Source organism: Rosettibacter sp. KY25 (genome assembly GCF_057554405.1).
In genome coordinates this window covers 115,344-173,014 of sequence record NZ_BAAJAO010000002.1, presented here as the reverse complement: position 1 = coordinate 173,014, position 57,671 = coordinate 115,344, and the positions used below count along the sequence as shown (strand labels likewise).

Below are 57,671 nucleotides of genomic sequence, written 5' to 3'. Positions count from 1 at the left end.
CCTTATTTGAAAAATCCAGAACTGCGAAAAACATTATCTCTTAAAAAAATTGCAAGAGAAGCTCTTTTTGTTCCGGAAACAAAACATATAAATGATTTACTTCATGATTTTCAGGAAAAAAAGCTCCATTTGGGTATTGTGGTTGATGAATATGGCGGAACAGCTGGTTTAATTTCTCTTGAAGACATTCTTGAAGAAATTGTTGGCGATATTCGTGATGAATATGACAAAGAAGAATCACAAATTATTAAACTATCTGAAAATGAATACATAGTCAGTGGAAAATTATCTATTGATGAACTAAATGAATTACTAGGATTTGATTTCTCATCTGAAAATAAAGATTATGATACTGTTGGCGGATTTATTTTAAATCAGGCAGGCATTATACCATCTCAGGGTTTTCATTTTACTTTTAATAACTATAAATTTACCGTCAAAGAAATTTCAAATAAAAGAATAAGAAAAGTTCTTATTGAAAAACTTTCACAGCAAGACGATACTTAATGAAAAAAGGTTGCTTTTTAACAATAGTTATTTTACTAACAATATTAATCAGCAGCGGAATTTATCTTTATAAAAAATATGGTTACAAATTGGAAGACTATGGCAAAGAAAAAATTATGGATATTACATTAAATAAATTGAATGAGAAGCTTAATAAAATGGATAAGAGCATTTATAATGATTCCTTAAAATCATTTATTGAAGCAAAAACAGTAGACTTAAAAAAGCAAAACTTTGAAACTGCCATTAATAGATTTCAATCAATGATTGACTATGTAAAAATTATCATTGAAGATGGAAAAGTAGATTCAATTGAATTTAATAATTTGAAAAAACTCACTTTGGAAAATGAAAGATCAAAGAAAAACAGAAATTAAAGTCGGCATCACAGTATTTATCGGCATAATTGTTTTGCTCTGGATTTACGGCTGGGCAAAAAATATTACAATGAATTCAGACAGGGAAAAATTGACAGTCGAATTTAATTCTGTTGCAGGACTTGAAATTGGTGACCCTGTTACAGTAAATGGAGTAAGAAAAGGATATGTTGATGATATAAAAATATCCAGTTCAAAAGTTGAAGTGTTATTAAATCTTGATTCAGATATTGAGCTCAAAGAAGATGCAAAATTTTATGTGATGATGCTCGATTTAATGGGCGGTAAAAAAATTGAAATTAATCCCGGCTTTTCGAATAATTTACTTAATTATAATCTTCCTCATAAAGGTGAGTTTCTTGGTGATATTTCAACTGCAATGGCAGTATTAGGCACAGTTGAAAGCGACCTTGTTGATGTAGTAAGAGAAATTAAATTTTCTTTATCTCACATAAATAAGACTTTGGCGGATTCACAATTCAACAACGAACTAAAAAATTCTTTGTCGAATTTGAATAACTTGACTAACAATCTAAATACTTTGATATTGAACAATAAAGATAAAATTGCTGATTTATTGAATGAAGGCACAGAACTTACAAAGTCAGTAAATAATTTCATGACCACAAACAGAGATTCATTAAAAGTTACGATTAGTTTATTAAAACAAACACTCGAGAATTCAGAAAAATTAATTTCGAGCGTAAATGAATTTATTGATAAAACAAATAAATCTGAAAATAATTTAGGCAAAGCCCTTAACGATAAAGAAATGATAGAAGACCTGAAATTGTCTATCAAACAACTCAAAGATTTAACATTACTTTTATTGGAACAACTTAAATCAAGCGGAATAAAAGTCGATGCAAAAATTGATTTGTTTTAATTAAACACAATGTTATATGATATTAGGTCTTGGGATTGACATAATCGAAATCGAAAGAATAAAAAAAAGTGTTGACAATTATGGTGAAAAATTCTTGAACAGAATTTATACCAAAACCGAATTGGAATATTCATTAAATAAAAAAAATAAATATCAGCATCTGGCTGCACGCTTTGCTGCAAAGGAAGCAATCATAAAAGCTATTTCACCATTTAATAAAACATTCAGCTGGAAGGATATTGAAATTAATAATCAATTGAGTGGAATGCCCACTGTTAAATTTCATGGAAGGTTAAAAGATTTTCTGGGAGAAGATAAACTTTTGCATGTATCTATGAGCCATTCAGATAATTATGTAACCTGTGTGGCTGTATTATCTCAAAAATCTTTTTCTAAAGACAATTCTTGATTCCTCAAAAAATCTCTTACAGATTTTATTTCTAAACTTATTTTATATTTTTGTTGTTAAACAAAAAAAATTAGAAAGGATTTGTTGTGAACGAGAAAAGAGTAATAGTAGCTATGAGTGGTGGTGTAGATTCATCTGTTGCGGCTGCTCTGCTTAAAAAGCAGGGTTATGATGTAATTGGAATAACAATGAAAACATGGGGCTTTATGGAAGTTGGCGGTGCACCCAAATTTGAATCTGGCTGCTGCTCGCTTGATGCAATTTTTGATGCTAAAAATGTTGCAGATGTTCTTGGTATTCCTCATTACACTGTTGATTTTACAAAAGCATTCGAAAAAACTGTAATAGATAATTTTGTGGAAGAATATCTTTCTGGCAGAACTCCAAACCCATGCGTGGTATGCAATAGAAAAATTAAATGGGAAGAATTGCTCAAGAAAGCAGACTCACTTGATGCAAAATATGTTGCTACTGGTCATTATGCTATCATCGAATATAATGAAATTGAAAACAGATTTACATTAAAGCATTCTGAAGATAATCCTAAAGACCAAACCTATGCACTTTGGGGATTAACTCAAGAAAGTTTAAGCAGAACAATTTTTCCACTTGGAAATTTGAAAAAAACTGAAGTGAGAAAATTAGCAGAAGAATTTGGATTAAAAACAGCCGCAAAGCCGGATAGTCAAGAAATTTGTTTTGTTGCAGATAATAATTATGAAAGATTTTTAAGAGAAAGAATTCCTGATGTTATTAATAAAATTGAAGAAGGAGATATTATTTATCACGGAAAAGTTATTGGAAAACATAAAGGAATTCCATTTTATACCGTTGGTCAAAGAAGAGGATTAGGAATTTCTGTTGGAAAACCTGTTTATGTCAAAAAAGTTGACAGTAGTTTGAACATTATTGAAATTGGTGATAAAGAAGAATTGCTCGAAAAAGATGTTACAGCTATGGATGTTAATTATGTAAGCAGAGCAGAACTTAAAAAAGGAGAAATCGTTTTTGGTAAAATTCGATACTCTGATAAAGCAACCGCAGCCGAAGTAATTTATTCTGACCAGAATAAAATTCATGTTAGATTTATTGAACCAAAAAATGCAGTAACACCCGGCCAATCATTGGTTCTTTATGATGAAAAAGGTTATCTGCTTGCTGGCGGTATAATTTTTAGGAACTAAGTTTTGCTCTTTCATTATTTAATTGAGTTTACGATATTTGTAAAGTAAAGAGAAAGGAAATTTTATTAATCCATTAAAAAACATAAAATCGGAGGCAGGTCTTCGAACGGAAATTCAGCTCAAACGGTTCACTCAATGCAAGAGTTTTATTGCTCAACCAGAGTTACGAGCCTTTAACTATATGCAATGTTAAAAAGGCTATTGTATTAATTCTTTTAGGCAAAGCCGAATTAGTAGCAGATAACGAACGTAAAAAAATTCATACAGTTTCAAAAACATTTCCTTGGCCCAGTGTTATCAGATTAAATGACTTCGTAAAAGTTCCTTATAAAAAAATTATTCTAACTCGAAGAAATATTTTAAAAAGAGATGGGCACAAATGTGCTTATTGCGGCAGAGGAGATTTGCCACTAACAATTGACCATGTAATTCCAAAATCTAAAGGCGGTGATGACAGTTGGGAAAATCTTGTAGCTGCATGTCTTCCTTGCAATAATAAAAAAGGAGACAGAACCCCTGAAGAAGCAGGTATGAAACTTCGTATTAAACCTTATGCCCCTAATCATATTATGTTTATTAAATCTGCAGTCGGCAGAATGGAAGAATCCTGGAAACCTTACCTTTTTCAATAAGCATAAGTAACTTTTTTTTCATTATTTTTGTAACCACATTAATTAATTATTCCAATAATCTATGGCAAAAAAGAGAATTTTAAGCGGAATGAGACCTACAGGCAAACTTCATCTTGGACATTATGTAGGTGCTCTTGAAAATTGGGTCAAACTGCAGGATGAATATGACAGCTACCATTTAATTGCTGATTATCATGTTCTTACTACAGATTTATCAACTGATAATATTTATGAAAATACAATTCAAATGCTGATTGACTGGTTAGCATGCGGATTGGACCCAAATAAAAGTCCACTTTTCCGGCAATCTCAAATTAAAGAACATGCAGAATTGTTTCTTATCTTTTCAATGTTAATAACAAAAGCAAGACTTGAAAGAAATCCAACTCTAAAAGAGCAAGTTCGAGATTTGAATATTGAAAATGTAGTTTATGGTCATTTAGGTTATCCTGTTCTTCAAGCTGCTGATATTTTGTTGTATAAAGGCGAGGCTGTGCCAGTTGGTGAAGATCAGGTGCCTCATATAGAAATTACAAGAGAAATAGCTCGGCGTTTTAATAATCAATATGGAGAAGTTTTTCCTGAACCTGAAGCTTTGCTTACAAATTTTGCAAGACTTCCTGGGCTCGATGGAAATGCTAAAATGAGTAAGTCACTCGGAAATACAATTTTGCTTTCTGATGAACCTGAGATTGTTAATCAAAAATTAAGAAAGGCAGTTACCGACCCATTAAAAGTTAGAAAAAATGATCCGGGCAGACCAGAAATTTGTCTTGTATTTACTTATCATAAAAAATTTAATCCAGAAGAAACTGATGAAATAGAAAAAAATTGTCGCAGTGGTGTTCTTGGTTGCGTAGAATGTAAATCAAAATGTGCTGCAAAGATAAATTCATTTTTAGAACCTATAATTGAAAAAAGAAAATTTTATGAAAATAATATTGAACAGGTGAAAGAAATTTTAATTGAAGGAGAAAGAAAAGCTAAAGTGACTGCTTCAACTACAATGGAAGAAGTTCGTTCAAAAATGAAATTGGGTTAAAGTGTATAAAATCAAGCTTTCACATTTCGAAGGACCGCTTGACCTTCTCTTATTTTTTATTAAGAGAGACGAGCTGAACATTTACGATATTCCTATATCAAAAATCACAAAAGATTTTATGGATTATCTTAAAATGCTTGAACAGCTCGATCTTGAAATTGCTGGTGATTTTATTCTTATGGCTGCTACTTTAATGCAAATAAAAGTAAAAATGCTGCTGCCTAAGGAAATCGATGAAAAAGGAGAAGAAATTGATCCCCGCGCTGATTTGGTGAAAGCCTTACTTGAATATAAACGATATAAAGAAATGTCCGAAGAATTGAGCTTCATGGAATCTAACATGAGAAATTATAATTTCAGAGGAAATTTTGAATATGATAGCAAAGAAACTGTAACAAACTACGAAACATTGCTAAAGAATATTACAATCTATGACTTAATGAAAGCATTCAAAAAAGTTTTGCTCGATAAAGTTGAACAACCAGTTCATCAAATTCAAAAGTGGAATGTAACTATTGAAGAACAAATGGATTATATCTCTAAAAAGCTAAAAGAAAAATCACAAATTACTTTTCAAGAATTAATGAAAGAAATGAAAAATAAAATTAGAATTATTGTAACATTCATTGCTATGTTAGAGATGGTTAAATCAGGTCAAATCGGTTTGAAAGAATCTACAGGATTCAATGATTTCATAATTTATGGGTTAAATAATGGATAATGCATACATATCAGTAATTGAAGCCTTGATATTTGCAGCTGATGACCCAATTCCTGCTAAAGAAATTATTAATGCTATTAAAGAAATTGATGGTCCCGATGTTGAAATTACAGAAGAAGATGTAGAGAAAACTGTAGACCTGCTAAATGAAAAATATAATCAGAATGGGAATGCATTTGTAATCCTTAAAATAGCAAATGGATATGTTTATGCTACAAAACCAGACCATGCAAAATATGTAGGATATTTGTCAACAGAGAAAAGCAAAAGAAGATTAAGTCAAGCAGCATTAGAAACCCTTGCTATCATAGCTTATAAACAACCAATTACAAAACCAGAACTTGAATTAATCCGTGGAGTAAATTCAGATTATACATTAAATACATTACTTGAAAAAAATTTAATAACAATTCAAGGAAGAGCTGATACGGTTGGAAGACCTCTTCTTTATGTTACAACTGATGAGTTCTTGAAATATTTTGGATTGCGAAATATTTCAGACTTACCTAAACCACGAGAGATTGAAGAAATTATGAAAGATGAAGATTTTCAAGAACAAAAAAGAAGAATAATGATGAACGAAGTAGAAGAAAATTTAGAAGAAGATTCACAATCAGATTCTGAAGGCGAAGAAAATGAAAATGCGTTTGAATAAATTTATTGCTGAATGTGGAATTGCTTCGAGAAGAAAATCTGAAAGTTTTATTCTTGAAGGACGAGTTGCTGTTAATGGTAAAACTGTTACTGAACTTGCATTTGTTGTTGACCCCGAAAATGATATTGTTACTTTAGATGGTGAAAAATTAAAAATCGAAAAGAAGGTTTATTTCTTATTGAATAAACCAAAAGGTTATGTTACAACCACAAGCGATGAAAAGAAAAGAAAAAAAGTAACTGATTTAATTAATACCCAACATAAAATATTTCCTGTAGGACGACTTGATTATGATACAACCGGCGTTCTGATTTTAACAAATGATGGCGATTTTGCAAACTTCCTTATGCATCCATCTAATCAAATTCCAAGAGAATATAAAGTATTGTTGAATCGGGATTTAGAGGTTAAAGACAAAGAAAAATTATTAACAGGAATTTATCTTGACAAAAGGAAAAGTAAGTTTGAAGAAATCAACTTTGTTCGAAAAGGTGATTACAAAAGAATAAAAGTTATTACCGTCGAAGGAAGAAATCGTTTTGTTAAAAGAATGTTTGGTGCATTAGGTTATCATGTAGAAGAACTTGAAAGAATTCGATTTGGACCTTTTACAATTCAAAATCTTCCTAAAGGAAGTTATAGAAAATTAAGTTACACTGAAATCCAGAATGTATACAAAACTTATGGCAAATAAAGTATTATTAATTACATTTATTTTTACTGCCTTATCTTTTGCTCAAAGAGATACTTTAGAGAAAAAGACTGCTTCCAATTTTTATTCGTTAAACGAACTTCGTGAACAATTAGATGATTCTTTTAACGACCCAAGTTTTAATAATGCTTTTTGTGGTGCTTATATCCGTTCTTTGAAAACTGGAGATGTAATTTATAAAAGAAATGCAGATAAACTTTTTGTTCCTGCATCAAATATGAAATTATTTACTTCTGCTGCTGCATTAATTCTTCTTGGGCACAATTATGTTTATGAAACTAATTTGTATGCAAATGGGGTTATAAAAAATGGAGTGCTTCAAGGAGATTTGATAATTCAAGGAACCGGTGACCCAACAATTTCCAATCGTTTCTTCCCTGGAACAATTACAAATATTTTCGAGAAGTGGGCAGACAGCTTAATTGCAAAAGGTATTACTCAAATTGATGGGAACATATTTGGTGATGATTCTTATTTTGATAATGTTGGACTTGGGAAAGGATGGTTGTCGGACTATGAATCTTATTGGTTTTCTGCTCCTTCAGGTGCTCTCAGTTTTAATGATAATTCAATTGAAATTACAATTTCACCTGGAGAAATAAATTTTCCTGCCAGCATTAAAATTAATCCTGATACAAAATTTGTAACTGTTATAAGCAAAGTTTTGACAGTAAGTAATTCAGAAGAACAAATTATTAAAGTATCAAGATTAAGAGGAACAAACTTAATTAGCATTACTGGGAAAATCAGAAAAAATTCAAAACCAGTTATTGAAAATGTTTCAATATCAGATCCAACAATGTTTTTTCTGACAGTTTTGAAAGAAGTTTTTGAGAAAAAAGGAATAATTGTTAAAGGAAAAATTGGAAGTATTAGTACATCAGAGAAAATTATAATCTATCAAAATTTAATTCCATTGTTTACTCATCAATCAGTGCCTTTAAGAATGATTATCAAAGAATTAAATAAAAACAGTAATAATTTTTATGCAGAACAAATATTAAAAACCATAGGATTGGAAATTTATGGTTATGGAACAACCGAAAATGGAATCAAAGCCTGCAAAGATTTATTCAATCAAATTGGAATTAATACAGAAAACCTTGTTATGATAGACGGCTCGGGTTTATCTCTCTTAAATCTTGTTACACCGCGCCAAATTGTAAATCTATTAAGCTATTTATATAAATCAAATGTTTTCAATTACTTTTATGATTCACTCCCAATTGCAGGTGTAGATGGTACACTCTCTGATAGAATGATAAAAACAGCCGCACAAAATAATGTTCGTGCTAAAGCTGGATTTAATGCTTACAGTTCATCACTTTCTGGTTATGTTAAAACTGTTTCAGGAGAATATTTAGCATTTTCAATATTGATTAATAACTTTTTGTCGCCAGCTAGTCTGGCAAATTATATTCAAGATAATATCTGTAATAAATTGGCAAATTTTGTAAGAAATTAATGGAGGCTAATTTGGAAAACTTCAATTTTGAACAGGAATATAATTCACTAATTCAAAGAAGATATGAAGAACTAAACGAGCTTATCTCAAAAGGCATTCTTCCTTATGCTTATAGTTATGATGTGAACAATTATTCTATGAATATTAAAAACAATTACGAACAATATGAAGGAAAGGATGTAAAGATTGCCGGCAGAATAATGGCATTAAGAAGAATGGGAAAAGCTACATTTGCTCATATCCAAGATAATGAAGGAAGAATTCAAATCTACTTAAAGAAAGATGACCTTGGTGATATTTATGATATCTTTAAACTTCTTGATATTGGAGATATTATTGGAGTTGAAGGATATGTTTTCAAAACAAAAACAGGAGAAATTTCTGTTCACTGCAAATCATATCAATTACTTGCAAAATCATTAAGACCAATTCCAATTGCCAAAGAAGTAATTGATGAAAACGGTAATAAAATTATTTATGACCAGTTTGCAGATAAAGAACTTCGCTACAGGCAGCGTTATGTCGATTTAATTGTTAATCCTGATGTTAAAAAAGTTTTTGTAACAAGAGCAAAAATCATTACCGAATTAAGAAAATTTTTAGACAGCAATAATCTTCTTGAAGTAGAAACTCCTGTTCTTCAACCTTTGTATGGCGGAGCAACAGCAAGACCATTTATAACACATCACAATGCTCTTGATATTGACCTTTATTTAAGAATTGCAGATGAACTTTATCTTAAAAGATTAATTGTAGGTGGTTTTGATGGTGTCTATGAAATTTCTAAAGATTTTAGAAATGAAGGAATGGATAAAACTCACAATCCTGAATTTACTATGCTTGAATTATATGTTGCTTACAAAGATTATTTCTGGATGATGGATTTTGTCGAAAAAATGATTTCAACTGTTTGTATGAATGTTTTTGGAAAAACTGAATTTGAAATTGAAGGGAATAAAATCAATTTTAATCCTCCTTGGAAAAGAATTTCAATGGTTGATGAATTAAAAAATTATACTGGTATCGATGTATTAACTGCATCTTACGAAGAATTAGCTAAAGCTGTGAAACAAAGAGGAATAGAAATCAAAGGAGGTGAAAGCAAAGGTAAATTAATTGATGAGTTGTTCGAAGTAACAATTCAACCCCAATTAATTCAGCCAACATTTGTTATGGATTATCCAATTGAACTTTCTCCACTTGCAAAAAAACATCGCAGCAAAGAAGGTCTTGTTGAAAGATTTGAAGGATTTGTGCTTGGCAGAGAAATTTGCAATGCATTCAGCGAATTAAATGACCCAATTGATCAAAGAAAAAGATTTGAAGAACAAGCTAAAATGAGAGAAGCCGGTGATGAAGAAGCTCATCAGATTGACGAAGATTTCATCAGAGCTCTTGAATATGGTATGCCGCCTACTGCCGGTTTGGGAATAGGAATTGACAGATTAGTAATGCTTCTTACGAATCAGCCGTCAATTCGTGATGTTATTTTATTTCCACAAATGAAACCTGAAAAATAAATTCAATGAAAAAGAATTTATTGAAATATTCGCCGGTTGTTATCATAACATTTCTTCTTGGAATTTATGCTGGTTTACAGCTTAATAGATATTTAACAACCAGACAAAATTTACAAATTAAAAAACTGGAAAATGTTTTAAGATATACTGAGAGCTTTTACATTGATACTCTCAAACGAGAAAAACTTGTTGAAGATGCTATTGAAGGAATGTTCAGTAATTTGGACCCGCATACAATTTATATTTCGCCGCAAGAGCAACAAGCATCTGAAGAAGAATTTCGCGGCAATTTTGAAGGTATTGGAATTGAATTTCAAATTATTAAAGATACTGTCGTTGTAGTTTCTCCCATTACTGGCGGACCAAGCGAATTAGTGGGAATTATTTCTGGCGACAGAATTATAAAAATTAATGGTAAAAGTTGTGTTGGTTTTACAAATGAACAAGTTATTAATTCACTTAGAGGTAAAAAAGGAACAAAGGTTGAAGTTACTGTGTATCGTCCATCAACTGGTAAGCAAATTAATTTTAATATCGTAAGAGATACAATCAATATTTACTCGGTAAATGCTTATTTAATTTACAACAATGATATCGGATACATAAGCTTAAACAGATTTGCTGAAACTTCTACAAATGAGATGATAAATGCTTTGAAAAAATTATCATCATCCGGAATGAAAAAACTCGTTCTTGATTTAAGAAATAATCCCGGCGGATATCTTGAACAAGCAGTACAAATTGCTGACTTATTTATTGATGATAAAAAATTAATAGTTTACACTAAAGGCAGATTGGAAGAATTCAATGAAGAATATCGTGCACAGAAAGAATATCCCTATGAAAAAATTCCATTAATAATTCTTGTTAATCGTGGCTCTGCTTCTGCAAGCGAAATAGTTGCAGGAGCAATTCAGGATTGGGATAGAGGATTAATTATTGGAGAAACAACTTTTGGAAAAGGTCTTGTGCAGCGTCAAATAGTTCTGCCAGATAATTCTGCTGTAAGAATTACAATTGCAAAATATTATACTCCATCTGGAAGAGCCATTCAAAGAAATTATAAAGACAAAAAAAATTATTATGAAGAACTTTATAAAAGGGACGAATCAGACTCTAATAATGTGTATCATAATCTTGAAATGAAAAATTCCAATGAAATTTATAAAACTAAAAATGGACGAAAAGTTTTTGCAGGAAATGGTATCACTCCAGATTATATTGTAGAAAATTATAAAGATTCTGAATTCTCAATCGAACTAAGAAAGAATAATATTTATTATCTTTTTGTTAGAAAATTCATGGATAAAAACGGAGAGAGTTTAAGATTGAAATACAAAAATGATTTACAAAAGTTTATGTATGAATTTAATTTTACAGAAGATGATTTGAGAACATTTATAAATTTTATAAAAGACCAAAAAATAAAATTTAATTATGAAGATTATCTAAAAGATAAAGAAATCACAAAAACAAGATTAAAAGCTTTTGTAGCAAGGGACATATTCAAAGATGTAGGCTGGTATTCCGTAATGTTACAGAATGATAGACAATTTCAAAAAGCTATTCAACATTTTAATGAAGCAGAGAAGTTTGTAAAGTGAAAGGTGAATTTTGATTAAAAGTTTATATATAAATAACGAAAAAAATATTTTTATAAATAAAAGAGCTGTTCATAAATTAATTCATTTTATTAAAAATGAATTTAATCTTACTATCAATAATTTGGAGATAAATTTTGTAAAACCTGATACAATATTAGAAATTAATAAAAATTATTTGAACCATAATTATTTGACCGATGTTATTTCCTTTAATTATTCAAACGAAAATTATAATTTAGATGCAGAGATATTCATATGTTGTGAAGTAGCAAAAGAGAATGCTAAAATTTACAAGGTAAAATATGAAGACGAATTAAGAAGATTGATTATTCATGGAATATTGCATTTAATTGGTTATGACGACATTAAGCCATCACTCAGAAAAAAAATGAAACAGATAGAAGATTTACTTGTTAAAAGAACAAAAAAATTAGGAGAATTAACTAAATAATATGAATTCAAAAATTGTTGACATATTAACTAAAATTTTGGAAGGAATTGGCAAAGGTTATTCGATTGAGGAATTGAACCAAAATTTTATGAAGAAGAAAAAATATGATAAACAAACTTTGAGTATTGCATTCAGTTTACTTTTTGATAAAATTACATTTGAAAAAAGCAAATTGGAAAATGAATATAAAAATAAAAATGGAATCCGCTTTTTAACAGAAGAAGAAAAAGAAATTCTTGGTGCTGAAAATTATAACTATCTATTGCATCTTTATAATGTTGGTTTAATTAATTCTGAAACATTTGAAGAAATACTTGACCAGTTGTTTTTGTTTCCTGAAAATCGAATAACTAAAAATGATATAAATTGGTTAGTATTGCTTTCAATTATTGATAATCATAAAATAGTTCCACCTGGCAGCAGGGTTCTTTTATATACTTCCGATTCAGTCAATTAATGGTGAATATAATGGGCAAAGATTTAATTCTTGTGGAGTCTCCCTCCAAAGCAAAAACCATAAATAAATACGTTGGAAATAAGTACATTGTTGAAGCTACAGTTGGGCATATTAAAAATTTGCCTAAGACAAAATTAGGCATCGACATTGAAAATAATTTTCAACCAAATCTTGTTGTAATACGCGGCAAGAGTGATATAATTAAAAAAATTAAAAGTCTTGCCGATAAATCCAATAAAATCTTCATTGCAACAGACCCTGATAGAGAAGGAGAAGCAATTGCTCAGGATGTTGCAGATATTCTTGATGGAAAAAATAAAGAGAAAATTCATCGAGTTCTCTTTAACGAAATAACCAAAAAAGCTGTTAACGAAGCACTACAAAATCCACAAAAAATTGATACAAAACTTGTAAGTTCTCAACGCGCTCGAAGAGTAATGGACAGAATTATTGGTTATAAAGTAAGTCCATTTCTTTGGAAAGCTGTTATTGATTCATACGGAAGTTCATTATCTGCTGGCAGAGTTCAATCTGTAGCTCTTAGATTAATATGTGAAAGAGAAGAAGAAATTGAAAAATTTATTCCTACAGAATACTGGTCAATTACTGCAGTTTTTACTACAGATACAGGGGAAGAAATAAAAGCAAAATTGTTTGAAGTAGATGGGAAACAAATTAAAATTCCACCAAAACCCGAGATGACCGAAGATGAATTGAATGAATTTTTAAAAACTAATTTTGCAATAACAAAGAAAGAGCTTGCAGAAGAAATTGTTAATAAAATTAGGAATATAAATCATTACATTATTTCTGATATTAATAAAAAAGAATCTCGTAAAAATCCTTATCCGCCTTTTATAACAAGTACCTTACAGGTAGAAGCTTCAAGACAGTTGAGATTTCGTCCTCGTAGAACAATGATGATTGCACAACAGCTTTATGAAGGTGTTGAAATAGGAAGTGAAGGTTTAACAGGTTTAATTACTTATATGAGAACTGATTCTACTCGTTTGAGTGAAGAAATTTTGAACGAAGCAAGAATTTACATTAAAGAAAATTTTGGCGAAGAATATCTTCCAGAAAAATCCAGAATTTATGAATCAAAAAAGAAAAATGTTCAAGATGCACACGAAGCTATTCGTCCAACATCTCTAAAATATACTCCAGAATATGTAAAACCATATCTCGATGAATCTCAATTTAAATTGTATGAATTAATCTGGAAAAGATTCATTGCTTCTCAAATGGAATCTGCACGAATTGAAACTACAACTGTTAATATAAAAGCAAATGAATTCTTGTTTAGAGCATCTGGTTCAACAATTTTATTTGATGGATTTCTTAAACTTTATGATGAATCTAAAGAAGATTCATCAGATGAAAATGGAAATGGAATTAGAATCCCAGCTGGTTTGAAGATTAATCAGCCATTAAATTTAATTGAGATTACACCAAATCAACATTTCACAAAACCCCCTGCAAGATATACAGAAAGCTCGTTAATTAAAGAACTTGAAAGCAATGGAATTGGAAGACCAAGTACTTATGCACTTATCGTAAGCACTATTATTGACAGAAATTATGTTGAACAGGTGGATAGAAAACTAATTCCTACACCGCTTGGCAGAAAAGTTAATGAAATATTGATAAAAAATTTCCCGAATATCTTTGATGTAGGTTTTACAGCAAAAATGGAAGAAGAATTAGATTCTATTGCAGAAGGCGAAATTGATTACATCAAGGTTCTCAATGATTTTTATAAACCATTTTCAGAAACATTGAGCAGGGTAGAGGCTAATCTGGAAAAAATAAAATGCGAGAAATGTGGTGCTGATATGGAATTGAAAATTGGCAGATATGGAAAATTTTTAGCATGCACAAACTATCCTGAATGTAAAAACATTAAATCACTAAAAGAATTGAATAATGAAAATAATGAACCTAAATTTACAGGTGAAACCTGTCCAAAGTGTGGTTCAAGAACAGTATTCAGGGAAGGAAAATTTGGAAGATTTATTGGCTGCGAAAAATATCCTGAATGTGATTATACAAAAGTTATCACAACAGGCATTCAGTGTCCAAAATGTAAAGAAGGAGAATTAACTACACGCAAAACAAAAAAAGGAAGAATATTCTACAGCTGCAGTAGATATCCAGATTGCGATTATGCCACATGGAAACTTCCAAAATCTGAAGATGAAGTAATTTCAGAAGAGGAAGAATTTATTTAACTAAAAGTGGCTTAAATGACAAATAACATTTCAAAAATAATTGAAAATCTTTTAACTGAACTTTCCGGTGTTGCAAGAGTATCACAAAATACATTGTCTGCTTATAAACGAGATCTCAATGACTTCGTTCAATTTTGTGATGAACTTAAAATAAGTTCTATCGAAAAGATTAATACAAGACACATCAAATCTTATCTCATGATATTAAATGAAAAAAGATATTCAAAAAGTTCAGTTGCAAGAAAATTATCAGCACTTCGAAAGCTATTTGATTTTGCAGTTAAAAATGATATCATTAATAGTAATCCTGTAAAAAAAATTTCCAATCCCAAAGTTCAGAGAAAACTTCCTGAAACAATTAGCAGTAATTATTATGAAGAAATACTAAAAACAATTGAAAAGAAAATAGAAAATCCCGAGCAACAAAAAAGAGATAAAGCTATATTTGAATTGTTATATGGATGTGCGCTTCGTGTATCTGAATTATGCAATCTCAATCTTGAAGATATTGATGTTAAAAAAAGGAATATAAGAATTTTGGGAAAAGGTGCTAAAGTTAGAATTGTTCCTTTAGGAACTAAATCTGTTCCAATAATTCTGGATTATTTAAATTCCCGAAAGGATAATAATAATGCTTTATTTGTGGATGATGAAGGAAAAAGAATTAATCGATTTTTTGTTTATCGACTTGTAAAAAATTTTCTTAAAGAAACTGAAATGAAAAAGAAGAGCCCACATGTGCTTAGACATAGTGCTGCTACGCATATGCTTGATAGAGATGCAGATTTATTAGCAGTAAAAGAAATTCTTGGTCATGAAAATTTATCAACAACTCAAATATATACTCATGTTAGTATCGAAAGGCTTAAAAAAATATATAAACAAGCCCACCCAAAATCATAAAAGGAGTAGTTATGAACATTAAAATTACATCACGAAAATTCAGAGCAAAAGAATCATTAAAAAATTTTATCAAGGAAGAAATTAAATCCTTAGAAAAATTCAATGATCAAATTCTTGATGTTGATGTAATTCTAAGTTATACAAAGCCTGAAGATAGTATTAAAACAGCAGAAATAATTTTACAGATTCCACACAAAACAATCTCAGTAGTTCAATCAAGTGATGATTTTGAAAAATCTGTAAGCGGTGCAATTGATAAATTAGTTCGTCAGCTTGAAAAAGTAAAAACAAAAAGAATTGCTAGGAAAAGGTCATGAAACTTGATGATAGAAATATCACAAGAAAAGAAAGTATAACTGTAGATTTTTTCTTCAAGAACACGAAGGACAGATTCAAATTAAGACTTCTTAACGACGAAGTGGGTTTTGATAGATTAATTAGAGATCAGAACCTTCACAGACCTGGTTTGCCACTTGCTGGATTTTTGGATTTGTTTGCTTACAACAGAATTCAAATTTTCGGCAATACGGAGATGAGTTACCTTCATAATTTAAAGCCAGAAGAAAAAAGAAAATCACTTGAAAATATTTTTAAGTTTAATATCCCATGCGTAATTATCACAAACAGTAATCTACCACCACCAGAAATGTTAGAATTAGCAAATCAATATAAGATTCCAATTTTTGGTTCAGATTATTCAACTACAAAATTAATTTATTTGATTGGCGATTTTCTTGATGACCAATTTGCCCCAAGAATTACTATTCATGGGTCATTTGTTGATGTTTATGGTGTTGGAATTTTATTTACAGGAAAATCTGGAATAGGGAAGAGTGAGGTAGCTTTGGATTTAGTTGAAAGAGGGCATAGACTTGTAGCCGACGATGTAGTAATTCTTACCAAAAAGGGGGAAGGAATTTTAATTGGTTCAGGAACAGAATTGGTAAAACATTTTATGGAATTACGTGGAATTGGTATTGTTGATGTTAAAAGTATGTTTGGAGTTCGAGCAATAAGATTTCAAAAAAGATTAGAAGTTATAGTTGAACTTGAAATTTGGAACGAAAAAGAAGATTACACAAGAACAGGCTTAGATGATAATTACATGAAAATTCTTGATGTAGAAATTCCTTACATTAAACTACCTATAATTCCAGGGAAAAATATTACAGTTATTTCTGAAATTATAGCAATTAATTATCTCTTAAAACATTATGGTTATGATGCTGCAAAGGTCTTTAATGAAAGAGTCTTAACATATATTAAACAAAAAGGGGAAAATATTGATAGAACAGTTCAATATTTTGAGCATGATTTTGAATAAAATTTATTAAGTTATTTGTTGACACACAGATATTCATTTATTATTTTCGCACCACAAGTTAAGATATGAAAAAATTTTACTACTTTTCAAAATCAAAGCTCAAATTTGTTGAAATACAAAACTTTTATAAAAAGTTTGTATTTCTTGTTGTCTTTTTTTCTGTTCTGATTTCATTTTTTCTATTTGGAACTTACTTTGTATTTAATGAGTTTTTGAATCCAGATTCAGAAATCAGAGCATTAAAAAGGACAAACAAAGAGCTGAAAGAAAAGCTTTACCAGATGGTAGAGCGTTACAAAAGTTTAGATGAACGTATATCTAAACTTTCAGAAATGAGCCATGATTTAAGACTGGCAGCAAATCTTGAACCATTAACTTATGATAATGAAATTTATGGTACTGGAGGGTCTTCGTTTACACCTTTAACTTCTAATAGCCCGAGCGAAGTCGCAGATTTTCTTGATAAAATTGATTCTTATATTAATAAAGTATCCTTAAAAATTAAATTAGAAAAAGATAATTATGAGGAAATTTCTAATAAATTTAAAGAAAATGAAAAATTATTCGAATCGATACCAGCAATTAAACCATGTTCGGGAACAATTGCCGATGATTTTGGTATGAGGGTTCACCCAATTTTAAAAATTAGAAGAATGCATAATGGGATTGACATAATTACCGATGTTGGAACTAATGTTTATGCTCCTGGTGCAGGTGTTGTAGATTTTATTGGAAACAGAAGTGGATATGGATTGACTATGGAAATAGACCATGGCTTTGGTTATAGAACAATTTATGCTCATTTATCAAGCGTAAAAGTAAAACTTGGACAAAAAGTTAGTCGTGGTGATTTAATTGCTAAAACTGGTAATTCTGGATTTCTCACCACAGGACCACATTTGCATTATGAAGTTCGACACGATGGAATTGCTCTTAATCCACTAAATTTTATCTTAGAAGATGTTAAACTTTTTGAGATTGTAAAAAAATAAAGGAGGGATTAAAACTATGATTTGGACCGTCGAATTAGCTTCATATTTAGATGACGCTCCATGGCCTGCAACAAAAGAAGAATTAATAGATTATGCAGAACGAATCGGTGCTCCAATTGAAGTAATTGAAAACCTCCAAGAATTGGAGGATTCTGATGAACCTTACGAATCAATTGAAGATATCTGGCCTGACTATCCCAGCGACGAAGATTTCTTCTATACAGACGATGATGAATTTAAATCATAAATATGAATTACGACTGGGGTAAAGTAATAGAACAAAGTCAGGCAAAGGAAATATTAATTAATTTCTTTGAGTCAAGGCGTGTCCCACACGCCTTTATTTTTAATGGTTTGGAAGGAATTGGTAAATATTTTACTGCACTTCAATACGCTCAAATTTTATATTCACAATTTCCTGATTCTATAAAGATTAATGCATTAAAAAAAATTGGAAATTTGCAAGAACCATTTGTAAAATTAATTTTCCCTTTGCCTCGCGCAAAAGGAGAAACAGCTGAAGATTCTTCAATTGATAAACTTTCTAAAGAACAGATTGAATTGATTCAAGCAGAATTAAGTAAAAAAATTCTTAATCCTTATTATAAAATTTATTTAGAAGACGCTAATACAATTAAAATCAACAGTATTAGAGATATCAAAAAATTTATCGAATATGAATATGAAGATGCGCCTTTGAGGTTTATTTTTATTCTTGATGCAGATTTAATGAATGAACAAACTCAAAATGCATTACTGAAAAGCTTAGAAGAACCACCCGAAGGTATAATTTTTTTCATATTAACTTCAAACATCGATAAATTACTTCCGACAATTCAATCAAGATGCTGGATTATTAATTTTAATCCATTAAGTGAAAATGCTGTAGCAAAAATATTAAAAGAATATTTTGATATAGATAAAACTACTGCTGAAAAAGTTGCTCATTTTTCTGACGGTTCAGTTCAAAAAGCACTTTTATTAGTTGAAAAGGATTTTGATTTATTATTAGAAAAAGTAATTTCTATTCTTAGATACAGTATAGGTAAAAGATATTCAACTGCTTATCAGGAATTATTGGCATCGATGACTAATAACTCTCTTGATGACTTGAAAATTATTATTAGTCTTGTAAAAACATGGATTGATGATGCTGTTAAAGGAAGGTTTCACAATAATAATTATTATTTCAGAGATTATAGAGAAACAATTGATAAATTTAACATGAAATTTGGTAATGCAAACATAATGGAGTTGTATGATAAGTTAGAATTTTTGGAAGAAAGCTGCAGTAAAAATCTTAACTTGAATGTATTATCACTTAATCTTATATTTGAACTGGCTTCATTATCAATTGGGAATTAATAGTGTCGCATATAAATTTACCTAATCCTGATAAAGTATCTCTCGAGTCTATAAGAAATTTAAACGAGAGGTCAAATCATAACAATTACAATTCAATAATCATAAAGAAACTTTATGATTTCAATGCTAATGTAAGCAGTTGTTTTTATTGTAGTCATTCATTAGATGCAAAAGTACCTTTTGATAAAAGAAACATAATCGAAGTAAAATGTAATGGACTTTTGAGTTGTAATTTTTGTTTGATTCCACCAGAATTTTCAGAAGAATTACATGCTGAAGATTTTATAATAGTTAAGCAAGATGAGAGTTTGGAAATTGCCCAAGTTAAGTTATTAGGTGAAATTGTTCGATTTAAAAGAAGTTCATTAGGATTAATTGATGAACCTCTTCCTGAAGTTGTACGAAAATGTACTACTGAAGATTTAGAAAGAGTAAGAAAAAATTTAGCTGACGAAGAACGGGCAATTCCAATATTTCAAAAGTCAATTGAAAAACATAATCTTGAGATGAAATTAGTTAGTGTTCATTTTCAGTTTGATAGAAAAAAATTATTCTTCTTTTATACTGCTGATGGAAGAGTTGATTTTAGAGAATTAGCAAAAGATTTAGCAGCAGAATTCAAAACAAGAATTGAGTTAAGACAGATTGGTGTACGTGATGAAGCAAAAAGAGTTGGTGGCATAGGCACATGTGGACGTGAATTTTGTTGTTCTGCATTCCTAAATAGCTTTAAAAGAATAACTACACAATTAGCTACAGAACAGAATCTGCTTTCAAGTATGGGAAAATTAAGCGGCCCTTGTGGAAAACTTAAATGCTGTTTATCATTTGAAATAGATTCATAGATAAGCACATAATGTATATTATGTAAACTAAGATTTCTTAAAAAAAATTATAATTTACCGCTTAATTTTAAGTAGAAATAAATAACTATTAATAACAATACCAGCCAATAAATTGGACTTCTCCCTTTTCTCTTAAATCTTCTTTTTCTATTAAAACCTAATCTACGTCTTAATCGTTCTTCTGGATCTTTGTCGGGGTCATAAAATCTTGGAATAAATTCGAAATCTTTATGTTGGGGTCTTTTCATTAACATAGTTAATTTGAAATAATTTTTAGTTCATTTTTTAATATTGATATTTCGACTTTTTCTGCTCGTTCTGAAATAATCTCTCCATCTGTATGGACTAATGCAGGTTCATGTATTTTTATTTTTGCATTAATAAATTTCAGTAATGATGCTTCTTTTACTTCATCTAATTTATTAAATAATGCTTTTGGAAGAGAACTCAATATTTTTATTGTTGATACAGAATCAATTATGCAAATATCGAGCATATTATCATCTATTTTTGCTTGTGGTGTCAAATAAAAACCTCCGCCTGTAGTATAACCATTGCCAACTGCTATTAGTAATTTTTTGCCAAATAATTTTGTGGAGCTGTCTAATTCAATTTCAACATCTATATCTTTTCTTCTAATTAATGCTAAAATAACTGCGTAAAGATATGAAATTAAACCAGATAAGTGTTTAGACTTTTGATTAATCTTAGCTACTAATGCATCAAAACCAATTCCAAGACTATTAATAAATCTATGTGATTTTTTTATTGAATTTCCATTTTCATATATAATTGATTGACCAATATCAAACGAGTAATGTTTATTGCTGTTAAATATTAAATCTAAATTTTGGTTTATATCTTTGTTTAGCTTTAGATTTCTTGCGAAGTCATTGCCAGTACCAATTGGGAGCAAGCCAATGGTATTAATTGAAGTGTTATCAATTCCGTTTATTAATTCATTTAATGTTCCATCTCCTCCTACAGAAATTAGATGAGTAAAATGTTTTGAAAATTTCTTAACTAATTCACTAATGTGTCCTGGAGATTGTGAAATTTCTATATGATGATTAATTTTTTTTTGCGCCAAGTATTTTTTTATAATATCAATAACTTTTAATCCACGCCAGTTTCCAGCAGCAGGATTAATAAGAAATAAATAACTTTTATCTTCAACCTTATTCATTTTTAATCCAAAATTGCTTCTACAAAATCTTTTGGGGAAAATACCTGCAAATCATCAATTCCCTCTCCTACTCCAATGTATTTTATAGGAATATTTTTTTCTGAAGCAATTCGAAATACAATTCCACCTTTAGCAGTTCCATCTAATTTAGTTATAATCAAGCCTGTGATGTTTGTATATTTTTCAAATTCATTTACTTGATATAAAGCATTCTGTCCTGAAGTACCATCAATAACTAAATAAATTTCATTTGGAGCATATGGTAATAAATTATTAATGACTCTTTTAATTTTGCCAAGTTCTTCCATCAAATTTTTATGTGTATGTAATCTCCCAGCTGTATCAATAATGACAATATCAGAAGAATTTTTCTGTGCGGCTTTAATAGTATCAAATGCAACAGCTGAAGGATCTTTTGTATCAGAACTAATTATTTCTACATCTGCTCTTTTAGCCCAAATTTCTAATTGTTCGTTTGCAGCAGCTCTAAAAGTATCTGCTGAACCAATCGTAACTTTTAGTCCTGAGTTTCTAAAATTATAAGCTAACTTTCCAATTGTTGTAGTTTTTCCAGAACCATTAACTCCTACAATTAATATTACAAATGGTTTATACTTTTCTATCTCATAATTTTCATTATTGATATTAAGTAATGACAGTAATTCTGACTTAATAATTTCTTTTAGTTTATCTGAATCTCTTTCGGATTCTTTTAGAAGAAGAGTTCTCGCTTTATGGATTATTTTTTCTGTAGTTGAAATTCCAATATCACTTGTAATTAGAATCTCTTCAATTTCTTCAAGTGTTGATTCATCAATTACAGCTTTTCGTGTAATTGTTTCTGTAATTTTATTAAAAATGTTATTTCGTGTTTTAGTTAAACCTTCTTTAAGTTTTTTGAAATTAATATTTCCGAATAACTTCATACTTTTGCCTTCTTGATTGTTTCATAAGCTCTTAAAGCATAACCAATTACTGATAATATACTTAAGGCTATACTTAAATAAAAAAATACTCTATAAAGCCAGAATATTTTATTTACTCCAAGTATTGTAAGAAATAAAAAAATTCCTATCGATAAAACTGTAATTTTACCAAGCATGTTTGATGGTAAAACTTTTCCAATTTTTTTGCTTACATAAAATCCACCTAAGAAAATTATTAAATCTCTTAGAAAAATTATCCAGAAATAAATAGATACAATTTCATTTTGAAGATAAAGTTGAATAGCAATTATGATGATAAAAATTTTATCTGCTAATGGGTCAATAATTTTTCCAAATTCTGTAATACAATTTTTTTTACGTGCTATGTAGCCATCTAAAAAGTCACTTATGTATGCAATGAATATTGTTATTAACATTAATTTACGATTGAGTGGGTCTGAATTCATATTCTGCAAAAAATATAAAGCTGGGATTGATAATAGTAATCTGAAAAAGCTTAGAGCATTGGGAATGTTAATTATATTTTCAAAAAAGTATTTAGGAAATAGATTCATGTTCAAATATCATATTCTTCTTTTTTAATTCCTAATTCAACTGGGACAGGATAATTACCCGAAAAACAAGCTGTACAAAAATTTTCTTTTGGATGGTCAACCATAGCTTCAAGCATTTCATCAATTGTTAAATATTCAAGACTATCGACTTCAAGATATTTTCTAATTTCTTCTATGTCACCATTAAATTTGTTAGCAATCAATTCATTAGCAGATGGGAAATCCATACCATAGTAACATGGGCTAATAATAGGAGGCGAAGAAATTCTTAAATGAATTTCTTTAGGTTTAGCTTCTCTTAGTAATTTTACGAGTTGTTTTGAAGTTGTTCCTCTAACTATTGAGTCATCTACTATAACAATAGTTTTATTTTCAAGAACACCTTTAACAGTATTGAATTTTATTTTAACTCCAATTTCTCTGGCTTTTTGACCAGGTAATATAAAAGTTCTGCCAATGTAGTGACTTCTAATTAAGCCAATTTCAAGACGAGATGGAATTCCCTGTTTAGCTAATTGAGTTTGATAACCAATAGCAGCAGTATTTGAACTATCAGGAACACTTATTACGATTACTTTATCTCCATCTTTATCTATCACTGGGTGTTTCTCGGCAAGAACTTTTCCAAGTTTTCTTCTCATTTTGTCTACATTTGCCCCAAAGATTTTGCTGTCGGGTCTAGAAAAATAAATGTATTCAAAAATGCAGTGTTTATAATTATTATTTGTATTATGAATCTGGTACGATTTTATTGTGCCATTTCTTAATGTTTCATCATCAATAACTACGAGCTCATTTGGATTCACATCACGCACAAATTCAGCTGAAATAATATCGAGGGCACATGTTTCGGAAGCAATTATGTATGAACCATTTTGCTTTCCAATTGAAAGGGGTCGAAAACCATGAGGGTCACGTGCAGCAATTAATTTATCATCAGTTAGTAATACAAGGCTGTAGGCACCTTCGACTTGTTGCAATGCTTCTATGATTTGTTCAATTTGATTGTTTAATTTACTTCTTGCAATCAGATGCAAAATTACTTCAGTATCACTTGTAGTTTGAAAAATTGCTCCTTCTTCAACAAGTTTTTTTCTTAGTTTTTTTGCATTAGTTAGATTACCATTGTGAGCTATTGCAATATTTCCTGATTTGTAATTAACAACAAAAGGTTGAATATTTTTTTCTGAATCTGCTGCACCAGTAGTGGAATATCGATTATGACCAATTGCAGATGAGCCAATTAATAAGTTTTCAAAAATTTCTTGGTTATTATAGACTTCGGAAACAAGCCCAAAATTTTTATGAATGTTAAAAATTCTTTTCCCCTTTTCATTAACGGAAGCTGTAACAATACCTGTTGCTTCCTGTCCTCGATGTTGAAGAGCATGAAGTCCATAGTAAGTTTTTATAGCAGCATCGTTGCAGCCAAAAATTCCAAATACTCCGCAATTGCATTTAGGTTTATCGTTCATATAAATAAAAAATTTTGGGTAGAAATATAAAGTTTGTGTGTTATATAAAAAAGGATTCTAAAAATATATTTAAGTGAAGATTAAATAAAATGCAAAAAATTTGTCGGAACGGCGGGATTTGAACCCGCGACCCCTTGAACCCCATTCAAGTGCGCTACCGGGCTGCGCTACGTTCCGATTATAATGTGTTATAGATTTGAATTAGAACCTGCTTAATTTCTTCAAGGTCTTTTTTGAGTGATGGCTGCTCTTGATTTCTGGAAAGTGTCTCTTCAGTTTTATTCGATGTTTGTTCTGAACTAAAATTCATCCCAGCTAAAATTTTCTTTGCTCCTTCAATAGTGTATTTTTCATCACGAAGCAATTTCTTTATTTGTAAAATAAGTTTTATGTCTTTGTTAGTATAAATTCTGTTCCCTGCTCTGTTTTTACTTGGCTTTAATTGTTCGAATTCTGTTTCCCAATATCTTAGTATATATTGCTCAAGACCTGTTAATTTACTTACTTCACTTATTGAATAATATAACTTTTTAAGACCAAAGTCTTTCATGCAATTACCTTTTTACTTACTTGAAGTAAAATAAATTAATTATCATTAATTAGCAATATTATACTATTAAATGAAATTCTTTTTTATGAGAGCAATTAATGCATCAATTCCAAGAATGTAACTTAAAGATTTAAATCCGCTTATGTATCCATCGCAAACAGAAGCAGTTAGTGAAACTGTTCTAAATTTATCTCTGGCTTGGATATTGGACAAATGAACTTCAACTTTTGGTATTTTACAAATTTCAAGAGCATCTCTAATTGCAACACTTGTATGAGAAAATCCTCCAGGATTAATTAACAATCCATCATATTCATTTGAAGCTTCATTAATAATTTTTACTATATCACTCTCGTTTGCTGATTGGATAAAATTAAATTCAATATCAGGAAATTTATTTTTAAGATTTTCCTGAATTGAATCTAAATCTGTAACCCCATAATAATCGGGATTTCTTAGCTTAAGTAAATTTAAATTCGGTCCGTTAATTATAAGTAATTTCATGAGTTCTCACTTAATTCTTCAATAATTTCTCTCATTTTAGGTGTAAGATAAACATCATCAATTCCAAGTTCTTTTAGTGCTGATGACAGAATTAAAACTTTTTTTTGAAGTGGTGAAAGTTTATTGATAACGATAATTTTATTTTCTTTGATAATACAGTATCCACCTTTAAAGTCTCCCCTTTCAAAACGAACTTTTGCTCCCATCTGATTTGCAAGCTGCTTTAAATCCTGAAGAATATTTTCAAAATCTTTCTCTTTAATTTTCATTTTACTTTTCTTAATGGCTTAAAAATTACTAAAAATAAAACTCCACAATAAGAAAAGATTTCAATCAAAGAAAAACTGCTTAAAATTGTTATTCTATCTCGAATCATATTGATGATTGTCATAGAATCCTTGAGATTATAATAAATGCTTTTTGATATTTCATAATCCTTTACTAATAAAAATATTTCGAAAGGTGCAGTGATTATTATTATTAATGTTATAATTAAAAGCCATCCTTCTAATTTTAAATTTATTTTGGAAATGAATAAAAATATTATAAAGAAAATTAAAAAGAAGATATAAGTTAGAATATTAAATACAATCAACGGCAAGATTAAATATAAGTGACTTTGTAAAGAAAGATTGTTGAAAATAGTTCTAAGTTCAAGATTTTCTGGCTCAAAGAATTGATAAATTGCTAAATGTCTTGCAACATATCCACCTAACCATAGAACAAAAAATAATGATGTTAAGTAGAGAATAAGTTTAGAAGTTTTGGTTAGATTTTCCATAAGCATTATATTTTTAATCAAAAAATAAAAAAAAATTATGATTGTTGCTTCTATTGATATTGGTTCGAACACAGTTTTATTACTGATAGCAAAAATTTCATTTGATAATAACTTTCTCGAAACAATTAAAAATTATTATCGAGCTCCAAGAATTTCAAAAGGTTTAATTTCAGGAAGTAGAATAAGTGATAACAAAATTTCAGAATTGATGAATGTTCTAAGTGAGTATAAAACGATAATTGAAAATCATCAATGTGAAAAAGTTTTTCTTACAGCAACCTATGCATTGCGAATAGCTTCCAATTCAAAAGAAATTTCAGAAATCATTAAGACTAAATTTAATTGGGACTTGGAAATTATCGACGGAGATGAAGAAGCAAGACTTTCCTTTTTAGGGGCTACATATAATTATGATTATCACCAAAAAGTTGTAATTGATATTGGCGGTGGAAGCACTGAAATAATTTATGGAATTGAAGATAAAATTATTTATAAAAAAAGTTTTCCAGTAGGAGTTGTTTCTTTTACTGAAAAATATTTCAAAAATAATCTGCTGGATTCTTATGAAATTGATAATCTAAAAAAAGATTTAAAAGAAATTTTTAGTGAATTAACTCATTATATCCCTCCAAAAACTTTTACAATTGCTGTTGCTGGAACACCTACTACTCTTTCATGCATTAAACAAAATATTAAAGAATACAATGAAAAATTAGTTGACAACTCAGTGATTAGTTATGAAGATATTGAAAAAATTTCTTTACAGCTTTCTAATATGACACCTAAACAAATTAAAAATAACTTTGGACAAGTTGTGGAGGGACGTGAAGATGTTTTGTTTACAGGAACCTTGATTCTAAAAACATTTATGGAAATATTGGAACTCGATAAAATAACCGTTAGCAATAAAGGTTTAAGATACGGAGTTATTATTGATAAATTGATTAAACAAAATAATAAAGAAAAATAACTGGGCTAAGAAGAATTATTATAAAAAACAGCATTCCAATTGAAACTGAATAAATTATATTTTTTGATTGCACATAAGTAGAAAGAATAAATAAAATCAAGTTCCACAATAGAAAAATCACTTCAAAAATCATTAGTGTGTAAGCTTCTAATTTTTTTATGATAAATGGTGATGGATTAAAAGTGAACCAGTAATGTCCAAACAATGCATATTCAACAGGTGATAAAATTATTAATGCAAATATGACAGGAATAAATGAATATGTATAAATTGAAAAGTTATCTTTAATCCTGTTCTTAATATGAAATACGTAGTTAATTAAAGTGATTAAAAGTATAATTACAATAAAAATACTGATAACATAAATACCATTAAATAAAATTGCATTGAATATATTTTCATTATTAATACTTTTTATTTTTAGAGCATTATTGAGAATTAGAGCATTAATGCCAATCTTAATAGCTGCAAGAATTAAAAGTAACAACGTGAAATTTTTATGTTCTGCATAAATTATGTTTTTAATAGCATCAAGCGGTGATTCAATTATTTTTCCAATAGTTAGCCACAAATCGATATTTGGAATTCTTGTTCTAAGATAAGCCTTGCAGTTCGAACAAATTAATGCATAGAATGGGTTTTCACTTCCACAATTTTTACATAAAGAAATATTTTTCAAAATTTTATCCTCATAGAAATATTAATTTCATTTTTCAATGTAGATGGAGTTACATCAAAATCAAATAGATGAGCATCAACATAAGCATCAATTAAATTTAGTAAATATGTAAGTCCAATAAATACCGCGGTTAAATCACGCTGGTCTCTATAAAATTCGCGTAAGCTTCTAAATCTTAAATTACCTTCTGGGTTGGTTGAAGAAATACTTTGAGAGTATAAATCACGGTAGTTCTTATATTCTTTATTTTGATTTATCCAATTATAGCTTAAATATCCTAAAGCTCCCCATATGATTGGAATTTTCCAGTATGATTCATTATAAAATTGTCCTAATCCTGGAAGCAATGCACTTCTAATTACTGCACCAGTTGGAGATTTTTTCATTATAAATTTATTTGTGTCCTGTTGAGCAGTTATGTTTCTTGTTGTATCTGTTTGAGCAAAATTAAGAGAAACAAAAATTATCAGAAGTATGAAAATATTAATGAGTATTCGCATTGATAATTTCAAAGAGTTCAAATAATCTTTCAAGTTCGTCTTGAGAATAAAATTCAATAACAATTTGTCCCGCCCCAGAATTATTAATTTTACAATGTACCTTCGTTCCAAGAATACTTTGCAATTTTTCTTCAAGATTTCTTTGAGATGCATTTGCTAAATCAACATGCAAATTCAAAGACTTCTTTTTATTCTGCCCATTTCTTGATTCTAAATATTTTCTTACTAATTCTTCTACTTTTCTAACAGAAAGGTTTTTCTTAATAATTTTTTCATGTATATCCAGTTGAATTGCTTCACTTGGCAAATTAATCAATGCTCTTGCATGTCCTGTTGTAATTTTATTTTCAATCAAACTTTTTTGAATTATTTCAGGAAGTTTTAATAATCGAATAAAGTTAGTAATTGTTGTTCTATCTTTTCCTACTCGTTTTGCAATTTCTTCTTGGGATAAATTACATTCTTCCATTAATCTTTTATATGCATTTGCAACTTCTATCGGATTAAGTTTTTCTCTTTGAATATTTTCTATCAAAGATAAAGCAAGCATTGCTTCTTTGGTTTCTACTCTGATAATATAAGCGGGAATTTCTTTAATCCCGATTTCTTTGCATGCTCGAAGTCTTCTTTCACCTGAAATCAACTCATATTTTTCTTTATCAACTCTTCTTACAGTTATTGGTTGAATTAATCCATTTTCAAGAATAGATTTTTTTAATTCTTCAAGAGCTTCAGGTTCGAATAATGTTCGTGGTTGGTAAGGATTTGGGCTAATCTGGTCAACTGGAATTTTTGTGAGTATATCGTAAGATTTTCCGTCATCTTTTGGCAGTTCTTTACTTGAAACAGCAACAGGAGCATCAATTTTTTCTTTTAATTGTGGATTAATCAATGCATCCAATCCTCTTCCCAAAGCTGATTTCATATTTCTCCTTCCCTCTCTTTTCGAATTTGTAAATTATTTCTTTCTAAAATTTCAGAAGCAAGCGAAATGTAATTTTGTGCACCAACAGAACTTGCATCATATAAAATAACTGGTTTTGCATAACTTGGTGATTCCGATAAACGAACATTACGATGAATTATTGTATTATAAACTTTTGCACCAAAATATTTTTTTACTTCCTCAACAACTTGAAGTGAAAGGCGCAATCTTTTATCAAACATTGTAAGCAGTACACCTTCAATAGTTAGATTCTCATTAAAATTTTTTCTTACAAGATTGATTGTGTTTAGAAGTTGTCCTAATCCTTCAAGAGCAAAATATTCACATTGAACAGGAATTAATACTGAATCAGCACAAACAAGAGCATTCAATGTAAGTAATCCAAGCGAAGGCGGACAATCTATAAATATAAAATCGTATTTATCATCAATTGATGCAACAGCATTTTTGAGCAAAAATTCTCTTCCTTCTACTGATACTAATTCTACTTCTGCGCCTACTAAATTTATTGTTGATGGAAGAATATCCAGAAAAGGCATATAAGTATTTAATATACTTTCTTCAATTTTGTTAATTCCTACAAGAACTTCATAAATAGTTTTTTCAGGTTTATCAGTTCCAATTCCTGAAGTTGAATTTGCTTGAGGGTCAATGTCAATTAAAAGAGTTTTAAATTCTGCTGCTGCTATGGATGCAGAAAGATTTATTGCAGTGGTCGTTTTTCCAACACCACCTTTTTGATTTGCTATAACAATTTTTTTAGCCATATTTATTGAAGTTCTATTTCTTGACCATATTCAAGTACAATGCATTTCTTCCCCATTTGTTCAACTTTATTTTTGAATTCATAAGGGTCTGCTTGAATTACAGGGAAAGTATTATAATGCATTGGTATAGCTACTTTTGGATTAGCAAGTTCAACAGCTTTAACAGCATCAGTAATACCCATTGTATAATTATCTCCAATTGGAAGCAACATATAATCTAACGGTGTCATTTCTCCTATTAATTTCATATCATAAAATAAGCCTGTATCACCAGTGTGATAAACATTTATTCCATCAATTGATAAAATTACGCCAGAAGGTTCACCAGCATAATAATTATCAGGTGTCATAGAGCCATGATGAGCAATTGTAAATTTTACTTTCCCAAATTCAAAATTATATGAACCGCCGATATGCATGTTATGAGCATTAAAACCTTTACTTATGCAGTAATTTGCCAATTCATTAACACAAATAAAAGTTGAATTACATCTCTTTGCGATTTTGAAAGCATCACCAAGATGGTCTCCATGTCCGTGAGTAAGAATGATGTAATCTGCTGATACTTCATCAGATTTAACTGGTGAAGTTGGATTACCATCGAAGAATGGGTCAACTAAAATTTTCTTTCCGTTGTTCGAAGTAAATTGAAAAGCAGAGTGTGAAAAATATTTTAATTTCATCTCACTCTCCTCCTTTTTATTAAAATCATTTATCAAAATATAAATTAATTGTTCGAAATTTTTTCAGACCTTCTAATTTTTCGTGAACTTAGATTCTTTAATAAATAATTTTTTAATGCTTCTTTCGAAAGACCTCTGATTAATTTTCCATTCTCTGCAACTGAAATACTTGCAGTTTCTTCTGAAACAATCACACAGATAACATCAGCTTGTTCGGAAATGCCAAGACCAGCTCTGTGTCTCATTCCCAATGGAATTCCATCAATTTGAGTTATGCTTGATAATGGTAATGTACACCTTGCTGCTTCTATTATTCCATTGTTAATTATAACAGCACCGTCATGTAGTGGCGAACGCGGATAAAATATAGAACGGAGCAGATTTTTAGATACGCGTGAATTAATTATTTCTCCTGTTTCTACAATACCTCTAATTCCTACTGATTTTACAATAACAATTAATGCTCCATGCTGATGTTGTGCTAATTCAAATGCGGTATCGGCTATAATTTCTGCTATATTATGCTGGTCTGTTTTAATAAAAAATCTTAGTAAAGGACTTCTTCCAACAAGAACTAATAATCTTCTGATTTCAGGTTGAAACAAAATTATAAATGCAATTACCCAGATATCAGAAATTAATTTCAATAACCAGCCAGTAGCTTTGAAATTTGCAACTTGAGCAATAAACGACAGGAATAAAACTATAAGCAAACCATAAAATATTTGAGCAGCAATAGTTCCTTTTATAGTGCTGTATAATTTATAAAAAATAAAAGATACCAATACGATATCAAGGATATCAGTAAAATTAATTGTAATAAAACCAATTTTGATTATTTCAAACATTTTGCAGCAGTTCAGGCTTTTCAGTAAATAAGTTTATTAGTGATGCATACTTTGCTTTTTTAACATTATGAGTTCTAATAAATCTTGCGCCATTTTTAATTGCTAATGTCTCAGCAGCAAGTGTGGGGTCATCTCTTTCATCAATTGATAAGTTTAATGCTTTCCCTAAAAAAGATTTTCTTGAAACACCTATATAAATTGGAGTTCCCAAACCTTTGAATTCATTTAATCTTTTTATTAATTCATAATTATCAATTACTCTTTTGCCGAAACCTATCCCCGGGTCAATTATAATATTTTTCAGATTAAATTTTTGTACTTCTAAAATTTTTTCTATAAAGAAATCATACAACTCTGAAATAACATCTTCGTAATAAGGATTGTTTTGCATTGTTTCTGGGGTTCCTTTCATGTGCATGAGAACATATGCAGCATTATATTTCTTAACAACTTCAAGAATTTTATAATCAAAACTGAATGAACTTATATCGTTTACTATTTTAACACCTAAAGATAATGCGGCTTCAGCTACTCTGGATTTTGTTGTATCTATTGATAAAATAGCATCGGGTTTCGATTTTAATATTTCTTCAATTACCGGAATTACTCTTCTCATCTCTTCTTCTTCATCAACAGATTTAGCTCCGGGTCGACTTGATTCACCGCCGATGTCAATTATTTCTGCACCTTCTTCAAGAAGTTGTAATGCATGTTCTACTGCTGCATTCTTTTCAAAAAATTTTCCACCATCAGAAAATGAATCTGGAGTTACATTCAATATTCCTACAATGTGTGCTTTATCCATGTCAAAAATTTTATTACCTATTTGCATCGACTTATTATCATAATCAATAATATTCTGAATAACTTTATTTATCTTAAAACCAATATCTTCATTTCCAATAGCAATTATTTCTTTAGCTAATTCTTTAAAAATTGAGATTGTGCCTAATGCTAATAAATCAGTAGACTGGTAGTTATTGTCAACAAGGTAGCAAATTTCTTTGTTGGCTAAAATTATTTTTTTTATTCTGTGTCCTAATTTAGAATCAAGATTACGAATTTCTAAAGCGTATAAATCTTTTTCGTATAATTCACGATAGATGTTATATTTTGAACTGTATCTCTTAAATACATTGGGATAATAAATATCGATAAGTTGAATTATCAAATTGTTAGCCAATGTATTTACCTTTGATTGTTGATTAGATTTTTAAACTCGGCAGTTGCAGCTGTTTTATTATCATTCCCAAAAATTGACCAGCCAACAACAAATATATTACATCCTGCTTCTGATACTTCTTTGATATTTTCCTTTGTAATTCCTCCATCTACTTCAATTAAAAAATTATAGCCCATCTCATCTCTTAGGTTAGAAAGTTCTTTGATTTTGCGCAGACTGCTATGAATGAATTTTTGTCCTCCAAATCCTGGATTAACAGACATAATTAGGACTAAATCAACATATTCCAAAATTTCTTTTAAAACATGAACAGGAGTAGCTGGATTAATTGAAACCCCAGCTTTAACTCCTTTGCTTTTAATGTAATCAATAGTACGATGCAAGTGGATAACTGCTTCTTGATGAACAGTTAAATAATTTACACCGGCATTAATAAATTCATCAATTATACAATCTGGATTTTCTACCATTAAATGAGCATCGAGAGGTAAATTTGTTATTTTTCGAATTGCAGAAATGACCATTGGTCCAAATGTAATATTTGGAACAAATTTTCCATCCATAACATCACAATGAATTATGTCTGCTCCGCCAACTTCTACTAATCTTATTTGTTGTGATAAATTTGAGAAGTCAGCAGAAAGTATTGATGGTGCCAATAATTTTTGATTAACCATAAGCTCTCACTTATTTAGTGTAATAACAACATTAATACTGTCGCCAGCATTTACAAGAGTATTTTCGCTTGGCTGCTGGTCAACAATTGTATTTGGCAAAAGAGATTTTGAATAAATATAAGTTTTTAATCCAATACTTAAAGAATAATTACGTAATATTTTTTCTGCTTCTATTAATGATTTGCCAATTAAATTAGGAACTTTAATTTTCCCTAATTGTGGTCCCATGCTCACTTTTAATCTTACTTTTGTTCCAACTGGTAACTCTTTTCCTTCGGGATATTGTTGCTCAGCAATTATATTTTGAGGAAATTCAGAAGTAATTTGTTCTAGTGTATCTAATACAAGTCCAAGTTTTTGAAGTGTTATTTGAGCTTCACGCACAGATTTATTAATCAAGTATGGCATTTTAACTGTTTGTAATCCACCACTGATTGTTAAGTAAATTTTTCGATTTTCTTTCACATATGTATTGGGCAGCGGCTTCTGGAATATGACATAATCTTTAGCATATTTTTCATCGTAGCGGGAAGTATTAACAATTGGATTTAGATTTAATTCTTTTAGAATTCTTATTGCTTCATCTTTGTGTTTACCAATAACATTTGGGACTTTTAACTCGTTGCTGCTTACATAATATGGCAGAATTATTGAATCAATGATAATTATAGCAATAATGAATGATACTCCATAAATAGCAGCTTTGATTAAAAACCTTTTTGAAATAAGACTCATAATAATTTCTTCGATTTTGTAATCGTAAAAATAATAAACTTTATTATGAATATTTTTCCATTAAAAAAATTTTAGTTAGTTTATTTACAAAATATTTATGGGTTCTGCATGAAACCTGCAATAATGCTATTTGAAGATAATGGATTTAAAAATTTATTACCATTAACATTTTTAAGACCTGTTTATGAGTTAAGATGCGGAATATTATCACTAAAACAAAAATTTGAGCTCTATTTTCCTAAAAGCAAATTTATTTTTCATTGTCGTCCATATCTCGAAAACTTCTTAAAAGAAAAATATAAAAAATCATTAGTTAATGAGTTTATCAGTGATTCGATAATATTCATTAATGGTCGATTATTAATAAATAAAGAATTATTAAATGAAATTAAAAATCTGAAAGAAGGAATTCTTTTATCAAATGATAATCAAATTGCAGCTGTAAAACTTGATAGAAATAATTATAATCATGTGAAATTTAATGATGACGGCTCATTATTTTTTGATGATAAGAACTTTTCAAAAGTTATTACAAATGCAAAAATGATTAATTATCCATGGGACTTAGTTAATTATAATGGAGAAGAAATTATAAACGATTTTAAGCTCATAGCAAGAAATCATACAAAAAAAACAACAACAAAATATAAAGCTGTTGAAACAATCAATAGAAAAAATATTCTTATTGGCAAAGGAACTAAAATTGAACCTTTTGTTACATTAGATGCTTCTGAAGGACCAATTTTTATAGATGAAAATGTTAATATAATGTCTCATGTAATAATTAAGGGTCCTGCTTTTATTGGGAAGAATAGTTTAATAAAAGCTCATACCTCAATTTATCATAATACTTCTATTGGAGAAGTATGCAAGATTGGTGGAGAAATTGAAAATTCAATTTTTCATTCATATTCGAATAAGCAACATGAAGGTTTTATTGGTCATTCATACATTGGCAGCTGGGTAAATCTTGGAGCTGGTACAACAAACAGCGACCTTAAAAATGATTATGGAATTGTAGATGTATTTATTAACAATGAAAAAGTGAATACTGGACATAGGTTTGTAGGATTATTTATGGGTGATTATTCTAAAACTGCAATTGGAACAGTTTTTAATACAGGGACTGTAGTTGGTATATCTTGTAATATATTTGGTTATGGGTTCCCGCCCAAATATATACCTTCTTTTACTTGGGGTGGAATAAATAACTTCGAAGAATATAAACTTGAGAAAGCAATTGAAGTGGCTAAAGTTGTTGCTTCAAGAAGAAATATTCAACTTACAGATAATGATATAAATTTATTAAAAAAAGTTTTTGAACTAACTGAAAGCGAAAGAAAATTCTAAATTTATGTATAAAAATTATTTGTATCTGTTGAGGAGTATCAGTGAATTAAGAGATTTAATTCAAAATCAGAAAATTTATGAGATATATACACAAGAAAAAGATAAATTATTTATTTCTATTCCATTAAAAAATTACGATGATTTTCACATAGTTATTTCTGTAAATCCACAGTCCCCTTTTTTAATCATTAAAAATGAACATCACAAGGCTAAGAAGAATGTATTAAATTTTTTCGAGAATTATCTTCCAGATGAAATTAATAAAATTGAGATAGCTTTTGGTGATAGAATCATAAAATTAACTCTATCAAAATGTTCACTTTTCTACTGTATTCGTGGTCCGATGACAAATGTTTATTTGATAGATAATGAAAATAATATTGCTTCATTTAAGAAAATTGAGGAAGAAGAGAAATCGAAAATTTATGATGAATTGCTCGTAAATAGATATATTGAATATCCTGAAAAACTATATGAGAATATTACAGATAAATCTGATGAAGAAATTTTAAATTCCTTTAAGTTTATTGACAAATCAATTACATCACAGCTTAGTATTCGTAAGAATATAAAACTAATTGATATTTTCAATGAAATATTGAATGATGATATTAGAATATCCATTTCTCAAAATGAAGGCACTGTAAGGTTTGAGCCATCAAGCTTCTATCTCCCAGATAACTATACTATCATAAATTATCATAAAAAATATTTTGATGCTCTTAGTGAATATTTTGTACAATTAAATAAATTAAAGAAGCGAAAACAAATTTATTCTGAAATAAAGAAATATTTAGAAACTGAACTGGAAAAAGTTTCGAATAAAATAAATAATTTGAAAGCAGTGCTGGAAAAAGAATCAAAAGAAAATCATTATATAAAAATTGGCAATTTATTATTAATGAATATTTATCAACTAAAAAAAGGAATGAAAGAAATAGAATTGGTTGATGAAGAAAATAATAAAGTTAAAATTGCGCTTGATGAAAAACTATCACCACATCAAAATATAGATGAATATTTTGCTAAGGCACGAGCAGAAAAAATACAATATGAGAAATCGAAGACTTTATATAATGAACTAATTAATCATTATAACAATTTAACTCGGATGAAATTAATGCTGGAGAATAATTTAACTGATGATGAATTAGTAAATATCAAAAAAGAATTGAAAATTAAAGAGAGTTCATTGAAAAAAAGCAATGAGAATTCAAAACCGAACTTCAGACATTTCATTATTGATAAAAAATATCATGTGTATGTTGGAAAGGATAGTCATAATAATGATGAACTTACACTAAAGTTTGCTAAACAAAATGATTACTGGTTTCATGCAAGAGCTGTTAAAGGTTCTCATGCTATACTGCGGGTTGAAAATACAAAAGAATCTATCCCAAAAAAGATTATTGAAAAAGCTGCTTCACTCGCTGCTTTTTACAGTAAAGCAAAAACATCTAAATTAGCTCCGGTTAGTTATACATTAAAAAAATATGTTGTAAAAAGAAAAGGCATGGAACCAGGTGAAGTTGCTTTGTTGAAAGAAGAAGTTGTTCTTGTTAAACCGGAAATTCCAGCAGGATCTGAATTAGTCACAGAATAAATATGATTGATAAAAACATTAAAAGTATTTTGATTATTAAATTAAGAGGCATTGGAGATGTTGTTTTATCTACAATTGTTCTTGATAATCTAAAACAGTATTTCCCTAATGCCAGAATTGATTATTTAACTGATTTGTCTTCAAAACCTGTTGTTGATGGGCTTTCACAAGTAAATGAAGTAATTATTTTTCCAAAAGATAGTTTATTAGAAAGATTAAAACTTATTTACAAGATTTTTCGCAAAAAATATGATCTAATTCTTGATTTCTATTCGAATCCCTCTACAGCTTTAATTACATATTTTAGTCGAGCAAAATTTAGAGTTGGATTCCCCTATCGTGGTAGAAAATATGCATATAATTTGTTTGGTCCATCTGAAAGAGGAAAATATCATGCAGCTATTTTACATTTAAAGACATTAGAAAACATCGGCATAGATACACCATATAAGAATTTATACTTTCACCTTTCAAATGATGATATGAAATTTGCTGATGATTTTTTTAATTCTAATAATCTTCTAAATAAATTTGTTGTTGGAATATCTCCTTCAGGAGGATGGAAATCTAAAAAGTGCGATCCTGAAAAATTTGCAGAGTTTGCTATTTCAGTTAAAAATAAATATCGATGTGAAATATTAATATTATGGGGACCAGGAGATTTTGATGAAGCATCCTTGATTAATAAATCTGTTCCTAATTCAATAATTGCTCCAAAAAGCAATATTAACCAAATGGGAGCATTAATTAAAAAATGTGATATTCTTATTGCTAATGATAGTGGTCCAATGCACATTTCAACTGCTGTTGGCACTCCAGTTTTAAGCTTACATGGACCTACAAATCCATATCATCAAGGACCTTTTGGCGATAAGCATGAATTTATTATTTTAGATAACCTTAATTGTATTATGTGTAATTTATTAGAATGCCCTAAAAATCATGAATGTTTTAAAAATATAGATGTTGAAATGGTATTAAATAAAACTGCTATTTTATTAAGTAAAAATAAAATATCTAAATAATTTGAAAAAGATTGAAATATATATTAGAAAAATTCTTTTAAGGATATTACTTTTTTGTTTTCCCAAAAAATCATTGGTTAATGATATAAAATTAAAAGAAGATTCTGCTATTCTTTTTATTAGATTAAATAGAATTGGTGATGCATTAATTACAACCCCCCTATTATCATTAATTAAAAGAAATACGAATCATAAAATCTATGTGGTGGCAAGCAATTATAATTATTTTGTATTTTCTTCAAAAATTGTTGATAATGTAATTGTTTATGATAAAAAGAAAATAACGCTTTTCAAACTTATTAGACTAATAAATAAATTAAAACCAGATGTCATAATAGATTTACATGATGATGTATCAACTACTGTTAGTTTTATTTTGGCATTTTCAAAAGCAAAATATAAAATTGGGTTTAATAAAGATAATAGAAAGTTGTATAATTACATCATAGAAAAACCAGATTCCTCAAAAACACATGTTGTAGAAAGACTATTACATTTTACAAAAATTTTCAATATCAAATACACAAAAGAAGAAATAAGAGTATTTTATTATATAGATGAAAAAGCATTAGAAAAAATTAATAATTATTTATTAACTAATAAGTTAGATAATAATTTTAAATTAGGAATTAATATCTCGGCAGGTAGTGATGCAAGATTTTGGGGAATTAAAAATTATAAAGATTTAATTACAGAAATTACTAAATATTCTCAGATAAAAGTTATTATTTTATGTTCTCCGAATGACATTGAAAAAGCAGAGCAAATATCAAATGGGTTATTTCCTATTTTTTATGATAATTCATTTGAAAATTTTTCAGCAATGATTAGTAAATTGAATTTATTAATTACCCCTGATACATCTGCTGTTCATATTGCTTCTGCATTTAATGTACCTGTTTTTGGTTTATATGTAAAATATAACACAAATGATATGATATGGAGCCCATATAATACAGAATTTGAATGTGTAATTACGGAGCAACCTACACTAAAAAATATACATTTGAATGAAGTGCTAAGTAAATTAAAACCATTTTTAGAGAAAATATTATGGAAAAATTAAATATCCCAGACTGCAAAAATTTTACTGGTTATAAACCTTGCTTTCCTTATTATAACTGTTTAGAAGAAGGCTGTAAAGAACAAAAAAAATTTGGTGTCAAAATTTTAATTATAGCTCTTGAAGCAATGGGAAGTGTTTTAATGACAACAGCTCAACTCCCTGCAATTAAAAGAAAATATCCTGAATCTACAATTTATTGGTTAACACTTAAGAATTCAGCAGATATATTGAAGAATAATCCTTATATAGATAAGGTTTTTGTTTACGATTTTGAAAATATGGAAATCTTAAGTGCAATTGAATTCGATGTTATAATGAATTCTGATAAATCTATTAAAGCTGGTGCAATTATTCAAAGATTAAAAGCAAAAGAAAAACTTGGTTTTGGTATTAATAATAATTCTCAAATAATACCTCTAAACGATGGTGCTTTATATAATTATAAATTGGGACTTGATGATAATCTTAAGTTCAAGATTAATCAAAAAACTGGACAAGAAATACTTGCAGAAACATTTAATTTAGAGTACAAAAGGGATGAATATGTTTTTGAATTTTCTGATGATGAAATTGAATTTATTGATTCATATAAAAAAACTGTAGGAATAAATGAGAAAGATGAGATTATTGGATTTAATACAGGTTGCTCCCAATTATATCCAAACAAAAAGATGACAATAGAACAGCATATTATCCTGATTGAAAAATTTCTCTCTTTTAATCGCTTCAAGATTATGCTGCTTGGTGGTCCAGAAGATACAGAAAGAAATAAAATATTAAGTGATTTATTTAAAGACCAGATAATCAATACTCCAACCACAGAAGGAATAAGAAGAGGAGCATGTTATGAAAGTATACCTCATGTTATAATTACAGGTGATTCATTTGGGATGCATCTTGCAATAGCATTAAAAAAATATGTAATTGCCTGGTTTGGATTAAGCTGCTGGACAGAAATTGACCTATATGACAGAGGAATTAAGTTATATCCAGAAGGTTTATTTTGTGCTCCTTGCTGGAAAAAAGAATGTCCATATAATCTCGAATGTATTCAAATGATTGATCTCGAAAAAATAGTTCAAGAAACAATTAAATACTTTGACAAAAGAAAAAATGACAGAAAAAATTGATTTAATAAATTTATATAACCAGCTAAAAAGACCATTGATACTTGATGGTGCAATGGGAAGTTTACTTATAGAGAAAGGAATTAAAAATCATCCAGTCTTATGGACTTCATTATCAAATCTTGAACATCCAGAAGTAGTAAAATCAATTCACTTTGAATATATCAACAATGGGGCGGATATAATAACAACTAATACATTTAGGACTAATCCAATTGCTGTTAATAAATCGAATGAAAAAATTAATGTTGAAGAATTTGTGAAAGCAGCAATTCAAACTGCAAAAGATGCAAGAGGAAATAAAAAAATTATGATTGCAGGCTCCAACGCCCCTGCAGAAGATTGTTATCAAATTGAAAGAACTATTTCATTAAGTGAATTAGAATACAATCATAAAAAGCACATAGATATTTTGTGGAATAATTCTGTTGATATCATCTGGAACGAAACACAAAGTCATATGGACGAAATAGAAATAATTTGTAAATATTGTTCAGAAAATAAAATTCCATACATAGTAAGTTTATTTTTTGATGAGAATCTTAAACTTCTCAGCGGCGAAAAATTAATTGATGCAGTTAATTACATTAATTCTTTTAATCCTGTTGCTATAGGATTTAATTGTATAAAACCAGAAACATTTTTGAAATTCATCGAAAAATATTCATTGCCCGAAAGATGGGGATTTTATTTTAATTGTGGTGCAGGAAATTATGATGATGAATTTTTAGCCTGCGGTATTTCTCCAAAAAATTATTCTGAACTTACAAAACAATTACTCAAGTTTAATCCAACTTTTGTTGGTTCTTGTTGTGGTTCTAATCCCGAACATACTAAAGCAATTAAGGAATTATTAGATGAGATTTATAGAAATTAAAGCTCCTGCAAAAATTAACATTGGGTTAAGAGTTTTAGAAAAAAGGAATGATGGGTATCATAATATTTATACATTGTTTTATCCAATAAAAGATTTGTTTGACACATTAACTTTTGAACTTTCAGATGGTTTTGAATTTAGAAGCAATTTAAAAGTTACAGAAAATGATGAAGATAATTTAATTATTAAATCGGTAAGATTACTTGAGAGGATTTTTAAGAAGAATTTTAATGTAAAGATTAATTTGATTAAAAGAATTCCCGCAGGAGCTGGGCTTGGAGGCGGAAGTTCGGATGCAGCTGCAACTCTAATTTCTTTGAATGAATTGTTCAAACTCGGTTTGAATTATGAGCAACTCTTAAATTTAGGATTAGAGTTAGGTTCTGATGTTCCCTTTTTTATAAAAGCTTTGCCTGCAATTGGTAAATCAAGAGGAGAAATTTTAGAACATATAGAAATTAAAAATGAGTATCCAATTTTAATCGTTAACCCTAACATTTCTATATCAACAAAAAAAATTTACGAATCAATAAAACCAAATAATGATTATTATGATTACAACAAAATAATACAGAACCATACTTTTAATTTTTCATTAATGAAAGAAAAAATTATCAATGATTTTGAAGAAGTAGTTTTTCATAAATATCCAGAAATTAAAAACATTAAAGAAATTTTATATCAAGAAGGTGCCATTTATGCTTCAATGACTGGAACAGGTTCAACTGTTTTTGGTTTTTTTGATAGTTATGATAAAATTGAAAAAGCTAAGAAATGCTTTCCTCTTGAATACTTTTGCTGGATAAGTAATCCTCAGGATTAACTTCAAATATATCATAAGAAGAAGGTTTAAAGTGATATGGCAGTATAATTTTAAAACAACTTCCTAATAAATTATCATGCGAAAGTCTTGATGGACTTTCTACAGTTATCTCGCCTCCTAATCTTTCTATAATTTCTTTTGTGATAGTTAAACCCATTCCGCTACCTTCATGTTTTGCTCTATCAATATTTGATGCTCGGTAAAACTGTTCAAATATTTTTTTTAAATCATCTTTTGGTATTCCAATTCCATCATCACAAACCTCAATAGAAATTTTATCATTAATGTCTTCTACAATTATTTCTATTTCACCATTTTCATTGACATATTTTATAGAATTTCCAATGATATTTGAGAGAGCTAGTTCCAAAAGTATCATATCGGACTTGATAAATTTTTTCTCTAATCTTCTATCCTCAAATTTTAATTTTATATTCTTTGCTTTGATGTTTTCGAATTGTTTTTCAAGTATATTTCTTATGAATAAATTTATGTCAATTTCTTCAGCTGAACGAATATCTAACAACTTAAGTCTTGAAATGCGGAGTACATTATTCAATAAATGTAATGTTTCTTCAGTTCGAATTTTTGCACGCAAGAGTTTAGCTTCAACTTCTTTGCTGATTGGTCCAACATATTGCTGTAATACCAAATCAATTATTGATTTTACAGCTGTAACAGGAGTTTTAATTTCATGAACTATTCCAATAATATATTTTTGTTTTGATTTTTCTGCCTCATCAATTTTTTGAAGCGAGGTTCGTAAGAGTTGTTCTCTGTGATATAATTGTTTTGCAATATTATTTGCAAGATAAACACTTGCAAAAAGCATTAAAGTGAAGGATGCAAGTGAAAGAATATCGTAAGACAAAGTATGAGAAACTGGAGCATTGTATAAACCGTTAATTAAGTGTATTTCAATGAATTTTAATTTAACAAAGGCATTCAATAGTGAAAAAATTAAACTTATTACTCCAGCCATAATGTAAACAATATAACCTGGAAGAATAAGGCTTCCAATTATCATGTGAAAGATGAAAAAAATATAAAGTGGTGATTCAATTAATCCTGTATAATAAACTAACAACATTAGTGCAATCAAGTCCAGAATCATTTGAATTAAAGAAAGATGAAGACTATTAAATTTATCTGGAGAACAACCAACATACTTTCTTGAAATATGAATAATTATGTTATAAACAAGAATTGAAAATGTAATTAATGAAATGGCAATAAATTGTGTTTTTGTAAAATTAAAATTAAATAATAATTCTCCTGCAGTTAAAAAGGAAGTTAATAAAGCAACTACAACATATCTTAATCTGATAAACCAAAGATTTCTTACGCGAATTGCTCTCCAGAATTCACCATAGTTTTTAGCCCAATCAGGAAGAAGTGACAGCATGTTGTTGACTTAATAGTTATTCAATAGAAAAATAAGAATATGTAAAATGAAAGTAAACGAAAGAGGCTGTCTAAAAAAGACAGCCTCGAATAATTAAGCTATATATTTGCCTCGTTTCACATAATGTGTATGCAAAAGTTTATGTGATAAATGACTGCACGGACCTTCGGTAAGAAATTCTTTATAAAGTCTAATTACATTTGGGTTTTCATGGGATTTTCTAATTGTTAATGACTCATCTTCTGCATAAATAGCTTCTGCGCGTTTCTTTCTTATTTCAGGATTAGTTGGAATTGGTTGACCTCCACCACCAAGGCAACCACCCGGGCAAGCCATAAATTCAATAAAATGACATTCTGAGAATTTGCCTCCTGCTTTAATATCTTCCATTATTTTCTTTGCATTTGCAGTACCATGAGCGACAGCAACTTTAAGAGTTACACCTTTCAGCCAATTCCAATCAGGCACTAAATGTTTAATTAAATCTGGAACTGGACCAACTTTGTTTCCAATTGGAATTTCCATATATCTGATGCCTTCAAATCCACGCAATGGAATAATGTTAGCTTTTTCAAATATATCTTCAGTTTTATTGCCTGTTACAAATTCAACAACGGTTCTTAATGCAGCTTCCATAACTCCGCCTGTTGCACCGAAAATAAGTCCTGCACCAGATGCTTCACCGAATGGAGAATCAAAATCACTTTTAGGCATTTCTGGCAAATTAATTCCTGCTTCTTTAATCATTTGAGCTAATTCACGAGTAGTCAAGCCATAATCTACATCTTTATATCCACTCGAATTCATTTCAGGTCTATTGCATTCAAATTTTTTAGCAGAGCATGGCATCAAAGCAACTGAAACAATATTTGCAGGGTCAATACCAGCTTGCTGTGCATAGAATGTTTTGATTAGTGCTCCAAACATCTGTTGAGGTGATTTTGCAGAACTTAAGTTATCAATATATTCAGGATAAAAATGCTCAAGATATTTTACCCAGCCTGGTGAACAAGAAGTAAATTGCGGCAAAGCAACAGGTTCTTTTTTAACAAGTGCTTTATAAAGTCGAAGAATTAATTCTGTACCTTCTTCAATTATTGTTAGATCAGCAGTAAAGTTTGTGTCAAAGACTTTATCAAAACCTATTCTTCTCAATGCAGTATTTAATTCTCTTGTCATTGAAGTACCAGCAGGCAGACCGAATTCTTCACCAATTGCAGCACGAGGAGAAGGTGCAGTTTGTATAACCACATGTTTAGTTGGGTCATCAATAGCAGCCCAAATTTCATCTGATGGGTCATTGGCTCTTAAAGCAGCAGTAGGACAACGATTGATACATTGACCACAATTGATACAAATTACATCTGCAAGAGGTTTATCTAAAAATGTTCCGATATGTGTATTGTCTCCTCTTCCAATTGCTTCAAGAACTCCTACTTCTTGTAAATCGATACATGTTCTAACACATCTTTTACATAAAATACATTTGCTCATGTCTCTTACTACAGAATAGGAAGATCTATCTACTTCAAACCTTGGTTTATCAACATGTCCAAATGTATAAGTATCAACACCATATTCCTTAGCAAGATTTTGCAATTCACATTTACCATTTCTAAAACATGAGTAGCATTCTCCATAATGTTCACTTAATAGCAAGTCAAGAATGTGGCGTCTTGCTTTTCTTACCATAGGAGTTGATGTTTTTATCTTTATTGGTGAAGTAATAGGGAATGAACAGCTTGCCTGTAAAGTTCTCATTCCTTCAACTTCAACAACACAAATTCGGCAGACGCCAGCAACGCATAAATCTTCATGATGACATAATGTAGGTATTGAAATTCCAACTTTTTTGCATGCTTCTAATATCGTTGTTCCTAACGGTACGGAGACCTTCTTTTCATTAATTTCAACAGTGACTGTTCCACCAATGGCATTTGTATCTTTTGGAATTTCAACTGTATGAGCTGTTTGGCTCACTGGTGCTCTGAAATCTCCTCTACTTTCCATTTTTACCTCCGTTGCCGTTAAAAATTTCTTCTTTAAAATTTTCTAAGATAGAAATGAATGAATTTGGGCTTGATTGGCCTAATCCGCATTTTGATGCAACCTGCATTGTTCTTCCAAGTTCTTTTAGTTGATTGATATAAGCAAAAGTGTATTCCCCTTTTTCAATCATTTCGACTCCTTCCAGCAATTTTACATTTCCAATTCTGCATGGTGTGCATTGGCCGCATGATTCTTCAACAAAAAATTCCATAAAGTTTTTTAGCACATGTAGCATATTTCTGTTTTCATTGAAAATAATAATTGAACCACCAGTTGCAGCATCTTCATAAGCTAATGTTCTGTCAAATTGAGATTTTGGAATACAAATGCCAGATGCACCACCAACCTGTACTGCTTTTGTATTTTTGGCTCCAACAATTTCTAATAATTCAGAAATTTTTGTGCCCCATGGCAATTCATAAACGCCGGGTTTTTCGCAATCACCAGAAACAGAAAATAATTTTGAACCAGTGGATTTATCAGTTCCATATTTTTTAAACCAGCTTCCACCTTTAACAACTATGTGAGGCACAGAAGCTAAAGTTTCTACATTGTTAACTACAGTAGGTTTACCAAGGAATCCAGTGTTAACGGGATAAGGTGGGCGATTGCGCGCTTCGCCTCTGTTTCCTTCGAGTGATTCGATTAATGCTGTTTCTTCACCACAAACATAAGCACCTGAACCAAGTCTAATTGTTATATCAAAATTAAATCCATCTTTACCAAGAATATTTTTCCCGAGCAAATTATCTTTTCGCATTTGTTCGAGATAATCTTCAAGTGATTTGAGCATGTATTCATATTCACCGCGTAAATAAACGATTCCTTTTGTAGCTCCTATTGTATAACCAGCTATCACCATTCCATCAAATACTAATTCTGGATATTCCATTAAGAGGACTCTATCTTTGAATGTTCCTGGTTCACCTTCATCTGCATTGCAAATGACATATTTTTGGTCTGCAGATGCTGCAGCAACAAGTGTCCATTTAGTTGCAGTTGGAAATCCAGCCCCGCCTCTGCCTTTTAATTTTGATTCACGCAATTCGAACAAAATATCTTCACGAGATTTTTCAATTGCTTTTTTAATTCCTTCACCGCGATTGTATTCTGAAAAAATTAAGACTCCTTTTCTTTTCTTTTCCATAGCTCACCTCACTTCAACTCATTTAAAATTTGGACAGCTTTTTCAGGAGTTAATTTTGTATAAACTCTTTCATTGATAATCATTGCTGGTCCCTGGTCGCACATACCAACACAATTTGTATATTCAAGAGTAAATTTTTTGTCTTTAGTTGTCTCGCCAAAATTAATTCCAAGTTCTCTTTGAATAGCTTTTGCAACAGCATCTTTTCCCTGCATATCACATGATATTGTTTTACACAAACGAACAATGTATTTACCTTTTGGTTCAGTGCTTAAGAATGAATAGAATGATATCACACTATAGACTTCAACAGGATGAATATCAAGCAAGCGTGCAATTTCCTGCTGAGCAAAATCTGGAATATGCTTATGTTTTCTCTGAACATCCTGAAGAATTGGAAGCAAGGAAGATCTTTCTTTACCATATTTTGCTACGAGTTGTTCTATTTCTTCTGTTAATTCATTTTTTTCCAGTATTAACATTTTACTTCACCTCCTTCTTTAACAAATTTTCTACTTTTTGAATAAGTTCTTCAGGTGAAATAGGTTTTTCGACAAAATCATCAACAGGAACCATTTCATTTTTTTCAAACTCAAGTCCAGTAGCTTTTGAAACAGAAGTATACATTATAATTGGTGTATTAATTCCTTCTTTTCGAAATTTTTGTGCTAAATAGAAACCATCATCAGGTTCATCCATCATAACATCAAGAATGATTAAATCAGGCTTTTGTTCTTTAACAATCTTATAACCATCATCTGGATTGGATGCAGAAATAATCGAATGCCCTTTAGATTTTAGAACCAGACTGCTTGCATCAATAATATCGGGATCATCGTCAATGATTGCAATTAGAGCCATATTTCATCTCCTTTGTTTGTTAGTTTATATTTATTGGTAAATTGATTGTAAAAGTTGTTCCTTTATCAAATTCGGAATCAACATCAATTTTACCGTAATATGAGTCTACTATTTTTTTAACTATACTCAAGCCTAATCCAGTACCACTGATACCGCGAGTTTTTTCATTTTTTGCTCTGAAAAATTCGTTGAACAATTTTGATTTTTCATCCGGCTTCATTCCGATACCAGTATCAGTGATTTTTATTTGTAAATAATTTGTTGACGATGATACATCTATTATTATTTTGCCTTTATCTTTATTGTATTTTATTGCATTACTGATAAGATTTGTAATCAGTCTGGTGATTTCATTATAATCAGCTTTTATTGTAGGTAAATTTTCTTGTGTATTAATTTCTACATGTATTTCTTTTTTCTTTAATTCAATTTCAAAAAGCTGCAAAGTGTTTTTAATGATTTCATTTATATTAATATCTTCAATTTCACGATGTTTTGTTTTTAATTCCATTCTCGAGATATCGAGTAAATCATTAACAAGGTCGCTTAAGCTTTTTAATCTTGTAATTGAACGAGTTAAGTATTCCTGTCTTTTTTCTTTTGGCAGATTAATTTTTTCATCAGCTAAAATGTTTAAGTAACCTTGAACTGCTGCTAGAGGAGCTTTTAACTCATGAGCTACCATAGAGACAAACTGAGATTTAATCAGCTCAATTCTTTTGAACTCAGTAATATTGCTTAATACTATTACAACACCTGCAAGCGAGCCATCTGGATGCGGGATTGGAGTTGCAGCAGCTTCGACTATTAATTCATTATTTGGTTTTAATTCTATTTGAGTAGTATAACTTTTCAGTAGAATTGTTTGAGAAGAAAAAATTTTTTCAACTAATTCATTAATGTTTTTATTGAGAAGAGGAAGTATTTTGTCACCAATTTTTATTTCTGGAATATCAAGAAATTTCAAAGCAGCATAATTATAATATGCAAGTTCTCCATTTTTGTTAATTACAAGAACCCCATCGCTAATTGATTTAATAATTGCATTTAGTCTTGATTTTTCAGAAGCTAATTCGAGCAGATTTTCTTCTCTTTCTTTTTTTAATCTCTCTGATTCTAAAATTAATTTTCTTTGCTTTATTCCCTGTTCTATTTGATATAAAAATTCTTCGGGTGTAAAAGGTTTTGGAATGTAGCCAAAAGCTCCAAGTCTTGTTGATTGAATTGCAGTATCATAGCTTGCAAAAGCAGTAGCAATAAAACAAATAGTATTTGGGCGAGAATTTTTAATTCTCTTTAACACTTCCAGTCCATCATAATCTGGCATTTTTAAATCGATAATGGCAATATCAAAATCCTGCTCTGTTCCAGCACGAATGCCTTCTTCACCGGATTCAACAGCCACTACATCATATCCTTCCTCTTCGAGTAATCTCTGAGTCCCTATTCGTAATCCTTTTTCGTCGTCTACTATCAATATTTTAGATTTATCATTCATAAAGTGTTAATAGAAATTTTCAATTCTGGCTAATAATTCTTCAACAACTACAGGTTTATTAATTATGCCATCGCATTTTATCCATTCTTTTTCTTCCGGAGTTGAAGCACTGAATTTAAATCCAGTATCATAAGCTGCAGAAGTTAGAATGAAGACTGGAATTTTTTTGCCATGTTCAGTTTTTTTGATTTTATAACAAAGCACAAAACCAGAATCCATTTCTTCCATTATTAAATCTATTATTGCAACATCTGGTTTTTCCTGTTGAAATTTTTTCCAGCCTTCTTCGCTGTTTTCTGCAGTGATTACAGTAAAACCTTTGTTTTCCAGAATAATTTTGTTCTGTTCAAGTAAATCGATGTCATCATCAACTATTAATATTTTCTTGATTTTTGTTGTGTCCATTTTTGCATTTCCCTTTTTAATTCTCTGTCGTATAATTTTGTGTTTTTGGTAGTGAAATAAAAAACTTTGTTCCTTTTCCTACTTCGCTTTGAACTTTTATATCCCCTTTATGCATTTTAATAATTCCATAGGTGATAGCTAATCCTAAACCTGTTCCCTTTCCAATTTTTTTTGTCGTGAAAAATGGTGTAAAAATTTTATTTAAATTTTCTGGCGGAATACCAATACCGTTGTCGGCAATTTCTATAGTTAATTTATTATCATTTTCTGATATATTGATTAAAACCTGTTTATCATTTTTCGATTCAACAGCTTCGCATGCATTAGTTATAATATTCAACAAAGCTTGTTTAAGCTGGTCTGAATCTCCTTCAATTAAAGTTTCTACAGTTTCATATTTTTCAGTTATAACAACACTAGAAAATTCTGGTTTAACTTTTACCAATCTTATTATGTCATTTACTAATTCACGAAGATTTACTTTGCTTATTCTTAATTTTCCTTGTCGAGCAAAATTCAAAAGATTCGATACAATATTTTTGCATCGGTTTGCTTCTTCTATAATTAGCTTTAAGTCTTCTGAACTTTGCTGGTCATTGAAAGCTTTTTCAAGTTTTTTCTTCAACAAAGAAGCATAAATCATAATAGAGCCAAGCGGATTATTTATTTCATGAGCCACTCCAGCAGCTAATTGACCGATTGATGCTAATTTTTCTGCATTAGCCAATTGTTCTTGAGTTTCTCTTATTTCTTTGTTCGCCATTTCAAGTTTATCAATAAGATAAGGCAAACACATATCTTCTTCTGCAAGTCCTTTTGCAATTGCGATTGCATATTCTCGACATGTTGGGTATCCACAAGCGCCGCAATTTAATTCATCAGTTTTGTTAAATTTATTTGTTTTTGCGAGAATTGATTTAATTTGTTCTTCTGTTGGTTCAGGTCTTCTTTGGTTTCTTGGCTTAAATTTTCTGCTTAAATCTAAATCACGATTATTATAAAGTGTGCTCTTCCAGATTCTTTTATCGAAAGTGTTAATGTTTTCTTCAATGTAAGAAATTACCTTTTCTCTTTTTGAATAATAGTTTAATGAAGAGTCAATAGCAGGACCATTAATACAGCCTTCACAAAATAATATATCAATAAATTTTGATTGAATTTTTTTATCTGCAATTTCCTGTAATATTTCTCCAACTCTATCTTTGCCTTCAACAATTATTATTTCTTTTTCAAGAATATCACCATGTCTATTTGTTGTTTTTAATAAACCGCCTGTTAAAGGATAAGCTTTACCCATGTAAGCATATGGTGGATCGAAGTTTGAGTTTTCAAGTTCATCGAGATTTATATTTTTTTCATTAAATAATTCTTTGAGTTCCTTGAATGTCAATACTGCATCAATTGCTCCAGAAACATTTTCATCACGATATTCACTTTTTTTAGCAATGCAAGGACCAATAAAAATTACTTTAATATCTGAGCCAAAATTTTTCTTTAAATATCTTCCCATTGCAATCATTGGCGAAACCACATTTGCAAGATTGTCAACAATTTCTACAAAATATTTTTCTATCCAATTATAAATTGCAGGGCATGGACTGCTGATGATAGTTTTGTTATCAGTTTTCTCTAAGTATTTTATATAATAATCGCTGATTAAGTCTGCGCCAAATGCAGCTTCGCCGACATAATTAAATCCAAGTTTTCTTATTGCTGAAATAAATTTTCCTTCCGAATCTGGAAATGAAGCTGGGAAAGAAGGAGCAACTATTGCATATGTTTTATAATTCATCAAGTAATGATTAATAATATCTTTATCATTTAAAACTTGTTTAGCATTTTGTGAACAGACTTTAACACAGTAACCACATGTAATGCATCTTTCTTCGATCACAACTGCCTGACCATTTATCACACGAATAGCACGAGCAGGACATTCTCTTATACAAGAGTAACATCTTTTGCATTTTTGTCCTATTGTCGTTACTATTCCTAATGACATAATATAAAGTTCTTGAACAGTTATTAAACTTCTTCTAAAATCTTTTTTCTGTTAATGTAAGTAGTATGCAAAATTTCATGCGATAAATGACCGCATGGTTCACCTAAGAATTCTTTATATAATTTTTTAACAGATTCATTTTCATGTGAGCGTCTGTTTTTCATCTTAGCATCAATTTCATAAAGAGCTTGAGCACGCTTTTTTACTTTTTCTGGATTTTGATGAATTGGTTGTCCACCACCATTTATACAACCTCCTGGACAAGCCATAACTTCAATGAAGTGATATTTGGATTCTCCTTTTTCTACTTCTTCTAAAATTTTTTTAACATTTCCAATTCCGTTGACAACAGCAATATTAAAAGTCATTCCGTTAACATTGATTGAGCTTTCTTTAATGCCGGTTAATCCTCTTATATCGGATAATTCGAGCTGTTCGAGTTCTTCACCAGTAATTTTATAATAAGCTGTTCGAAGAGCAGCTTCCATTACTCCGCCGCTTGTTCCAAAAATTGCTGCAGCACCTGTTGATTCTCCTAATGGATTGTCAAAGTTATCTTCTGGTAAATCATTAAAATCAATTCCAGCAACTTTGAATAATCTAACCAATTCTCGTGTTGTTAAAACTGCATCTACATCTGGCAAATGTTGTTCAGATAATTCTGGTCTGTTTGATTCAAATTTTTTAACGGTGCAAGGCATAATGGAAACAACAAAAATATCTTTTGGGTCAATTCCCATTTTCTTAGCGTAATAAGTTTTTAAGATTGCACCTTCCATTTCATGAGGAGATTTGCATGTAGAAATATGATTCAATAAATGAGGATAATTTTGTTCTGCATATTTTATCCATCCGGGGCAGCAGCTTGTGAACATCGGTAAAGTGCCGTTACTTGTAATTCGATGAATTAATTCAGTTGCTTCTTCCATTATTGTTAAATCCGCACCAAAATTTGTATCGAATACTTTTTTGAATCCTAATCTTCTTAATCCAGTGATTATTTGTCCTGTTACATTAGTGCCCAAAGGTAAATTGTATTCTTCACCTAAAGTAGCACGAACAGCGGGAGCTATTTGTGCAATTGTAAATTTGCTTTTGTCGTTTAATGCAGCAACAACTTCTTTAGCATGACTTTTTTCTCTCAATGCAGCAGTTGGACAAACAAGAATGCACTGACCACAAAGGATGCAATCACTTACATTTAAGCCCTTGTTAAATGGAGTTGTAACATTACTTCTAAATCCGCGATTAGTAAAATCGATAGCTCCAATCTTTTGAATTTCGCTGCATGTTCTTACGCATCGTCCACACAAAATACATTTAGCTGGGTCTCTTTCCATTGATGGACTTGAAATATCAATAGCATGCGATTTCTTTTCGCCAACATATCTATGTTCTCTAACATTATATCTTTCAGCCAAATCTTGTAGTTCACAATTTTTATTTCTTACACAGATAAGACAATCCTTCGGATGATTTTCAATTAATAATTCAACAATAGTTTTGCGAGCAACTCGAACGCGTGGTGAATTAGTTTGAACTTTCATCCCCTGCATAACTGGATAAGCACAGCTTGGCGTTAGACCTCTCATTCCTTCAACTTCTACAACACAAATTCTGCATGCACCAGTTGGGAATAAATTTTTCATGTGACAAAGTGTAGGAATGTGAATTCCAACTGATTTAGCTGCTTCGAGTATTGTCATTCCTTCTTCAGCTTTTACTTTTATATCATTGATTGTTAGTTCTACCATTTTATTCTCCATAAAAAGTTTAATAAACTTTAACTGCTTCAAAACGGCAGGATTCAAAACACATACCGCATTTAGTACATTTTATTTGAATGATTTGATGAGGTTGTTTCTTTTCTCCAATGATTGCATCAGCAGAACAATTTCTTAAGCATACGCCGCAACCATTGCAAAGTTCTGGGTCAATTTCATAAGTGAGAAGTTCTTTACAAACTTTAGCTTTGCATTTTCTTTCGAATAAATGTTCTTCATATTCTTCTCTGAAATATCTTAATCCGGAAAGAACTGGATTAGGGGCGCTTTGCCCAAGACCACAAAGTGATGTATCTTTAATTACATCAGCTAATCTTTGCAAATGAATAATTCCTTTAAATCTTTGTAACTGCTCAATTTTATTTCCATTATTCCCATATCGAACAGGAATTCTTTCAATTATTTCGAGCATTCTTTTTGTTCCTTCGCGGCATGGAACACATTTTCCACATGATTCATTTTGAATGAATGTTAAGAAAAATTTTGCCACATCAACCATACATGTATCTTCGTCCATAACAACAAATCCACCTGAGCCCATCATTGCACCAACTTCTTTTAATGATTCATAATCAACTTCTGTATCTAAAACAGATTCAGGTAAGCAGCCACCTGAAGGTCCACCAATTTGTATTGCTTTGAATTTTTTATCATTAGGAATTCCGCCGCCAATTTCAAATACTACTTCTCTCAATGTAATTCCCATTGGAACTTCTACAAGACCGCCATTCACAACTTTTCCGCTTAATGCAAATACTTTTGTTCCTTTGCTGCTTTTAGTTCCAATTGAAGAAAACCATTCCTGTCCTCGATTAATGATTGGAGGAATATTTGCAAAAGTTTCAACATTGTTAATTACAGTTGGTTTTCCCCATAAGCCTGCTTCAACTGGATATGGAGGACGAGGACGAGGCATTCCTCTTTTTCCTTCAATGGAAGCAATTAATGCAGTTTCTTCGCCGCATACAAATGCACCAGCACCTTTTTTTATTTTTAGTTCGAAATCAAAATCACTATTCAAAATATTTTTTCCAAGTAGACCATACTCTTTACATTTTTCAATTGCATTTTGTAATCTTTCAATTGCAAGAGGATATTCAGCACGGCAGTAGATATAACCATAAGAAGCTCCAATTGCATAAGCACCGATTATCATTCCTTCAATTACTCTAAATGGGTCGCTTTCAAGAACCGAGCGGTCCATAAATGCGCCTGGGTCGCCTTCATCTGCATTGCAGATAATATATTTCGTATCAGATTCTTTTTTGTATGCAAGTTCCCATTTTAATCCTGTTAAAAAGCCAGCACCGCCTCTTCCTCTCAAGCCGCTTTCTTTTACTGTTCGAATAACGGTTTCAGGAGTTAATAAACGAAGTGATTTATCTAATGCTTTGAAGCCGCCGGCTGAAATATATTCATCAATTGAAGTTGGATTAATTATACCACAATTTTCGAGAACAACTTTTAATTGTCTTTTGAAGAATGGGATTTCATTTATATTTGGAATGGAATCAGTTCCTTTTCCATAAGTGCCCAATAGTTTTTTCTTATAAACATTTCCATCAATTAATGTAGTTTTAATTAATTCATGAACATCTTTTGGAAAAATTTCACAATAAGAAATTCTGTCTTTACCTGGCAATTTAATATCAACTATTGGCTCTTTAGCACAATAACCGATGCATCCTGTTGGAATAATTTTAGCCTTGAGATTGTTTTTACTTAGTTCCTCTTCAATTGCTTTTTTAACTTTATCTGCGCCAGAAGCAAGTCCACATGTTCCCATTCCAATAAATATCAAAGGTATATCATGTTCAGAGTATTTTAAGACAGAATTTAGTTGTTTAAATTTTTCTTGACATTTTTCATCTTTATGGCAAAGTGGACCATCAACACAACATGCAATAAATTGTTCACATGGTGTTTCTGCACTATGCCAGCATTGTTCACAACATTTTTCTATAAAACTTTTCATTATACACTCTCAGTTTGTTCTTGTTTACTTTTTACAGCTGCTTCTCTTCGATATTTGTTAATGATTTTTGGGATTTCTTTGACGGTTACTCTCCCATAATATTCATCATTAATATTAATTACTGGTGCAATGCTGCATGCACCAATGCAAGCTACTGTTTCAAGAGTAAAAAGTTTGTCTCTTGTAGTTTTACCTGCTGTGATTCCCAATTCTGTTTCAAGTGCTAAAAGCAGATTTGCAGAATTTTTAACATGACAAGCTGTTCCACGACAAACTCTAATTACATTTTTACCAAGTGGTGTTAATCTAAATTGATTATAAAATGTAGCAACTCCATAGACGCTGCTTACGGGAATATTTAAATGTTCTGAAATATCTTTTATCGCTTCTTCAGGAAGATATCCATAGATTTCCTGAATATCCTGCAATAATGCAATCAAATTGCTTCTGTCGTTTTTAGGATATTTTTGAATGATGTGATTATGCATTACTGACTCACTTTAATTTTGGTTATAAGATTATTGCAGAATATATGCCAGAGTTAATTAAGACCTCGACGGCTCATTTTCTTAAAAAAATGCGGATTTTTTAAATGAATTCTTAAGTTTATTTCTTATGAGTGAGAAAAACACTTTACATTTTTCTAATGAAAATAAGGAATTAAGCTCTTTTAATTCTTTGTTAGAATTGTTTTGAAAATTGTAACTTTGAAAAATAAAAGAAAATTATTATGCAGAAATTTGAACAAAATAATATTACTGATAAGAAAAAAGCTGCATGGTTATCTTTAATTGTAGGTCTTGCAATGTTTATTTCAAAAAGCATTGCTTACCTGATTACAAATTCCACAGCAATTTATTCTGATGCAGCTGAATCTGTAGTTCATATTGCAGCTACAGGATTTGCACTTTACAGTATTTATTTAAGTTCAAAACCAGCAGACGAAACTCATCTTTTTGGTTATGGAAAGATTGAATATTTTTCTGCTGGATTGGAAGGCTTATTAATTATCATTGCTGCTTTTGCAATTATTTATAATTCCATTAAAAATATTTTAACTGGCATTTTACCAGAACAACTTGATATTGGAACATCGATTATTGCAGCTGCTGGAATTATAAATTTATTGCTTGGTTTTTATTTAATAAAAAAAGGTAAATCAACAAATTCATTAACACTTATTGCTGATGGTAAACATGTTTTAACTGATTCATATACAAGTCTTGGAGTTGTTGCAGGATTGATTTTAGTTTTGATAACAAATTATTTTATCCTTGATCCACTAATAGCAATTACAGTTGCACTAAATATTTTATTTACAGGTTACAAATTAATTAGAGAATCATTCGGCGGTTTAATGAACAAAACCGATTTAGAAATTTTGAATACAATTTCAAATTTGCTTACACAAAACAAACGTGAATATTGGATAGATATTCATCATCTTCGTTTCTGGAAATCTGGTGAAATAATTTTTGTTGATTTTCATTTAATACTTCCCTTTTATTTTACAATTAAAGAATCACATCATGAAGAAGAATTTGTGGAAGATTTATTGCAGTCTAAATTTCCATTAGTCAGTGTAAGAATTCATATGGATTACTGCAAAGATGAAGTATGTAAATTTTGTGATTTCAAAAAGTGTGAATTTAGAAAAGAAGAAAAGTCCATAAATTTCGAATGGGGTTCGAAAAAATATTTAGGCGACCCAATTTACATGCAGTAAAATTTTTTAAATTTTTTTTCTAATGTATATCACTTATTTTTGAAATAAAAATTAAGGAAAGAATGATAACTCCTGAAGAACTTGCCCAAAAGGCAATAGAAGCAAAATCCAAAGGATTACCCACATATTCAAATTTTCATGTTGGTGCCGCACTTCTAACAGAATCTGGAAAAATTTATCTTGGTGCAAACATAGAAACTTCATCTTACAGCTTAACAATATGCGCAGAAAGAACTGCAGTATTTCAAGCTATTCTTGATGGTGAAAGAAAATTTGATTCAATTGCAATTGCAAGTGATGCTGAAGATTTTTGTCCCCCATGTGGTGCATGTCGTCAGGTTCTTTTGGATTTATGCGGGAAAGACTTAAAAGTAATTTTAGTCAATCAAAAAGGAGAATTAAAAACTTTCATATTGAATGAACTAATTCCATTTTCATTTAGTGGAGAATTTTTAAAATGATTGAACATTCACCTCATTTAATGCCTAAGAATACTGGATGGATTGAAGTTATAGCAGGATGTATGTTTAGTGGTAAAACTGAAGAATTAATCCGAAGACTTCGAAGAGCAGAAATTGCAAAACAAAAAGTAAAAATATTCAAACCGAAAATTGATATTCGATATTCAAAGAGTGAAATTGTATCACACAGCGAGCAATCGATGCCTTCAATTCTTGTTGA

Annotated in this window: 62 protein-coding genes, 1 tRNA gene and 3 pseudogenes (2 of these 66 cut by a window edge); 34 read left to right on the top strand and 32 right to left on the bottom strand. The window is 29.9% G+C overall.

Annotated features, from left to right (window positions below; genetic code table 11):
* The 23 genes from AC27L2_RS02190 to AC27L2_RS02080 form a co-directional block, all read left to right on the top strand.
* Positions 1-507: the final stretch of a hemolysin family protein gene (locus tag AC27L2_RS02190; RefSeq protein ID WP_487210017.1), read on the top strand. 786 nt of this gene lie to the left of the window's left edge; the window shows 507 of its 1,293 coding nt (coding positions 787-1,293); the start codon falls outside the window, past its left edge; the stop codon is at positions 505-507.
* A complete protein-coding gene (locus tag AC27L2_RS02185) occupies positions 507-884 on the top strand; it encodes a hypothetical protein (RefSeq protein WP_487210016.1) in 378 nt (125 codons plus the stop codon). Before AC27L2_RS02190 ends, AC27L2_RS02185 begins: the two co-directional genes overlap by 1 nt.
* Positions 856-1,770 carry an MlaD family protein gene (locus AC27L2_RS02180; RefSeq protein ID WP_487210015.1) on the top strand — a complete coding sequence of 305 codons (915 nt, stop codon included), beginning with the start codon at positions 856-858 and terminating at the stop codon, positions 1,768-1,770. Before AC27L2_RS02185 ends, AC27L2_RS02180 begins: the two co-directional genes overlap by 29 nt.
* Before the next feature lie 16 nt (positions 1,771-1,786).
* Positions 1,787-2,179, top strand: a complete 393-nt coding sequence (gene acpS / locus AC27L2_RS02175; protein WP_487210014.1) for a holo-ACP synthase — start codon at positions 1,787-1,789, stop codon at positions 2,177-2,179.
* 86 nt (positions 2,180-2,265) lie between these two features.
* Positions 2,266-3,363, top strand: coding sequence for a tRNA 2-thiouridine(34) synthase MnmA (mnmA, locus tag AC27L2_RS02170; RefSeq protein WP_487210013.1), 1,098 nt, complete (start codon positions 2,266-2,268; stop codon positions 3,361-3,363).
* Positions 3,364-3,512: 149 nt separating this feature from the next.
* Complete coding sequence (locus tag AC27L2_RS02165; RefSeq protein WP_487210012.1) at positions 3,513-3,995, top strand: HNH endonuclease; 483 nt, start codon at positions 3,513-3,515, stop codon at positions 3,993-3,995.
* 61 nt (positions 3,996-4,056) lie between these two features.
* Positions 4,057-5,037, top strand: a complete 981-nt coding sequence (gene trpS, locus AC27L2_RS02160) for a tryptophan--tRNA ligase (protein WP_487210010.1) — start codon at positions 4,057-4,059, stop codon at positions 5,035-5,037.
* 1 nt (position 5,038) lies between these two features.
* Positions 5,039-5,758 (top strand): segregation and condensation protein A, encoded by a 720-nt coding sequence (locus tag AC27L2_RS02155; protein WP_487210008.1) that lies wholly within the window; start codon positions 5,039-5,041, stop codon positions 5,756-5,758.
* Complete coding sequence (scpB, locus tag AC27L2_RS02150; protein WP_487210007.1) at positions 5,751-6,413, top strand: SMC-Scp complex subunit ScpB; 663 nt, start codon at positions 5,751-5,753, stop codon at positions 6,411-6,413. The genes AC27L2_RS02155 and scpB overlap by 8 nt, the downstream gene beginning before the upstream one ends.
* The gene (locus AC27L2_RS02145; RefSeq protein ID WP_487210006.1) at positions 6,394-7,107 is read left to right on the top strand and encodes a pseudouridine synthase; all 714 of its coding nucleotides are present in this window, start codon (positions 6,394-6,396) and stop codon (positions 7,105-7,107) included. The genes scpB and AC27L2_RS02145 overlap by 20 nt, the downstream gene beginning before the upstream one ends.
* Positions 7,082-8,590, top strand: a complete 1,509-nt coding sequence (gene dacB, locus AC27L2_RS02140) for a D-alanyl-D-alanine carboxypeptidase/D-alanyl-D-alanine endopeptidase (protein ID WP_487210005.1) — start codon at positions 7,082-7,084, stop codon at positions 8,588-8,590. Before AC27L2_RS02145 ends, dacB begins: the two co-directional genes overlap by 26 nt.
* The gene (lysS, locus tag AC27L2_RS02135; RefSeq protein ID WP_487210004.1) at positions 8,590-10,110 is read left to right on the top strand and encodes a lysine--tRNA ligase; all 1,521 of its coding nucleotides are present in this window, start codon (positions 8,590-8,592) and stop codon (positions 10,108-10,110) included. The genes dacB and lysS overlap by 1 nt, the downstream gene beginning before the upstream one ends.
* 5 nt (positions 10,111-10,115) lie before the next feature.
* Entirely contained in the window at positions 10,116-11,714 is a 1,599-nt protein-coding gene (locus AC27L2_RS02130; protein WP_487210003.1) for a S41 family peptidase, read from the top strand.
* A gap of 10 nt (positions 11,715-11,724) precedes the next feature.
* Complete coding sequence (gene ybeY, locus AC27L2_RS02125; protein ID WP_487210002.1) at positions 11,725-12,165, top strand: rRNA maturation RNase YbeY; 441 nt, start codon at positions 11,725-11,727, stop codon at positions 12,163-12,165.
* A 1-nt stretch (position 12,166) separates the two neighbouring features.
* Entirely contained in the window at positions 12,167-12,622 is a 456-nt protein-coding gene (locus AC27L2_RS02120) for a DUF494 family protein (protein WP_487210001.1), read from the top strand.
* An 11-nt stretch (positions 12,623-12,633) separates the two neighbouring features.
* A complete protein-coding gene (gene topA, locus AC27L2_RS02115; RefSeq protein ID WP_487210000.1) occupies positions 12,634-14,853 on the top strand; it encodes a type I DNA topoisomerase in 2,220 nt (739 codons plus the stop codon).
* Positions 14,854-14,868: 15 nt separating this feature from the next.
* Positions 14,869-15,756, top strand: coding sequence for a site-specific tyrosine recombinase/integron integrase (xerA, locus tag AC27L2_RS02110; protein WP_487209999.1), 888 nt, complete (start codon positions 14,869-14,871; stop codon positions 15,754-15,756).
* 11 nt (positions 15,757-15,767) lie between these two features.
* Positions 15,768-16,073: a ribosome hibernation-promoting factor, HPF/YfiA family gene (hpf, locus tag AC27L2_RS02105; RefSeq protein ID WP_487209998.1), complete on the top strand. Its 306-nt coding sequence runs from the start codon at positions 15,768-15,770 to the stop codon at positions 16,071-16,073.
* Positions 16,070-17,080, top strand: a complete 1,011-nt coding sequence (hprK, locus tag AC27L2_RS02100) for an HPr(Ser) kinase/phosphatase (protein WP_487209997.1) — start codon at positions 16,070-16,072, stop codon at positions 17,078-17,080. The genes hpf and hprK overlap by 4 nt, the downstream gene beginning before the upstream one ends.
* 65 nt (positions 17,081-17,145) lie before the next feature.
* Positions 17,146-18,072, top strand: coding sequence for a M23 family metallopeptidase (locus AC27L2_RS02095; RefSeq protein WP_487209996.1), 927 nt, complete (start codon positions 17,146-17,148; stop codon positions 18,070-18,072).
* Between the two features lie 16 nt (positions 18,073-18,088).
* Positions 18,089-18,319 (top strand): DUF2795 domain-containing protein, encoded by a 231-nt coding sequence (locus AC27L2_RS02090; protein ID WP_353676010.1) that lies wholly within the window; start codon positions 18,089-18,091, stop codon positions 18,317-18,319.
* 2 nt (positions 18,320-18,321) lie between these two features.
* Positions 18,322-19,437, top strand: coding sequence for a DNA polymerase III subunit (locus tag AC27L2_RS02085; protein WP_487209995.1), 1,116 nt, complete (start codon positions 18,322-18,324; stop codon positions 19,435-19,437).
* Positions 19,438-19,439: 2 nt separating this feature from the next.
* Positions 19,440-20,282: a PSP1 domain-containing protein gene (locus AC27L2_RS02080; protein ID WP_487209994.1), complete on the top strand. Its 843-nt coding sequence runs from the start codon at positions 19,440-19,442 to the stop codon at positions 20,280-20,282.
* 47 nt (positions 20,283-20,329) lie between these two features.
* On the opposite strand, the gene AC27L2_RS02075 is transcribed toward AC27L2_RS02080, so the two are convergent.
* The 10 genes from AC27L2_RS02075 to AC27L2_RS02030 form a co-directional block, all read right to left on the bottom strand.
* A complete protein-coding gene (locus tag AC27L2_RS02075) occupies positions 20,330-20,530 on the bottom strand; it encodes a hypothetical protein (protein WP_487209993.1) in 201 nt (66 codons plus the stop codon).
* A gap of 8 nt (positions 20,531-20,538) precedes the next feature.
* Complete coding sequence (locus AC27L2_RS02070) at positions 20,539-21,468, bottom strand: diacylglycerol/lipid kinase family protein (protein ID WP_487209992.1); 930 nt, start codon at positions 21,466-21,468, stop codon at positions 20,539-20,541.
* Positions 21,469-21,470: 2 nt separating this feature from the next.
* Positions 21,471-22,394: a signal recognition particle-docking protein FtsY gene (ftsY, locus tag AC27L2_RS02065; RefSeq protein WP_487209991.1), complete on the bottom strand. Its 924-nt coding sequence runs from the start codon at positions 22,392-22,394 to the stop codon at positions 21,471-21,473.
* Positions 22,391-22,969, bottom strand: a complete 579-nt coding sequence (locus AC27L2_RS02060) for a CDP-alcohol phosphatidyltransferase family protein (RefSeq protein WP_487209990.1) — start codon at positions 22,967-22,969, stop codon at positions 22,391-22,393. Before AC27L2_RS02060 ends, ftsY begins: the two co-directional genes overlap by 4 nt.
* Before the next feature lie 2 nt (positions 22,970-22,971).
* The gene (gene purF / locus AC27L2_RS02055) at positions 22,972-24,444 is read right to left on the bottom strand and encodes an amidophosphoribosyltransferase (RefSeq protein ID WP_487209989.1); all 1,473 of its coding nucleotides are present in this window, start codon (positions 24,442-24,444) and stop codon (positions 22,972-22,974) included.
* Positions 24,445-24,547: 103 nt separating this feature from the next.
* Positions 24,548-24,621, bottom strand: a tRNA-Pro gene (locus AC27L2_RS02050).
* Position 24,622: 1 nt separating this feature from the next.
* Positions 24,623-24,994 (bottom strand): MerR family transcriptional regulator, encoded by a 372-nt coding sequence (locus AC27L2_RS02045; RefSeq protein ID WP_487209988.1) that lies wholly within the window; start codon positions 24,992-24,994, stop codon positions 24,623-24,625.
* Positions 24,995-25,060: 66 nt separating this feature from the next.
* Entirely contained in the window at positions 25,061-25,498 is a 438-nt protein-coding gene (locus tag AC27L2_RS02040; RefSeq protein ID WP_487209987.1) for a type II 3-dehydroquinate dehydratase, read from the bottom strand.
* Positions 25,495-25,767 carry a hypothetical protein gene (locus AC27L2_RS02035; protein WP_487209986.1) on the bottom strand — a complete coding sequence of 91 codons (273 nt, stop codon included), beginning with the start codon at positions 25,765-25,767 and terminating at the stop codon, positions 25,495-25,497. The genes AC27L2_RS02040 and AC27L2_RS02035 overlap by 4 nt, the downstream gene beginning before the upstream one ends.
* Positions 25,764-26,279, bottom strand: a complete 516-nt coding sequence (locus tag AC27L2_RS02030; RefSeq protein ID WP_487209985.1) for a hypothetical protein — start codon at positions 26,277-26,279, stop codon at positions 25,764-25,766. Before AC27L2_RS02030 ends, AC27L2_RS02035 begins: the two co-directional genes overlap by 4 nt.
* A gap of 37 nt (positions 26,280-26,316) precedes the next feature.
* Between AC27L2_RS02030 and AC27L2_RS02025 the strand changes: the two genes are divergently transcribed.
* Positions 26,317-27,249, top strand: coding sequence for a Ppx/GppA phosphatase family protein (locus AC27L2_RS02025; protein ID WP_487209984.1), 933 nt, complete (start codon positions 26,317-26,319; stop codon positions 27,247-27,249).
* On the opposite strand, the gene AC27L2_RS02020 is transcribed toward AC27L2_RS02025, so the two are convergent.
* From AC27L2_RS02020 to AC27L2_RS01980, 9 genes are read right to left on the bottom strand one after another with little or no spacing between them, the layout of a single operon-like run.
* Positions 27,224-27,928 carry a hypothetical protein gene (locus AC27L2_RS02020; RefSeq protein ID WP_487209983.1) on the bottom strand — a complete coding sequence of 235 codons (705 nt, stop codon included), beginning with the start codon at positions 27,926-27,928 and terminating at the stop codon, positions 27,224-27,226. The genes AC27L2_RS02025 and AC27L2_RS02020 overlap by 26 nt on opposite strands.
* On the bottom strand, positions 27,925-28,428 hold the full coding sequence (locus tag AC27L2_RS02015) for a DUF5683 domain-containing protein (protein ID WP_487209982.1): 504 nt from the start codon (positions 28,426-28,428) through the stop codon (positions 27,925-27,927). Before AC27L2_RS02015 ends, AC27L2_RS02020 begins: the two co-directional genes overlap by 4 nt.
* The gene (locus AC27L2_RS02010; protein ID WP_487209981.1) at positions 28,412-29,353 is read right to left on the bottom strand and encodes a ParB/RepB/Spo0J family partition protein; all 942 of its coding nucleotides are present in this window, start codon (positions 29,351-29,353) and stop codon (positions 28,412-28,414) included. Before AC27L2_RS02010 ends, AC27L2_RS02015 begins: the two co-directional genes overlap by 17 nt.
* Entirely contained in the window at positions 29,350-30,141 is a 792-nt protein-coding gene (locus tag AC27L2_RS02005) for a ParA family protein (protein WP_487209980.1), read from the bottom strand. The genes AC27L2_RS02010 and AC27L2_RS02005 overlap by 4 nt, the downstream gene beginning before the upstream one ends.
* A 2-nt stretch (positions 30,142-30,143) precedes the next feature.
* Positions 30,144-30,824: a metal-dependent hydrolase gene (locus tag AC27L2_RS02000; RefSeq protein WP_487209979.1), complete on the bottom strand. Its 681-nt coding sequence runs from the start codon at positions 30,822-30,824 to the stop codon at positions 30,144-30,146.
* Between the two features lie 44 nt (positions 30,825-30,868).
* Positions 30,869-31,672, bottom strand: coding sequence for a diadenylate cyclase CdaA (gene cdaA, locus AC27L2_RS01995; RefSeq protein WP_487209978.1), 804 nt, complete (start codon positions 31,670-31,672; stop codon positions 30,869-30,871).
* Positions 31,665-32,855: a dihydropteroate synthase gene (gene folP / locus AC27L2_RS01990; RefSeq protein ID WP_487209977.1), complete on the bottom strand. Its 1,191-nt coding sequence runs from the start codon at positions 32,853-32,855 to the stop codon at positions 31,665-31,667. Before folP ends, cdaA begins: the two co-directional genes overlap by 8 nt.
* Positions 32,856-32,860: 5 nt before the next feature.
* The gene (gene rpe / locus AC27L2_RS01985) at positions 32,861-33,532 is read right to left on the bottom strand and encodes a ribulose-phosphate 3-epimerase (protein ID WP_487209976.1); all 672 of its coding nucleotides are present in this window, start codon (positions 33,530-33,532) and stop codon (positions 32,861-32,863) included.
* Positions 33,533-33,538: 6 nt separating this feature from the next.
* Positions 33,539-34,267: a PASTA domain-containing protein gene (locus AC27L2_RS01980; RefSeq protein WP_487209975.1), complete on the bottom strand. Its 729-nt coding sequence runs from the start codon at positions 34,265-34,267 to the stop codon at positions 33,539-33,541.
* Positions 34,268-34,375: 108 nt separating this feature from the next.
* Here AC27L2_RS01980 and AC27L2_RS01975 point away from each other — a divergent pair, with 108 nt between their 5' ends.
* The 7 genes from AC27L2_RS01975 to ispE all read left to right on the top strand — a co-directional run bounded on the left by AC27L2_RS01975 (position 34,376) and on the right by ispE (position 42,138).
* Positions 34,376-35,617, top strand: a complete 1,242-nt coding sequence (locus tag AC27L2_RS01975; protein WP_487209974.1) for a GlmU family protein — start codon at positions 34,376-34,378, stop codon at positions 35,615-35,617.
* A 4-nt stretch (positions 35,618-35,621) separates the two neighbouring features.
* On the top strand, positions 35,622-37,220 hold the full coding sequence (locus AC27L2_RS01970) for an NFACT RNA binding domain-containing protein (RefSeq protein ID WP_487209973.1): 1,599 nt from the start codon (positions 35,622-35,624) through the stop codon (positions 37,218-37,220).
* Positions 37,221-37,222: 2 nt separating this feature from the next.
* Positions 37,223-38,245: a glycosyltransferase family 9 protein gene (locus AC27L2_RS01965; protein ID WP_487209972.1), complete on the top strand. Its 1,023-nt coding sequence runs from the start codon at positions 37,223-37,225 to the stop codon at positions 38,243-38,245.
* Between the two features lie 73 nt (positions 38,246-38,318).
* Positions 38,319-39,311 carry a glycosyltransferase family 9 protein gene (locus tag AC27L2_RS01960; RefSeq protein ID WP_487209971.1) on the top strand — a complete coding sequence of 331 codons (993 nt, stop codon included), beginning with the start codon at positions 38,319-38,321 and terminating at the stop codon, positions 39,309-39,311.
* Positions 39,299-40,441, top strand: coding sequence for a glycosyltransferase family 9 protein (locus AC27L2_RS01955; RefSeq protein ID WP_487209970.1), 1,143 nt, complete (start codon positions 39,299-39,301; stop codon positions 40,439-40,441). Before AC27L2_RS01960 ends, AC27L2_RS01955 begins: the two co-directional genes overlap by 13 nt.
* Positions 40,425-41,315 (top strand): homocysteine S-methyltransferase family protein, encoded by an 891-nt coding sequence (locus AC27L2_RS01950; protein ID WP_487209969.1) that lies wholly within the window; start codon positions 40,425-40,427, stop codon positions 41,313-41,315. The genes AC27L2_RS01955 and AC27L2_RS01950 overlap by 17 nt, the downstream gene beginning before the upstream one ends.
* On the top strand, positions 41,296-42,138 hold the full coding sequence (gene ispE / locus AC27L2_RS01945; RefSeq protein WP_487209968.1) for a 4-(cytidine 5'-diphospho)-2-C-methyl-D-erythritol kinase: 843 nt from the start codon (positions 41,296-41,298) through the stop codon (positions 42,136-42,138). Before AC27L2_RS01950 ends, ispE begins: the two co-directional genes overlap by 20 nt.
* Here the strand turns inward: ispE and AC27L2_RS01940 are convergent.
* From AC27L2_RS01940 to nuoE (AC27L2_RS01880), 13 genes and pseudogenes are all read right to left on the bottom strand, one after another.
* The gene (locus AC27L2_RS01940) at positions 42,083-43,543 is read right to left on the bottom strand and encodes a sensor histidine kinase (RefSeq protein WP_487209967.1); all 1,461 of its coding nucleotides are present in this window, start codon (positions 43,541-43,543) and stop codon (positions 42,083-42,085) included. The genes ispE and AC27L2_RS01940 overlap by 56 nt on opposite strands.
* A 93-nt stretch (positions 43,544-43,636) precedes the next feature.
* Positions 43,637-45,553 carry an NADH-dependent [FeFe] hydrogenase, group A6 gene (locus AC27L2_RS01935; protein WP_487209966.1) on the bottom strand — a complete coding sequence of 639 codons (1,917 nt, stop codon included), beginning with the start codon at positions 45,551-45,553 and terminating at the stop codon, positions 43,637-43,639.
* On the bottom strand, positions 45,543-46,739 hold the full coding sequence (locus AC27L2_RS01930; protein WP_487209965.1) for a complex I 51 kDa subunit family protein: 1,197 nt from the start codon (positions 46,737-46,739) through the stop codon (positions 45,543-45,545). Before AC27L2_RS01930 ends, AC27L2_RS01935 begins: the two co-directional genes overlap by 11 nt.
* Before the next feature lie 8 nt (positions 46,740-46,747).
* The gene (gene nuoE / locus AC27L2_RS01925) at positions 46,748-47,221 is read right to left on the bottom strand and encodes an NADH-quinone oxidoreductase subunit NuoE (RefSeq protein ID WP_487209964.1); all 474 of its coding nucleotides are present in this window, start codon (positions 47,219-47,221) and stop codon (positions 46,748-46,750) included.
* A 1-nt stretch (position 47,222) separates the two neighbouring features.
* A complete protein-coding gene (locus AC27L2_RS01920; RefSeq protein WP_487209963.1) occupies positions 47,223-47,600 on the bottom strand; it encodes a response regulator transcription factor in 378 nt (125 codons plus the stop codon).
* A 19-nt stretch (positions 47,601-47,619) separates the two neighbouring features.
* A complete protein-coding gene (locus AC27L2_RS01915) occupies positions 47,620-49,098 on the bottom strand; it encodes a sensor histidine kinase (RefSeq protein WP_487209962.1) in 1,479 nt (492 codons plus the stop codon).
* 6 nt (positions 49,099-49,104) lie between these two features.
* Positions 49,105-49,503: a response regulator gene (locus AC27L2_RS01910; RefSeq protein ID WP_487209961.1), complete on the bottom strand. Its 399-nt coding sequence runs from the start codon at positions 49,501-49,503 to the stop codon at positions 49,105-49,107.
* Positions 49,504-49,519: 16 nt separating this feature from the next.
* Positions 49,520-49,861: pseudogene (locus AC27L2_RS01905) on the bottom strand (sensor histidine kinase); the annotation flags it as partial.
* Between the two features lie 156 nt (positions 49,862-50,017).
* A pseudogene (locus AC27L2_RS01900) lies at positions 50,018-50,233 on the bottom strand (histidine kinase dimerization/phospho-acceptor domain-containing protein); the annotation flags it as partial.
* Between the two features lie 66 nt (positions 50,234-50,299).
* Positions 50,300-51,505 (bottom strand): annotated as a pseudogene (locus AC27L2_RS01895) ([Fe-Fe] hydrogenase large subunit C-terminal domain-containing protein); the annotation flags it as partial.
* Between the two features lie 23 nt (positions 51,506-51,528).
* Positions 51,529-53,259, bottom strand: a complete 1,731-nt coding sequence (locus AC27L2_RS01890) for an NADH-dependent [FeFe] hydrogenase, group A6 (RefSeq protein WP_487209960.1) — start codon at positions 53,257-53,259, stop codon at positions 51,529-51,531.
* 19 nt (positions 53,260-53,278) lie between these two features.
* The gene (locus AC27L2_RS01885) at positions 53,279-55,264 is read right to left on the bottom strand and encodes an NADH-ubiquinone oxidoreductase-F iron-sulfur binding region domain-containing protein (protein ID WP_487209959.1); all 1,986 of its coding nucleotides are present in this window, start codon (positions 55,262-55,264) and stop codon (positions 53,279-53,281) included.
* On the bottom strand, positions 55,264-55,752 hold the full coding sequence (gene nuoE, locus AC27L2_RS01880) for an NADH-quinone oxidoreductase subunit NuoE (RefSeq protein WP_487209958.1): 489 nt from the start codon (positions 55,750-55,752) through the stop codon (positions 55,264-55,266). Before nuoE (AC27L2_RS01880) ends, AC27L2_RS01885 begins: the two co-directional genes overlap by 1 nt.
* Before the next feature lie 242 nt (positions 55,753-55,994).
* Between nuoE (AC27L2_RS01880) and AC27L2_RS01875 the strand changes: the two genes are divergently transcribed.
* The 3 genes from AC27L2_RS01875 to AC27L2_RS01865 all read left to right on the top strand — a co-directional run.
* On the top strand, positions 55,995-56,990 hold the full coding sequence (locus AC27L2_RS01875; RefSeq protein WP_487209957.1) for a cation diffusion facilitator family transporter: 996 nt from the start codon (positions 55,995-55,997) through the stop codon (positions 56,988-56,990).
* A 62-nt stretch (positions 56,991-57,052) separates the two neighbouring features.
* Positions 57,053-57,451: a cytidine deaminase gene (cdd, locus tag AC27L2_RS01870; protein WP_487209956.1), complete on the top strand. Its 399-nt coding sequence runs from the start codon at positions 57,053-57,055 to the stop codon at positions 57,449-57,451.
* Positions 57,448-57,671, top strand: the 5' portion of a protein-coding gene (locus AC27L2_RS01865; RefSeq protein ID WP_487209955.1) for a thymidine kinase. Its footprint extends 349 nt past the window's final position; only the first 224 of its 573 coding nucleotides appear in the window; the start codon lies at positions 57,448-57,450; its stop codon lies beyond the right edge, outside the window. Before cdd ends, AC27L2_RS01865 begins: the two co-directional genes overlap by 4 nt.

What these genes read in the sequence shown, in the direction of transcription:
- AC27L2_RS02185 (WP_487210016.1), top strand. Translation starts at nt 507, where the DNA reads ATGAAAAAAGGTTGCTTTTTAACAATAGTTATTTTACTAACAATATTA.
- AC27L2_RS02180 (WP_487210015.1), top strand. Translation starts at nt 856, where the DNA reads ATGAAAGATCAAAGAAAAACAGAAATTAAAGTCGGCATCACAGTATTT.
- acpS (WP_487210014.1), top strand. Translation starts at nt 1,787, where the DNA reads ATGATATTAGGTCTTGGGATTGACATAATCGAAATCGAAAGAATAAAA.
- trpS (WP_487210010.1), top strand. Translation starts at nt 4,057, where the DNA reads ATGGCAAAAAAGAGAATTTTAAGCGGAATGAGACCTACAGGCAAACTT.
- scpB (WP_487210007.1), top strand. Translation starts at nt 5,751, where the DNA reads ATGGATAATGCATACATATCAGTAATTGAAGCCTTGATATTTGCAGCT.
- AC27L2_RS02145 (WP_487210006.1), top strand. Translation starts at nt 6,394, where the DNA reads ATGAAAATGCGTTTGAATAAATTTATTGCTGAATGTGGAATTGCTTCG.
- dacB (WP_487210005.1), top strand. Translation starts at nt 7,082, where the DNA reads ATGTATACAAAACTTATGGCAAATAAAGTATTATTAATTACATTTATT.
- lysS (WP_487210004.1), top strand. Translation starts at nt 8,590, where the DNA reads ATGGAGGCTAATTTGGAAAACTTCAATTTTGAACAGGAATATAATTCA.
- AC27L2_RS02130 (WP_487210003.1), top strand. Translation starts at nt 10,116, where the DNA reads ATGAAAAAGAATTTATTGAAATATTCGCCGGTTGTTATCATAACATTT.
- AC27L2_RS02120 (WP_487210001.1), top strand. Translation starts at nt 12,167, where the DNA reads ATGAATTCAAAAATTGTTGACATATTAACTAAAATTTTGGAAGGAATT.
- topA (WP_487210000.1), top strand. Translation starts at nt 12,634, where the DNA reads ATGGGCAAAGATTTAATTCTTGTGGAGTCTCCCTCCAAAGCAAAAACC.
- xerA (WP_487209999.1), top strand. Translation starts at nt 14,869, where the DNA reads ATGACAAATAACATTTCAAAAATAATTGAAAATCTTTTAACTGAACTT.
- hpf (WP_487209998.1), top strand. Translation starts at nt 15,768, where the DNA reads ATGAACATTAAAATTACATCACGAAAATTCAGAGCAAAAGAATCATTA.
- hprK (WP_487209997.1), top strand. Translation starts at nt 16,070, where the DNA reads ATGAAACTTGATGATAGAAATATCACAAGAAAAGAAAGTATAACTGTA.
- AC27L2_RS02095 (WP_487209996.1), top strand. Translation starts at nt 17,146, where the DNA reads ATGAAAAAATTTTACTACTTTTCAAAATCAAAGCTCAAATTTGTTGAA.
- AC27L2_RS02090 (WP_353676010.1), top strand. Translation starts at nt 18,089, where the DNA reads ATGATTTGGACCGTCGAATTAGCTTCATATTTAGATGACGCTCCATGG.
- AC27L2_RS02085 (WP_487209995.1), top strand. Translation starts at nt 18,322, where the DNA reads ATGAATTACGACTGGGGTAAAGTAATAGAACAAAGTCAGGCAAAGGAA.
- AC27L2_RS02075 (WP_487209993.1), bottom strand. Translation starts at nt 20,530, where the DNA reads ATGAAAAGACCCCAACATAAAGATTTCGAATTTATTCCAAGATTTTAT.
- AC27L2_RS02070 (WP_487209992.1), bottom strand. Translation starts at nt 21,468, where the DNA reads ATGAATAAGGTTGAAGATAAAAGTTATTTATTTCTTATTAATCCTGCT.
- ftsY (WP_487209991.1), bottom strand. Translation starts at nt 22,394, where the DNA reads ATGAAGTTATTCGGAAATATTAATTTCAAAAAACTTAAAGAAGGTTTA.
- AC27L2_RS02060 (WP_487209990.1), bottom strand. Translation starts at nt 22,969, where the DNA reads ATGAATCTATTTCCTAAATACTTTTTTGAAAATATAATTAACATTCCC.
- purF (WP_487209989.1), bottom strand. Translation starts at nt 24,444, where the DNA reads ATGAACGATAAACCTAAATGCAATTGCGGAGTATTTGGAATTTTTGGC.
- AC27L2_RS02045 (WP_487209988.1), bottom strand. Translation starts at nt 24,994, where the DNA reads ATGAAAGACTTTGGTCTTAAAAAGTTATATTATTCAATAAGTGAAGTA.
- AC27L2_RS02040 (WP_487209987.1), bottom strand. Translation starts at nt 25,498, where the DNA reads ATGAAATTACTTATAATTAACGGACCGAATTTAAATTTACTTAAGCTA.
- AC27L2_RS02035 (WP_487209986.1), bottom strand. Translation starts at nt 25,767, where the DNA reads ATGAAAATTAAAGAGAAAGATTTTGAAAATATTCTTCAGGATTTAAAG.
- AC27L2_RS02030 (WP_487209985.1), bottom strand. Translation starts at nt 26,279, where the DNA reads ATGGAAAATCTAACCAAAACTTCTAAACTTATTCTCTACTTAACATCA.
- AC27L2_RS02025 (WP_487209984.1), top strand. Translation starts at nt 26,317, where the DNA reads ATGATTGTTGCTTCTATTGATATTGGTTCGAACACAGTTTTATTACTG.
- AC27L2_RS02015 (WP_487209982.1), bottom strand. Translation starts at nt 28,428, where the DNA reads ATGCGAATACTCATTAATATTTTCATACTTCTGATAATTTTTGTTTCT.
- AC27L2_RS02010 (WP_487209981.1), bottom strand. Translation starts at nt 29,353, where the DNA reads ATGAAATCAGCTTTGGGAAGAGGATTGGATGCATTGATTAATCCACAA.
- AC27L2_RS02005 (WP_487209980.1), bottom strand. Translation starts at nt 30,141, where the DNA reads ATGGCTAAAAAAATTGTTATAGCAAATCAAAAAGGTGGTGTTGGAAAA.
- AC27L2_RS02000 (WP_487209979.1), bottom strand. Translation starts at nt 30,824, where the DNA reads ATGAAATTAAAATATTTTTCACACTCTGCTTTTCAATTTACTTCGAAC.
- cdaA (WP_487209978.1), bottom strand. Translation starts at nt 31,672, where the DNA reads ATGTTTGAAATAATCAAAATTGGTTTTATTACAATTAATTTTACTGAT.
- rpe (WP_487209976.1), bottom strand. Translation starts at nt 33,532, where the DNA reads ATGGTTAATCAAAAATTATTGGCACCATCAATACTTTCTGCTGACTTC.
- AC27L2_RS01980 (WP_487209975.1), bottom strand. Translation starts at nt 34,267, where the DNA reads ATGAGTCTTATTTCAAAAAGGTTTTTAATCAAAGCTGCTATTTATGGA.
- AC27L2_RS01975 (WP_487209974.1), top strand. Translation starts at nt 34,376, where the DNA reads ATGAAACCTGCAATAATGCTATTTGAAGATAATGGATTTAAAAATTTA.
- AC27L2_RS01970 (WP_487209973.1), top strand. Translation starts at nt 35,622, where the DNA reads ATGTATAAAAATTATTTGTATCTGTTGAGGAGTATCAGTGAATTAAGA.
- AC27L2_RS01965 (WP_487209972.1), top strand. Translation starts at nt 37,223, where the DNA reads ATGATTGATAAAAACATTAAAAGTATTTTGATTATTAAATTAAGAGGC.
- AC27L2_RS01955 (WP_487209970.1), top strand. Translation starts at nt 39,299, where the DNA reads ATGGAAAAATTAAATATCCCAGACTGCAAAAATTTTACTGGTTATAAA.
- AC27L2_RS01950 (WP_487209969.1), top strand. Translation starts at nt 40,425, where the DNA reads ATGACAGAAAAAATTGATTTAATAAATTTATATAACCAGCTAAAAAGA.
- ispE (WP_487209968.1), top strand. Translation starts at nt 41,296, where the DNA reads ATGAGATTTATAGAAATTAAAGCTCCTGCAAAAATTAACATTGGGTTA.
- AC27L2_RS01940 (WP_487209967.1), bottom strand. Translation starts at nt 43,543, where the DNA reads ATGCTGTCACTTCTTCCTGATTGGGCTAAAAACTATGGTGAATTCTGG.
- AC27L2_RS01935 (WP_487209966.1), bottom strand. Translation starts at nt 45,553, where the DNA reads ATGGAAAGTAGAGGAGATTTCAGAGCACCAGTGAGCCAAACAGCTCAT.
- AC27L2_RS01930 (WP_487209965.1), bottom strand. Translation starts at nt 46,739, where the DNA reads ATGGAAAAGAAAAGAAAAGGAGTCTTAATTTTTTCAGAATACAATCGC.
- nuoE (WP_487209964.1), bottom strand. Translation starts at nt 47,221, where the DNA reads ATGTTAATACTGGAAAAAAATGAATTAACAGAAGAAATAGAACAACTC.
- AC27L2_RS01920 (WP_487209963.1), bottom strand. Translation starts at nt 47,600, where the DNA reads ATGGCTCTAATTGCAATCATTGACGATGATCCCGATATTATTGATGCA.
- AC27L2_RS01915 (WP_487209962.1), bottom strand. Translation starts at nt 49,098, where the DNA reads ATGAATGATAAATCTAAAATATTGATAGTAGACGACGAAAAAGGATTA.
- AC27L2_RS01910 (WP_487209961.1), bottom strand. Translation starts at nt 49,503, where the DNA reads ATGGACACAACAAAAATCAAGAAAATATTAATAGTTGATGATGACATC.
- AC27L2_RS01890 (WP_487209960.1), bottom strand. Translation starts at nt 53,259, where the DNA reads ATGGTAGAACTAACAATCAATGATATAAAAGTAAAAGCTGAAGAAGGA.
- AC27L2_RS01885 (WP_487209959.1), bottom strand. Translation starts at nt 55,264, where the DNA reads ATGAAAAGTTTTATAGAAAAATGTTGTGAACAATGCTGGCATAGTGCA.
- nuoE (WP_487209958.1), bottom strand. Translation starts at nt 55,752, where the DNA reads ATGCATAATCACATCATTCAAAAATATCCTAAAAACGACAGAAGCAAT.
- AC27L2_RS01875 (WP_487209957.1), top strand. Translation starts at nt 55,995, where the DNA reads ATGCAGAAATTTGAACAAAATAATATTACTGATAAGAAAAAAGCTGCA.
- cdd (WP_487209956.1), top strand. Translation starts at nt 57,053, where the DNA reads ATGATAACTCCTGAAGAACTTGCCCAAAAGGCAATAGAAGCAAAATCC.